The sequence below is a fragment of the Ferrovibrio xuzhouensis genome, assembly GCF_042648965.1.
GTDB classification, from domain to species: Bacteria; Pseudomonadota; Alphaproteobacteria; order Ferrovibrionales; family Ferrovibrionaceae; genus Ferrovibrio; species Ferrovibrio xuzhouensis.
This window is the reverse complement of sequence record NZ_JBHRYJ010000001.1, coordinates 113,498-170,840: the sequence shown is the minus strand read 5'-3', so window position 1 is coordinate 170,840 and position 57,343 is coordinate 113,498. Positions and strand designations below refer to the sequence as shown.

The 57,343-nt window shown below is 62.0% G+C and carries 49 protein-coding genes, 1 tRNA gene and 1 pseudogene (2 of these 51 cut by a window edge); 23 read left to right on the top strand and 28 right to left on the bottom strand.

The genetic code is table 11. The annotated features are described in order from the left end of the window. The 4 genes from ACFOOQ_RS00755 to ACFOOQ_RS00740 all read left to right on the top strand — a co-directional run. A protein-coding gene (locus tag ACFOOQ_RS00755) for a hypothetical protein (protein ID WP_379720288.1) crosses the window boundary here: on the top strand, positions 1-137 show its end. The gene continues 271 nt to the left of window position 1, outside the view; only the last 137 of its 408 coding nucleotides appear in the window; its start codon lies off the left edge, out of view; it ends in the stop codon at positions 135-137. A 93-nt stretch (positions 138-230) separates the two neighbouring features. Next, the gene (locus ACFOOQ_RS00750; RefSeq protein ID WP_379720285.1) at positions 231-914 is read left to right on the top strand and encodes a LuxR C-terminal-related transcriptional regulator; all 684 of its coding nucleotides are present in this window, start codon (positions 231-233) and stop codon (positions 912-914) included. Positions 915-1,484: 570 nt separating this feature from the next. Then, positions 1,485-1,886 (top strand): heavy metal-responsive transcriptional regulator, encoded by a 402-nt coding sequence (locus ACFOOQ_RS00745; protein ID WP_379720282.1) that lies wholly within the window; start codon positions 1,485-1,487, stop codon positions 1,884-1,886. Next, a complete protein-coding gene (locus ACFOOQ_RS00740; RefSeq protein WP_379720279.1) occupies positions 1,887-2,615 on the top strand; it encodes a MerC domain-containing protein in 729 nt (242 codons plus the stop codon). It abuts the gene before it with no gap. Positions 2,616-2,669: 54 nt separating this feature from the next. Here ACFOOQ_RS00740 and ACFOOQ_RS00735 read toward each other — a convergent pair whose 3' ends face one another. From ACFOOQ_RS00735 to ACFOOQ_RS00720, 4 genes are all read right to left on the bottom strand, one after another. After that, a complete protein-coding gene (locus tag ACFOOQ_RS00735; protein ID WP_379720276.1) occupies positions 2,670-3,290 on the bottom strand; it encodes a class I SAM-dependent methyltransferase in 621 nt (206 codons plus the stop codon). Between the two features lie 79 nt (positions 3,291-3,369). Then, on the bottom strand, positions 3,370-6,486 hold the full coding sequence (locus ACFOOQ_RS00730) for an efflux RND transporter permease subunit (RefSeq protein WP_379720273.1): 3,117 nt from the start codon (positions 6,484-6,486) through the stop codon (positions 3,370-3,372). After that, positions 6,483-7,805 (bottom strand): efflux RND transporter periplasmic adaptor subunit, encoded by a 1,323-nt coding sequence (locus ACFOOQ_RS00725; RefSeq protein ID WP_379720270.1) that lies wholly within the window; start codon positions 7,803-7,805, stop codon positions 6,483-6,485. The genes ACFOOQ_RS00730 and ACFOOQ_RS00725 overlap by 4 nt, the downstream gene beginning before the upstream one ends. Beyond that, on the bottom strand, positions 7,802-9,064 hold the full coding sequence (locus ACFOOQ_RS00720; RefSeq protein ID WP_379720267.1) for a TolC family protein: 1,263 nt from the start codon (positions 9,062-9,064) through the stop codon (positions 7,802-7,804). The genes ACFOOQ_RS00725 and ACFOOQ_RS00720 overlap by 4 nt, the downstream gene beginning before the upstream one ends. A 680-nt stretch (positions 9,065-9,744) precedes the next feature. Between ACFOOQ_RS00720 and ACFOOQ_RS00715 the strand changes: the two genes are divergently transcribed. From ACFOOQ_RS00715 to ACFOOQ_RS00700, 4 genes are all read left to right on the top strand, one after another. Beyond that, positions 9,745-10,287 carry a Chromate resistance protein ChrB gene (locus ACFOOQ_RS00715; RefSeq protein ID WP_379720264.1) on the top strand — a complete coding sequence of 181 codons (543 nt, stop codon included), beginning with the start codon at positions 9,745-9,747 and terminating at the stop codon, positions 10,285-10,287. Next, on the top strand, positions 10,271-11,527 hold the full coding sequence (locus tag ACFOOQ_RS00710) for an MFS transporter (RefSeq protein WP_379720261.1): 1,257 nt from the start codon (positions 10,271-10,273) through the stop codon (positions 11,525-11,527). Before ACFOOQ_RS00715 ends, ACFOOQ_RS00710 begins: the two co-directional genes overlap by 17 nt. Before the next feature lie 33 nt (positions 11,528-11,560). Continuing rightward, positions 11,561-12,121: a phosphatase PAP2 family protein gene (locus ACFOOQ_RS00705; protein ID WP_379720258.1), complete on the top strand. Its 561-nt coding sequence runs from the start codon at positions 11,561-11,563 to the stop codon at positions 12,119-12,121. Positions 12,122-12,243: 122 nt separating this feature from the next. Beyond that, a complete protein-coding gene (locus ACFOOQ_RS00700) occupies positions 12,244-13,332 on the top strand; it encodes a DMT family transporter (RefSeq protein ID WP_379720255.1) in 1,089 nt (362 codons plus the stop codon). 60 nt (positions 13,333-13,392) lie between these two features. Here ACFOOQ_RS00700 and ACFOOQ_RS00695 read toward each other — a convergent pair. From ACFOOQ_RS00695 to ACFOOQ_RS00685, 3 genes and pseudogenes are all read right to left on the bottom strand, one after another. Continuing rightward, positions 13,393-13,533, bottom strand: a pseudogene (locus tag ACFOOQ_RS00695) (copper resistance protein B); the annotation flags it as partial. 75 nt (positions 13,534-13,608) lie between these two features. Continuing rightward, complete coding sequence (locus ACFOOQ_RS00690; RefSeq protein WP_449265791.1) at positions 13,609-13,875, bottom strand: FeoB small GTPase domain-containing protein; 267 nt, start codon at positions 13,873-13,875, stop codon at positions 13,609-13,611. Positions 13,876-13,884: 9 nt separating this feature from the next. After that, complete coding sequence (locus ACFOOQ_RS00685) at positions 13,885-14,187, bottom strand: FeoA family protein (protein ID WP_379720252.1); 303 nt, start codon at positions 14,185-14,187, stop codon at positions 13,885-13,887. 299 nt (positions 14,188-14,486) lie between these two features. Between ACFOOQ_RS00685 and ACFOOQ_RS00680 the strand changes: the two genes are divergently transcribed. Next, entirely contained in the window at positions 14,487-15,296 is an 810-nt protein-coding gene (locus ACFOOQ_RS00680) for a glycosyltransferase family 2 protein (protein WP_379720249.1), read from the top strand. Positions 15,297-15,417: 121 nt separating this feature from the next. Here ACFOOQ_RS00680 and ACFOOQ_RS00675 read toward each other — a convergent pair whose 3' ends face one another. After that, positions 15,418-15,597 carry a hypothetical protein gene (locus ACFOOQ_RS00675; RefSeq protein WP_379720246.1) on the bottom strand — a complete coding sequence of 60 codons (180 nt, stop codon included), beginning with the start codon at positions 15,595-15,597 and terminating at the stop codon, positions 15,418-15,420. A 561-nt stretch (positions 15,598-16,158) separates the two neighbouring features. Between ACFOOQ_RS00675 and ACFOOQ_RS00670 the strand changes: the two genes are divergently transcribed. The 4 genes from ACFOOQ_RS00670 to ACFOOQ_RS00655 all read left to right on the top strand — a co-directional run bounded on the left by ACFOOQ_RS00670 (position 16,159) and on the right by ACFOOQ_RS00655 (position 20,127). Further along, on the top strand, positions 16,159-16,977 hold the full coding sequence (locus ACFOOQ_RS00670) for a COG4705 family protein (RefSeq protein WP_379720243.1): 819 nt from the start codon (positions 16,159-16,161) through the stop codon (positions 16,975-16,977). A gap of 236 nt (positions 16,978-17,213) precedes the next feature. Further along, complete coding sequence (locus ACFOOQ_RS00665) at positions 17,214-18,026, top strand: COG4705 family protein (protein ID WP_379720240.1); 813 nt, start codon at positions 17,214-17,216, stop codon at positions 18,024-18,026. A 51-nt stretch (positions 18,027-18,077) separates the two neighbouring features. Beyond that, entirely contained in the window at positions 18,078-18,755 is a 678-nt protein-coding gene (locus ACFOOQ_RS00660) for a response regulator (RefSeq protein ID WP_379720237.1), read from the top strand. Next, the gene (locus ACFOOQ_RS00655) at positions 18,742-20,127 is read left to right on the top strand and encodes a sensor histidine kinase (RefSeq protein ID WP_379720234.1); all 1,386 of its coding nucleotides are present in this window, start codon (positions 18,742-18,744) and stop codon (positions 20,125-20,127) included. The genes ACFOOQ_RS00660 and ACFOOQ_RS00655 overlap by 14 nt, the downstream gene beginning before the upstream one ends. 115 nt (positions 20,128-20,242) lie before the next feature. On the opposite strand, the gene ACFOOQ_RS00650 is transcribed toward ACFOOQ_RS00655, so the two are convergent. Genes ACFOOQ_RS00650 through ACFOOQ_RS00635 form a run of 4 tightly spaced genes read right to left on the bottom strand, consistent with a single transcriptional unit; the run spans position 20,243 to position 25,460 of the window. Next, positions 20,243-21,748 carry a TniQ family protein gene (locus ACFOOQ_RS00650; protein ID WP_379720231.1) on the bottom strand — a complete coding sequence of 502 codons (1,506 nt, stop codon included), beginning with the start codon at positions 21,746-21,748 and terminating at the stop codon, positions 20,243-20,245. Then, positions 21,745-22,776: a TniB family NTP-binding protein gene (locus tag ACFOOQ_RS00645; protein ID WP_379720228.1), complete on the bottom strand. Its 1,032-nt coding sequence runs from the start codon at positions 22,774-22,776 to the stop codon at positions 21,745-21,747. The genes ACFOOQ_RS00650 and ACFOOQ_RS00645 overlap by 4 nt, the downstream gene beginning before the upstream one ends. A gap of 1 nt (position 22,777) precedes the next feature. Beyond that, the gene (locus ACFOOQ_RS00640) at positions 22,778-24,733 is read right to left on the bottom strand and encodes a Mu transposase C-terminal domain-containing protein (RefSeq protein WP_379720225.1); all 1,956 of its coding nucleotides are present in this window, start codon (positions 24,731-24,733) and stop codon (positions 22,778-22,780) included. A gap of 13 nt (positions 24,734-24,746) precedes the next feature. Then, positions 24,747-25,460, bottom strand: coding sequence for a TnsA endonuclease N-terminal domain-containing protein (locus ACFOOQ_RS00635; RefSeq protein WP_379720222.1), 714 nt, complete (start codon positions 25,458-25,460; stop codon positions 24,747-24,749). A 649-nt stretch (positions 25,461-26,109) separates the two neighbouring features. Here ACFOOQ_RS00635 and ACFOOQ_RS00630 point away from each other — a divergent pair. The 3 genes from ACFOOQ_RS00630 (at position 26,110) to ACFOOQ_RS00620 (ending at position 30,274) form a co-directional block, all read left to right on the top strand. Beyond that, the gene (locus ACFOOQ_RS00630) at positions 26,110-26,403 is read left to right on the top strand and encodes a hypothetical protein (protein ID WP_379720219.1); all 294 of its coding nucleotides are present in this window, start codon (positions 26,110-26,112) and stop codon (positions 26,401-26,403) included. A gap of 468 nt (positions 26,404-26,871) precedes the next feature. After that, a complete protein-coding gene (locus ACFOOQ_RS00625) occupies positions 26,872-28,071 on the top strand; it encodes an AAA family ATPase (RefSeq protein ID WP_379720216.1) in 1,200 nt (399 codons plus the stop codon). Further along, a complete protein-coding gene (locus ACFOOQ_RS00620; protein ID WP_379720213.1) occupies positions 27,989-30,274 on the top strand; it encodes a S8 family peptidase in 2,286 nt (761 codons plus the stop codon). Before ACFOOQ_RS00625 ends, ACFOOQ_RS00620 begins: the two co-directional genes overlap by 83 nt. A 310-nt stretch (positions 30,275-30,584) precedes the next feature. Here the strand turns inward: ACFOOQ_RS00620 and ACFOOQ_RS00615 are convergent. The 4 genes from ACFOOQ_RS00615 to ACFOOQ_RS00600 form a co-directional block, all read right to left on the bottom strand. Then, positions 30,585-30,661, bottom strand: a tRNA-Ile gene (locus tag ACFOOQ_RS00615). Between the two features lie 61 nt (positions 30,662-30,722). Beyond that, on the bottom strand, positions 30,723-32,780 hold the full coding sequence (rpoD, locus tag ACFOOQ_RS00610; protein WP_379720211.1) for an RNA polymerase sigma factor RpoD: 2,058 nt from the start codon (positions 32,778-32,780) through the stop codon (positions 30,723-30,725). Between the two features lie 75 nt (positions 32,781-32,855). After that, positions 32,856-34,700 carry a DNA primase gene (gene dnaG / locus ACFOOQ_RS00605; RefSeq protein WP_379720208.1) on the bottom strand — a complete coding sequence of 615 codons (1,845 nt, stop codon included), beginning with the start codon at positions 34,698-34,700 and terminating at the stop codon, positions 32,856-32,858. Between the two features lie 67 nt (positions 34,701-34,767). Continuing rightward, positions 34,768-35,226, bottom strand: a complete 459-nt coding sequence (locus ACFOOQ_RS00600; protein ID WP_379720205.1) for a GatB/YqeY domain-containing protein — start codon at positions 35,224-35,226, stop codon at positions 34,768-34,770. A gap of 319 nt (positions 35,227-35,545) precedes the next feature. Here ACFOOQ_RS00600 and carA point away from each other — a divergent pair, with 319 nt between their 5' ends. From carA to ACFOOQ_RS00575, 5 genes are read left to right on the top strand one after another with little or no spacing between them, the layout of a single operon-like run. Further along, the gene (carA, locus tag ACFOOQ_RS00595; RefSeq protein ID WP_379720202.1) at positions 35,546-36,721 is read left to right on the top strand and encodes a glutamine-hydrolyzing carbamoyl-phosphate synthase small subunit; all 1,176 of its coding nucleotides are present in this window, start codon (positions 35,546-35,548) and stop codon (positions 36,719-36,721) included. A 30-nt stretch (positions 36,722-36,751) separates the two neighbouring features. Continuing rightward, positions 36,752-39,985: a carbamoyl-phosphate synthase large subunit gene (gene carB / locus ACFOOQ_RS00590; RefSeq protein ID WP_379720199.1), complete on the top strand. Its 3,234-nt coding sequence runs from the start codon at positions 36,752-36,754 to the stop codon at positions 39,983-39,985. 22 nt (positions 39,986-40,007) lie between these two features. Further along, positions 40,008-40,481 carry a transcription elongation factor GreA gene (greA, locus tag ACFOOQ_RS00585; RefSeq protein WP_379720196.1) on the top strand — a complete coding sequence of 158 codons (474 nt, stop codon included), beginning with the start codon at positions 40,008-40,010 and terminating at the stop codon, positions 40,479-40,481. A 45-nt stretch (positions 40,482-40,526) separates the two neighbouring features. Continuing rightward, positions 40,527-41,387, top strand: a complete 861-nt coding sequence (locus ACFOOQ_RS00580) for an alpha/beta hydrolase (protein ID WP_379720193.1) — start codon at positions 40,527-40,529, stop codon at positions 41,385-41,387. Positions 41,388-41,397: 10 nt separating this feature from the next. After that, positions 41,398-42,090, top strand: coding sequence for a response regulator transcription factor (locus ACFOOQ_RS00575; RefSeq protein ID WP_379720189.1), 693 nt, complete (start codon positions 41,398-41,400; stop codon positions 42,088-42,090). Positions 42,091-42,124: 34 nt separating this feature from the next. Here ACFOOQ_RS00575 and ACFOOQ_RS00570 read toward each other — a convergent pair whose 3' ends face one another. Beyond that, on the bottom strand, positions 42,125-42,880 hold the full coding sequence (locus tag ACFOOQ_RS00570; protein WP_379720186.1) for an enoyl-CoA hydratase/isomerase family protein: 756 nt from the start codon (positions 42,878-42,880) through the stop codon (positions 42,125-42,127). A 120-nt stretch (positions 42,881-43,000) separates the two neighbouring features. Here ACFOOQ_RS00570 and ACFOOQ_RS00565 point away from each other — a divergent pair, with 120 nt between their 5' ends. Continuing rightward, complete coding sequence (locus tag ACFOOQ_RS00565) at positions 43,001-43,834, top strand: MBL fold metallo-hydrolase (protein WP_379720183.1); 834 nt, start codon at positions 43,001-43,003, stop codon at positions 43,832-43,834. Further along, on the top strand, positions 43,834-44,691 hold the full coding sequence (locus ACFOOQ_RS00560; RefSeq protein WP_379720180.1) for a class I SAM-dependent methyltransferase: 858 nt from the start codon (positions 43,834-43,836) through the stop codon (positions 44,689-44,691). The genes ACFOOQ_RS00565 and ACFOOQ_RS00560 overlap by 1 nt, the downstream gene beginning before the upstream one ends. A gap of 21 nt (positions 44,692-44,712) precedes the next feature. Here the strand turns inward: ACFOOQ_RS00560 and ACFOOQ_RS00555 are convergent, their stop codons facing one another. The 11 genes in view from ACFOOQ_RS00555 to ACFOOQ_RS00505 are tightly spaced (at most 29 nt apart) and all read right to left on the bottom strand, a layout consistent with a single transcriptional unit that may run on beyond the window. Beyond that, a complete protein-coding gene (locus tag ACFOOQ_RS00555; RefSeq protein ID WP_379720177.1) occupies positions 44,713-45,882 on the bottom strand; it encodes an ABC transporter permease in 1,170 nt (389 codons plus the stop codon). 9 nt (positions 45,883-45,891) lie between these two features. After that, complete coding sequence (locus tag ACFOOQ_RS00550; RefSeq protein ID WP_379720174.1) at positions 45,892-46,917, bottom strand: ABC transporter permease; 1,026 nt, start codon at positions 46,915-46,917, stop codon at positions 45,892-45,894. Between the two features lie 16 nt (positions 46,918-46,933). Beyond that, the gene (locus tag ACFOOQ_RS00545; protein WP_379720171.1) at positions 46,934-48,835 is read right to left on the bottom strand and encodes an ABC transporter substrate-binding protein; all 1,902 of its coding nucleotides are present in this window, start codon (positions 48,833-48,835) and stop codon (positions 46,934-46,936) included. Next, on the bottom strand, positions 48,832-50,721 hold the full coding sequence (locus tag ACFOOQ_RS00540; RefSeq protein ID WP_379720168.1) for an ABC transporter ATP-binding protein: 1,890 nt from the start codon (positions 50,719-50,721) through the stop codon (positions 48,832-48,834). Before ACFOOQ_RS00540 ends, ACFOOQ_RS00545 begins: the two co-directional genes overlap by 4 nt. After that, a complete protein-coding gene (locus tag ACFOOQ_RS00535; protein WP_379720165.1) occupies positions 50,718-51,227 on the bottom strand; it encodes a hypothetical protein in 510 nt (169 codons plus the stop codon). The genes ACFOOQ_RS00540 and ACFOOQ_RS00535 overlap by 4 nt, the downstream gene beginning before the upstream one ends. Further along, positions 51,224-52,027: a polysaccharide deacetylase family protein gene (locus tag ACFOOQ_RS00530; RefSeq protein WP_379720162.1), complete on the bottom strand. Its 804-nt coding sequence runs from the start codon at positions 52,025-52,027 to the stop codon at positions 51,224-51,226. Before ACFOOQ_RS00530 ends, ACFOOQ_RS00535 begins: the two co-directional genes overlap by 4 nt. Further along, complete coding sequence (locus tag ACFOOQ_RS00525; protein WP_379720159.1) at positions 52,024-53,181, bottom strand: glycosyltransferase family protein; 1,158 nt, start codon at positions 53,179-53,181, stop codon at positions 52,024-52,026. The genes ACFOOQ_RS00530 and ACFOOQ_RS00525 overlap by 4 nt, the downstream gene beginning before the upstream one ends. 14 nt (positions 53,182-53,195) lie before the next feature. Then, positions 53,196-53,777, bottom strand: coding sequence for a histidine phosphatase family protein (locus ACFOOQ_RS00520; protein ID WP_379720156.1), 582 nt, complete (start codon positions 53,775-53,777; stop codon positions 53,196-53,198). Further along, complete coding sequence (locus ACFOOQ_RS00515; RefSeq protein ID WP_379720153.1) at positions 53,774-54,913, bottom strand: glycosyltransferase family 4 protein; 1,140 nt, start codon at positions 54,911-54,913, stop codon at positions 53,774-53,776. The genes ACFOOQ_RS00520 and ACFOOQ_RS00515 overlap by 4 nt, the downstream gene beginning before the upstream one ends. Positions 54,914-54,915: 2 nt before the next feature. Further along, on the bottom strand, positions 54,916-56,154 hold the full coding sequence (locus ACFOOQ_RS00510; protein WP_379720150.1) for a glycosyltransferase: 1,239 nt from the start codon (positions 56,152-56,154) through the stop codon (positions 54,916-54,918). 29 nt (positions 56,155-56,183) lie between these two features. After that, positions 56,184-57,343, bottom strand: partial view of a glycosyltransferase family protein gene (locus ACFOOQ_RS00505; protein WP_379720148.1) — the 3' portion only. The gene runs 61 nt beyond the window's last position; 1,160 of the gene's 1,221 nt are visible here — the last part of the coding sequence; the start codon falls outside the window, past its right edge — the gene reads right to left on this strand; its stop codon occupies positions 56,184-56,186.

The following is a 57,343-nucleotide window of genomic DNA, read 5'->3' as shown; positions in this document are numbered from 1 at the left end:
TCACCGTCGTGCTCGATGACGGCGCTACCGGCGATGTCGACGTCCTGACCCATCAGGACAGTGTCGGCGACCAGAGTGCCCAGGCGGTCAGCATCCGGGAGCAGACCGGCGATACGATGTCGATTACGACCCCATAAGATCAAAGGCTTGACGGGGATTACCGGAAATCAACCTGAAAATCCCGCCGCGCGGCATTACCTCTCCTGTCTCGGGAAGACGGGAGGGGTATTGTGCCGAAGACATCGTGTCTGGTGATTTCGCCGTATGAGCTGATCGGGGATTTGTTCGAGGGCCTGCTCTCGGCGAATGGCTATGAGGTAGTCGGCCGCGCTGCCGACCCGCAAGCAGCCCAGCAATGTGTGCTTGATGCTCCCGCCGTCATCGACATTGTGGTCCTGCTCTTCTGTACCGAGACGACCTGCCAGCCGGAACTGATCGGCTGGCTCGGTGAGGATTATCCAGGCACCAGCGTTCTCGTCGTCACGACACGATCCGAGCCCGATTTTCTCGCAACCTGCATCAGCGCTGGCGCCGACGGCTATCTCCATGCCGACATGACCGCCGCCGGCTTCCTTGCCTCCATCGAGTTGTTGAAGGCCGGCGAGAAAGTCCTGCCATCCCGGTTGGCGACGGAAATCCGACAGGGTGAGATCGTGGTGGCCGCCGCAGATGAAGCATCGGGATCGACGCTGCAACCAGCCGTTCTCAGCGATCTGGAGGGCGAGATTATCGCGCTGGTGGCCCAGGGTGATTCCAACAAAATGATCGCCACAACATGTGAGCTTACCGAGGCAAGCGTGAAAATGTATCTGCGGCAGATATTCGCAAAGCTCAGTGTCCAGAACAGGGCGCAGGCGGCAGCGTGGTTTGTTGATAGAAATTCCCAGTTCTCCCCTGCGCAGGCGAAGGTGTAATGCCTCGAGCCATAAAAGTTCACAAGCTCTTCTATCCGGATTGTTACAAGTCCCTTCAATTCACCTTTCTACATTGCCGACTGTATTATTCGATTTCATGCTAGAGGCGGCTGCCTGGATTGCATTCTTGTTCAGTATAAGGCTGAGAAGGCCTTTCCTGCCTGCAAGGTGTCCGGCCTGGAATCGGCGAGATCAGCTTCGCCACCGGATCAATGGTCTGGACCGGAAATGGCCGGAGAGGTTTCTCAGCGCGACCGATGTGCCTCTGAATTTGAATATTCGTTTAAAGGCCACCGGAACGACGATCGTTGCGATGGCAGAGAGGGCCGGGGTCGGCGATGTGGCGTGGGCGGCGCTTGAACGCCTGGGGCCGAAAGTCACGCATCAGGCGGCTGTCGATGTAAGTGTGGGGTGTGAGAGAGAATATCGCTCGAGATGGCTCTGCAAGAATGCAATTTTCGCTGCCCCGGAGATTTGCAGACAAGGTGATTGTCTGAACCTGGATAAAATTCCGCTTGACCTTGTAGTTGACTTCAGGGGTTAGGTTGGATCGAGGAGGCGATAGATGCCATGAACATCGGGAGTGTCGCACGCCAAAGTGGCGTCACCGTCGAGACGCTGCGCTACTATGAACGTGAAGGACTGATTGTATCGGCTGGCCGTGATGCGAACGGGTATCGACGCTTCGAACAGGAAGCGGTTCGGCGCGTCCAATTTATCAAGCGTGCCCAGGAGGCCGGCTTTTCGCTCAAGGATATCAACGGCCTGCTGTCCTTCCGGGCCAGCCCCACGACATCCTGCCCCGACATCCGTGAGCTTGCCTTGCTCAAAATCGACGAGATCGACGCGAAAATCGCCGCGCTGGCCAGGATGCGTACAGTCCTGGCGACATGGGCGGAAGAATGTCGCGATACCGCGACGATATCGGAATGTCCGATCCTTGATGCCTTGGAAGCGCGTGAGGAACCCTGAATGCCGTCCGTAGAACTCGTTTACGAAAACACCTGTCCAAATGTCGAAGCTGCGAGGGCACGGCTGGCGGAGGCATTCCGGGCCGCCGGTATCGCGCCGGTCTGGTCGGAATGGGAAGTCGGCAATCCGCAGGCACCAGAGCATGTCCGGCGTTTCGGCTCGCCGACCATCCTGGTCAACGGGAAGGATATTGTGGCATCGCCAGATGAAGACGCGGGCTCGTGCTGCAGGATTTATGCGCTGAATGGCGACGAGCGCGGCGTGCCGCCACTGGACGCCGTCGTCGCGGCTCTTGTCGTCAGCTCAAAAAGCGCCGAGCAACCGCGAAGCTTCCGCCTCAATGCTGCGGTCCTTCCGGTCGTTGGAGCAGCGCTGCTTCCCAAGCTGAGCTGCCCGGTATGCTGGCCCGCCTATGCCGGACTGCTGAGCAGCTTCGGGATCGGATTTGTGGACTACACCCCTTATCTGCTGCCCTTGACGGTTGTCTTCGTCAGTGTCTCGGTTCTGGCGCTCGCCTGGCGGGCGCCGAACCGGCGCGGCTATGGACCCTTCTGGCTTGGCGCCATGGCTGCCGCAGCGATCCTGATCGGGAAGTTCGGCTTCGACAATGACGTTGCCATGTACGCCGGCGTCGCCCTTCTGGCGGCGGCATCGGCCTGGAACACGTGGCCCAGAAGAAGCAGCATGAAATTGGAAGTAGTCTCCTCGTGCCCGGCTTGCAGCGAATAGTATCCACAATTCCAGCTGACGCCGAAGTCGCGGATCGATTTGTGTAAAGTACGACTAGCGCCGCTCGAACAGACTGTACTGGAACCGCTGGATAGCCTCGCCCGGTGTCTTGTGCGCTTCGGTCGTTGACTGGATCAGGCTGTAATCGCTGCCAAGGGCCTCCGAGAGCGTCTGCGGACTGTAGCGTTGCACCGGCAGGCCGCTGCACCGTTCCGGTCCGTCGAGGTTGAAGGTTGCGATCACGATGCGGCTGCCGGGCTTCGTTGCTTGGCTCAGGGCTGCCAGATAGGCCGTACGGCCCGCAGGCTCGACCAGGAAATGGAAGACCGCCCGGTCATGCCAGACATCGTATTGCCGGGTCGGCGACCATGCCGTGATGTCGGCGATGACCCAGCGGACCCTGTCGGCACGTTCCCCGAGCCGCTTCCGTGACTGGGCCAGGGCGCTGTCGGCAATATCGAGGACAGTGACATCGGCAAAGCCGCGGTCGAGCAGTTCGTCGGCCAAACGCGATGCACCGCCGCCGATGTCGGTGATTGCGGTTGTGGCCGGATCGGCGCCGGGCAGTATCCAGTCGAGAGACTGTTTGGGCGAGGTCTGGAACCAGCTGACCTCAGATTCGGCTTTGCGGTTGTAGACATCGGTCCAATGACCTTTGCTCAGTTGCTCCGGCACCGGGCGGCATCCTTTCGGTTCACGGAAGATAACGATCCGCAGATCAATATAGAGGGCGAGTCTCGTTCCTCAAGGGCAGTCATGGCCGGCCGATCGTTCTTCCTTTAACGAGCGCGTAGATTGCCGGTATTACGACAAGGGTCAACAGCGTTGACGACACCATGCCGCCGATCATGGGGACCGCGATGCGTTGCATCACTTCTGATCCGGTTCCCTCGATCCACAGCAGCGGCAGCAGCCCCGCCATGATAGTGACGACTGTCATGGCCTTCGGCCTGACCCGGTCTACGGCGCCGTCCATGATCGCTTCATCGAGGTCGCTGCGAGTGATCGGGCGGTTTTCGGCGGCGGCGCGCCGCCGCCGGTCGGCCAGAGCCTGATCCAGATAGATCAGCATGATCACGCCGGTTTCGGCTGCCACTCCGGCCAGGGCGATGAAGCCGACGGCAACCGCGACGCTGAAATTGTAGCCAAGATAGTACATCAACCACAAACCGCCCGTTAAAGCGAAGGGTAGAGACAGCATGACAATCAGGGTTTCGCTGAGGCGTCGGAAGTTGAGGTAGAGCAGCAGGAAAATCAGGGCGGCCGTTACCGGAATGACGATTGTCAGTCGCGCCTTTGCGCGCTCCAGATATTCGAACTCGCCGCTCCACACCAATTGGGAAGCTTTGGGCAACTGCACCTGACCGGCGATGGCCCGTTGGGCGTCAGCCACGTACGACCCTATATCGCGACCCTGGACATCGATATAAACATAAACGGCAAGTTGAGCGTTCTCGGTGCGGATGCTGACCGGTCCTTGGCTGAGCTGTATCGACGCCACCTGACCGAGCGGCACCATGCCGCCATTTGCTGTCGGGACCAGGACCTGGCCGGCGATGGATTGCGGGTCGCTGCGCAGAGCGCGTGGATAGCGTAGGTTTACACTGTACCGCTCGCGCCCCTCGACGGTGGTGGTCACGGTTTCACCACCGAGTGCCATGGCAATGACGTCCTGAAATTCGCCAATGGTCGTTCCGTAACGGGAGAGCGCTGTGCGGTCTGGTTCGACCGTCAGGTAATAGCCGCCGATCACCCGCTCGGCAAAAGCACTGGAGGTTCCAGGTACCGTTCGCAGAATGCCCTCGATTTGCTTGGCTAACCGATCCATCGTCACAAGCTCGGTGCCGAAGATCTTCAGTCCAAGAGGTGTTCGGATACCTGTCGACAGCATGTCGGTACGCATCTTGATGGGCATGGTCCAGGCATTGCTGACGCCGGGCAGCTGCAATGCCCGGTCCATTTCCTGGACGAGACGATCGACCGTCATGCCTTGGCGCCATTCACCGGGAGGTTTCAGATTGATCACAGTCTCGAACATTTCGGTCGGCGCCGGATCTGTAGCGGAGCCGATTCGGCCTGCCTTCCCGAATACCGATGCCACTTCCGGAAAGGTCTTGATGATCTTGTTCTGTGTCTGCACCAGTTCCGCCGCCTTGGTGATCGAGAGGCCGGGTAGGGTCGTGGGCATGAACTGGATCGTACCTTCGTTCAGCGTCGGCATGAATTCGGTGCCGATCCGCGACAGGGGAATCCAGCTCAGCCCCAGTACGACGAGGGCGAATGCGATGGTTGCAAAGCGAGCCTGCAGGACCGCAGCAATGACCGGTCGGTATATCGCAATAAGCAGCCGATTCATCGGGTTGCGTCGTTCCGCAATGATGCGGCCGCGGATCAGCAGCACCATCAATGCCGGCACCAGGGTGATGGAAAGCAGCGCGGCGCCCGCCATGGCAAAGGTCTTGGTGTAGGCCAGCGGCTTAAACAGCCGGCCCTCCTGCGCTTCCAGCGAGAAGATCGGCAGGAAGGAGACTGTGATGATGAGCAGGCTGAAGAAAAGAGACGGGCCGACCTCCACCGCCGCTTCGGTCAGGACTGCGACACGATTTGCATCCGGTCCGGCCCGTTCCAGCCGCTTGTGAGCATTCTCGATCATCACGATGGCGGCATCGACCATGGCGCCGATGGCAATGGCAATGCCGCCAAGGCTCATGATGTTCGAGGTTATGCCGAAGAGCCGCATCATTATAAAGGCGAATAATATGCCGACGGGAAGGGTAATGACGGCCACCAGCGCGGAGCGGACATGCAGTAGGAACAGGATGCAGACGAGTGCCACGACAATGGACTCCTCGGTCAACGCCCGCTTCAGGGTCTCTATGGCGCGCAGGATAAGATCGGACCTGTCATAGACCGGGACGATACTGATGCCCTCCGGCAGGCTGGTCTTCAGCTTGGCAAGCTCGGCTTTGGCATTGGCGATGACCGACAGGGCATTCTCGCCAAACCGCTGTACGACCGTACCGCTGACGACTTCGCCTTCACCGTTCAATTCGGTAATGCCCCGGCGTTCGTCCGGCCCGATCTCGACGCGTGCAACGTCGCTGAGCCGGACGGGTGTTCCATCCGAGGCTTTGAGGACTATGCTGGAAAGGTCGGCCGGGCCACGCAGGTATCCCCGGCCACGGATCATGAATTCGGTTTCGGCCATTTCGATGACCCGGCCGCCGGTATCCCGGTTGCTTTGCCGGATCGCCTCGGCGACACGACCAAGTGGAATGCCGTAGGATTGCAGCTTTCGCGGATCGACGACCACCTGATATTGCTTAACGAAGCCACCGGCGGACACGACCTCGGCGACGCCCTCAGCCTTGGCAAGCTGGTAGCGTATGGTCCAATCCTGAAGGCTGCGCAATTCTGCCAATGTGAGTTGCACACCAAGCACGGCATACTGATAGACCCAACCGACGCCGGTAGCATCGGGGCCCAGCGAAGGCGTGATCCCGGCAGGCAGGCGCCGGGCTGCAAAATTGAGGTATTCGAGCACGCGGCTGCGGGCCCAGTAGAGATCCGTGCCTTCCTCGAAGATGACATAGACGAACGAGACGCCGAAATACGAGAAACCACGTACGACCTTCGAACGTGGAACGTTGAGCAATGCGGATGTCAACGGATAGGTGATCTGGTCTTCCACGACCTGTGGCGCCTGGCCGGAATAATCGGTGTAGACGATGACCTGCGTGTCGGAGAGGTCCGGAATTGCATCGAGCGGAACCTGGCTGACGGCCACGACGCCGGCAGCGGCCAGAAATCCACAGGCAAACAGAACAAGAAAGACGTTGCGTGTCGACCAACGGATCAGGGCGGCGATCATTTCGTCACCTCGACGTTTCCGTTGCCTTCGGTAAATCGGCTCAGCGCAGCTTTTATGTTGGATTCGGCATCGATCAGGAAATTTGCACTGACGACGACGGGCTCGTGCTCAGCAAGACCTTGCAGTATGGTGACGTATCCATCGCCGTGGGCACCGAGCTGGACTTCACGCGGCTCGTATCTACCGCCCCCCCGGTCCACCAGAACCACTTGTCGGTTTCCGGTATCAAGGACAGCACTTTGAGGAACCGTAATTGCGTCGATCGCTGCCGCTGTCTGCAATTCAACGGTGGCATACATGTCGATTTTCAGTGCGCCATCGGGGTTTGGAACTTCAATACGGACCTTTGCGGTGCGGGTTTCGGCGTTGAGGCCCGGATAGATGTAGTCTACACGGCCACTGTAACGGCGACCGGGATAGGCGTTGACGGTGAAGTTGACGGAATCTCCAGGTTTGACAAGGCCAAGATCCTGCTCGAAAACATCCGCCATAACCCAAACCTCACGATCATCGACAAGCCGATACAGGCGCTCACCCGGCATCAGGCGCATGCCTTCAACGGCGGCTTTTTCCAAAACGATCCCCTGCACGGGAGAAAGAAGGGGGATTTGGCGGCTGACGGTGCCTTCCTTGGTCAATCTGTCGAGCACAGTCTTGGGAACATCAAGGTTTCGCAACCGCAGCAATGCGCCAGCGACGAGCCGGTCGGCATCGATCTGCCCCGGATCTCCTTGCTGGGTTCCGTCCCGCAGCCGTTTGGCGATGAGGTATTCTTCCTGCGCCTGGACGAGAGCGGGGCTGTAAATCAGTGTCAGAGTCTGGCCTGCCTTCACCGGTGCGCCGGTAGCGGCAACGGGCAGCTTCTCGATCCAGCCCTCGAATTTTGTGGTTACGTCCATCTGGCGCCGCTCGTCGAACTGGACCGTCGCCGACGCGCGAACTGGCCGCATGAGGTTCCGCCTTTCCGCCGGTTCCGTGCGAACCCCCAGATTTTGCACGCGTTCAGGATTGATGGTGACGGTGCCGGCATTGCCGGCCGCTTCTCTCTGGTAGACAGGGATGTAGTCCATTCCCATTGAGTCCTTCTTCGGAACCGGCGACACATCGGGCAAGCCCATCGGGTTGCGGTAATACAGTGGCTTGTTCTCCGTTGCTGGTGACGTAGCTGTTGCCGCCGTTGTATCGCTTATCGCAGCCGGCGGCCGGGTCGTTTCCGTCACGCGGGTTGCGATCGGATGGTTGTTTCCGGCCCAGTAGCCGGCCGCCGCAGCCGTGAGAGTTGCCGCAACACCAACAACAAGGAAATGGGAGTTCTTCATAGCTCGCCTCCAACGTCGCGCTCGATCTGTGCCAGCATCTCGCGCTGGGCGGACTGCACTTGAACTTGCTCCAGACCGAGGTCGCGCCAGCGGCTCTCCGCCAGCAGGACATCGGTCACCTGCCCGTCGCCCTGTTCAAGCGCCCGCAAGGCCGTTTCAGTGGCGGCCTTGGCCTGCGGCAAGGCTTGCCGCATCAGCAGGATCTCGATACGGCGCTGGGTGGCGAGAGCTGCCAGTGCCTCGCGCAAGCCGGCCGCAAGATCGAGATCGATTGCAGTGCGCCGCGCCCGTGCAGCGGAGGTCTCTGCCGTTGCCTCGGCCTGCCTGGCGTCACGCAAGCCCCAGCGCAGCGGGATGTTGAAAGACACAATGCCTTCGTAAGCCCGTGGCCTGCCATCTTCCTCGACGGCTCTTACCCCGAGACTGACATCAGGAATCCATTCGGCATCGGCCAGGCGCTTTTTCTGCTCGCCGCTGGCGATGCGAGTCGCCTGCTGCGCGAGGTCGGGATTCCGCTCGCGTGCCAGTACCAGAAGACTGTCGGCGTCGATGCCGTCCATAAGGGGAAGCGGTGCAAATCCCGGCGGCGGCAGTAGCCCGGTTGCGGAGTCCAGTCCCAGCAGGCCGCTGAGGCGGGCGTCCAGCTGACGCTGTTCGCCCCCCAGACGGCTTGTTTCGATCTCGTTCCAGCTCAGGTTGAGCCGAACGGCAAGGGCCGTGTTCTGGGTGCCGCGCCCCTGTGCGTAGGCGTGATCGGCCAGCTCGACAATATGTCGCAGCAACGCATGCTGTTCCTGCAGTAATCGCATGCGGGCGACGGCCGCATAGCGCCTTGCCTGCACAATTTTGACCCGCAGAGCCAGGTCTTCGGCAAGCGAGCGACGCCGGCCATCGGTTTCATCCTTTTCGGCATCGGCAATGGCGCGCCGCAAGGTCCGCTTGCCGCCAAGGGGGAATCGTTGCTCGATCTTGTAGGTGCGGTTGCTGTCCTGGTTCGACCAGGCCGATCCCGGCCAGGTATTGTTGTTGAATTCGATCATCGCCTCCGGGTCGGGCAGGCTGTCGGCGGCGGAGGCGCGGGCGGCTGCGGCATCGGTTTCGAGTGTCGCGGCGGCAACGTCCGGGTGCTGGCTGCGGACATAGGCCAGCATGGCGCCGAGGTCGGCACCGAGCGCAGCTTGAGCGAGGGTATTCCCGGCCCACAATGAAAGAAGCAAGGTGGCGCATACATGCGCGCACCGCAGGCTGGCGGTGGACATGATCAACTCCGTCAATGGCAAATGAGGGCCCGCGATGCGGGCCGGCGGTCAACTGCCGAGAGACGGACGCGGAGGCTCGGTTACGGGGGGCGTCAGCCAGCTGGAAAAGGCGGCCGGCCGGTTGGTGAAAACCACTGGTTCAAGCCGGACCGAAGGTAGAGGCGCGGAAAGGGCCATGCCCTGCAGTTGCGGGCAGGCGGTTTTACAGCCCATCGATGTGGCCGGGTTGCCGTTGGGGCAGCACGGCATGCCCGTTGCGCTGGCAGTAGCCTCGGCGCCGCCGACAGGCGAATTCATGTGATCCTGGCTAATGCATTGCGCCGACACCGGGGCAAGCGGCGCCAGTCCGAGGGACAGCGCGGCGGCAAGGGTCAAGATGCGAGCTATGCGAAACATTCGCCAAGGAAGATAGCGGGCGGTTGAGCTTTTACCAGCATCAGACCTCGCGTTGGTCACCCGATCAGCGACTTGTGACCGATCCTATGGACTTGGCGCGTCGCTGAATTGCCGATCCCGACCATGGTCATGGCGGTGGGCGATTCAGTGATGCACCAGGCCGGGTTTTGGACATGCTGGCTGGTCAGCGTCTCCAGCTGGAAGGAGGCAGCTTGGCCGCAGAACGTGGTGTGAATGGTATTATATCAGTTGACATGTAACAGTCGTTACATTTAATTCGTTCCATGTCTCCAAGCTCCTGGCTGCTGCTGACCTACAAGGTGCCGCCCGAGCCCGCCAAGGGCCGCGTGGCGCTGTGGCGGCGCCTGAAGGGCATGGGGGCTGTCTACCTGCAGAGTGGGGTCTGCCTGCTGCCCAAGACCGACGACCATGTCCGTCGCCTGAAGATGCTGGAAAACGACATCGCCGGGATGCAGGGCGAGGCTGTGATCCTCGAGACCGTGGCGCTGGACCGCGGGCAGGAGGAGAAGGTGCTGGCCCGCTTCAAGGCCGACCGCAACGAGGAATACCGCGAGTTCCTCGGTCGCTGCGCTGATTTCGAGGCCGAGATCGCCAAAGAGATCGCTATCAACAAGTTCACCTATGCGGAGCTTGAGGAAGAAGATACAGACCTCAAGAAACTCCAGGGCTGGCTGCAGAAGATCGAGAAGCTCGATTTCTACGGCGCCCCGCTGCGCGAGGACGCACGGTCCCAACTGCGCGCTTGCGAGGCCCTGCTCGATGCCTATGCGCAGCGCGTGTTCGATGCTCATGATGAAAACCGCTGATACTACCGTTGACGGCACGGATAATGGCGCGCTTGCCAGCCTGCGGCAGATTCCGTCCGGCATCTGGGCGCTGGGCTTCGTGTCGCTGCTGATGGACACGTCGTCGGAGATGATCCATGCCCTGCTGCCGGTCTATCTGGTCTCAGTGATGGGAACCTCGATGCTGACGGTCGGTGTGATCGAGGGACTCGCCGAAGCGACGGCCTCGATCACCAAGGTCTTCTCCGGCGCCCTGTCGGACTGGCTGGGCAAACGGAAGCTGCTGGCGGCTTTGGGCTACGGGCTTGCGGCCTGCACCAAGCCGATCTTCCCGCTGGCACCGACCGTCGCCTGGCTGGTCGCCGCCCGCTTCATCGATCGGGTCGGCAAGGGCATCCGCGGTGCCCCCCGCGACGCCCTGGTGGCCGACATGGCGCCACCGGCGCTGCGCGGTGCCAGTTTCGGCCTGCGCCAGTCGCTGGACACCATCGGGGCCTTCCTGGGGCCGCTGCTGGCCATCGGCCTGATGTGGCTGACGGCCGACCATTTCACTGCCGTCTTCTGGATCGCCGTCATCCCGGCCTTCATGGCGGCCGGGCTGATCATCTTCGCCGTGCATGAACCGGACGACCATCGCTCGCGGGTATCGAAGGCACGCAGTCCGCTGAGCCGGGCGCAGTTGTGGCGGCTGGGTGCGGAATACTGGTGGGTTGTCGCCGTTGCCACGGTCTTCACCCTGGCTCGGTTCAGCGAGGCGTTCCTGGTGCTGCGGGCGCAGGGCGCGGGCCTGCCGATCATGCTGGTACCGTTGGTCCTCGTGGTGATGAACGTCGTCTATGCCGGTGCCGCCTATCCGCTGGGCGCGCTGTCGGACCGCATGAACCGCATTTCGATGCTGGCGCTCGGACTGGTCGTGCTGATCGCCGCCGACCTGGTTCTGGCCTTCGCGCCTAATCTTGCTGTCGTCGGGATCGGCATTGCGCTCTGGGGTCTGCACATGGCGATGACCCAGGGCTTGCTCGCGGCACTCGTGGCGGACACCGCGCCGGCGGAACTGCGCGGTACGGCCTACGGCATGCTCAACCTGCTGTGCGGCCTAGCCATGCTTGTCGCCAGCGTGCTGGCCGGGGCGCTGTGGGATGTGGCGGGGCCGGGAACGACATTCCTCGCCGGGGCGGGGCTGGCCGGGTTTGCCCTGGTCGGGCTGCTGCCCGTCCGCGGCAGGCTCGCCGGCCGGTCCAACGATCAAACGGCCGTATGATGCGGGCACCGTAAATGGAGAGTCCGGAGCAGCATGTCTAATTTATATCCCCTCGATGTTCTGTTCACGCAGGCCATTAATGGCCTCGCAGGCCATGTCGCCCTGCTCGATGTTTTGATGATCTGGACCTCGAAGATCGGTGTTCCGGTACTTGTCCTGACCGTCGCCGCGCAATGGTGGCGCCGTGCCGACCGGTTTCATATGCGCCATGTCCTCGTTGTATCCGGCCTCTCTTTTCTGCTCGGGCTGGGGCTCAACCAACTGATCCTGCTCCTCGTCAACCGGGTGCGCCCTTACGATGTAGGCGTTTCGCATCTTCTGATCGGACCCAGCGCCGATCCTTCATTTCCCTCCGATCACGCGACGGCAACCATCGCCATTGCTGCGGCGTTTTTCGTGCACCGGGCATGGCGGCCCGCGGCCGGATATTTTGCGGCGGCGCTACTGATAATGCTCTCACGCGTGTATATTGGGACGCATTACGTGAGCGATGTTCTCGGTGGTGCGCTGACCGGCGCTGCGGCAGCCGTACTTGTGCGAAATCTCTATCGCGAAGGAACCCTGGCCGACCGATTTCTGACCAGACTATTGTGAACCCGCGTTAATCGAAGTGCAGACCCTGGGCGGTGCAGCGATGCGAGCCGTTTCCAGCCAAAAATGGAAAGCGTTGTGAGAGCTGTGTGTGGACAACACGGATCATCTAGCTGGGGGCCACAATGACCAACAGTGCCTCATCCATGTCCGGGATAGGCTTTGCCATGGGATCCGCCACCCTGTTTGGCGCCAGCACGCCCTTGGCCAAGCTTCTGCTGGGCGGCATTTCGCCCTGGCTGATGGCCGGTCTGCTGTATCTTGGTGCGGGGATCGGCCTTGCGGCGGCACGGCTGCTGTCGCGGTGGCGCGGGAAGCCGGGATCGGAAGCGCCCCTGAAAGCCGCCGATCTGGGCTGGCTGGCAGCGATCATTCTGTTCGGCGGGGTGGCCGGGCCGGTGCTGCTGATGCTGGGACTGGTGGCGACAGCGGCCTCGACAACGGCCTTGCTCCTCAATCTGGAAGGATTGGCTACGCTCGCCATAGCATGGCTGGTCTATCGGGAGAATGTCGATCTGCGCATCGGGATCGGTGCGGTGGCCATCCTGCTGGGCGCAGTCATCCTATCCTGGCAGGGCGGCATCGGACATGCCGGCTATGGAGCCGTGGCGATTGCCAGCGCCTGCCTCTGCTGGGGCATCGACAACAACCTAACCCGGAAGCTGTCATCATCCGACCCGGAACAGATTGCCATGATCAAGGGGCTTGTAGCCGGCGCAGTCAACCTGCTGATCGGCCTCTTGTGGCGAGGCGACGATCTGCCGGCAACAGGGCCGTTGCTCGTCACGCTGCTTCTGGGATTCCTGGGCTATGGCATCAGCCTGGTGCTGTTCATCTACGCCCTACGTTATCTTGGCTCTGCTAGGACCGGCGCCTATTTCTCAACTGCGCCATTCATCGGCGCCGTCGTCGCCATTGCGATCTTCGGCGAAGCGGTTTCCCTGCAGCTCGGCGTTGCCGGCCTGTTGATGGCCATCGGTCTGTACCTTCACCTGGCCGAGCGGCATGAGCACGAACACCGTCACGAGGCAGTGCTGCACGATCATGCCCACGTCCATGATCCGCATCACCAACATGCCCATGGTCCCGGCGACCCAGCCGGCGAACCGCATGCACATGCCCACCGGCACGTCGCCATGGTGCACCGGCACCCACATTACCCGGACCTTCATCATCGTCATGGGCATGGATGCAGGTCGGAGCCGGCATCGTAGGCCGGAGCACTATGCGAACAGCCGGCGAGTGTATTCGCTGGCCGCTGCTGGCTGTCGGCCTCAAAACCAGAAGCGCACGCCGATGACGAAGCTCAGGTTGCCCGGGTCTTCGGCACCCTCTTTGACATAAGAGGCGGTCTGGCCGAGTCGCCGTTCATAATTCACGCCGATATACGGAGCGAATTTCCGGAATATATCATAGCGAAGGCGACTGCACGATTACGACAAAAGACACAAGTCACGCGAAAGGTCAAAAGGCGGCGACATAGGCAAGGGTCACCATGTAGATGAGCGCCCGAGGACAACAGCACGTGTGACGGCTTCGTCGGGGCTTCTGGCGCGTAGCGAATACGCCCCTGGCAGATCGAGGATGTCGACGCTTCGGTCGGCCCTGGTGGTGAAGCTGCCCGCTTTCCATTCAACCGCAACGCCAGGATAGTTGGCGACCTTCTGGTGGCTGCTCCTGAGGGCGTTGAACAAAGCCGTCTTGCCACAGTTCGGGCAGCCGACCAGGGCGATCACAGGAAATGTTGGTGTCGTCATTGGTTGTTTTCAGCGCTCGATTTTGGCGAGGACGAGGTTGGCGTCCCGGCGGCGCAAGGCGATCGTCGCGTCGTCGACACGGACGGCGATCGGGTCGCCGCCGATCGGGCCCTGATGCAGAACTTCGACATGCGCGCCTTCGACAAAGCCAATTTCGATCAGCCGGCGCTCGAGCTCGACTGCTTCCGAGGAAGCGGCCTCACCAACTGCGGCGGCACCCACACCGACCACGAAGCCAAAGAACCCCTTGGCTGCACGACCCAGAGGGATCGTGTCATTGGCTTCAGAGCAGAAGTCTGCTGTAAGGGACATTTTTGCGATTAGTCCGGAAAGCTTCTGTGCATTGGTTGCCCCCGCCGGGGAGCACGGCGAGACGCTAATTATTGGCAGTCTCATTCGCAGGCGCGCATCACCGCTGGCCCGCTTACAAATTCGTAAGCTTGGAGAATGCGCTACGACAGAAGCCGCGGATTAGGTTCCCAGGATAACCCATAAAGAACCGTGTGATGATTGTCATCCCATCTAACGCGCTGCCAAGCCTTGAAGATCGGGTCGACAGCAATTCCGAATGCCCGCCTTATATCCCTCACCTCATGGCGGCCGGCTCTGAAATGCCGACCGACCCGCTCCACGAACGTGCAACCGACTCTCCTTCCCAGCCGGTGACCGGCATCGAGGCCGGAGCCGACGAGGCTCCGGAACTGTCGGTTGTCATTCCGGTGCACAACGAAGCCGCCAATATCCGCAGCCTGCTGGACGAAGTCTGTGCCGCGCTGCGTGGCCGCATGCGGTTCGAGATCGTCGTCGTCGATGATGTCTCGACCGACGAGACCCCAGCCATTCTGAAGGCGGCCCGCCGTGACATGCGGGAATTGCGGGCGCTGCGCCACCGCCAGAATGCCGGTCAGTCCATGTCGGTGCTGTCGGGCGTACGCTCGGCCCGTGCGCCGGTCATCGTCACGCTCGACGGCGACGGCCAGAATGATCCGGCCGATATTCCGGCGCTGTGGCAGACCCTGAAATCGGCGCCCGATGGCGGCCGCGGCCTGCTGCTGGCCGGCCATCGCGTGCACCGGCGGGACAGTGCCATCAAGCGCCTGTCGTCGAAGATCGCCAACGCGGTGCGCTCGGGCCTGCTCGGCGATGCCACGCCCGACACCGGCTGCGGCGTCAAGATGCTGCACCGCGACCTGTTTCTGCGGTTGCCGGCCTTCGATCACATGCATCGCTTCCTGCCGGCGCTGGTGCTGCGCATGGGCGGGCAGGTGCGCTCGGTGCCGGTCAATCACCGGCCGCGCGGCGGCGGCGCCTCGCATTACGGCACCTGGGGACGGCTGAAAGCCGGCATTGTCGACATGATCGGCGTGATCTGGCTGAAACGCCGCTGGCGCGACTGCGGCGGCATCAACCATTTATATTGAGGCAGTTGGTTCATACTTGGCAATTGCAGCCGGAAAGAGCCGCAACGCTAAAGCGGCACTCGCCGGCCCTGCCACCTGTCGCAGCAGGGCCGGCGGTCACCCGATCGCCATGAGAGGGAAGTCAGGCGCGGATATCGACGGTGCTGTTGGACTTGCTCTGGACGGGAGCGGCAACGTCTTTGCCAGTCGCCGCTTCACGGGCTTTGGTGGCGGCAGATTCTGTGCGCTCATCGTCCGCTTTTGCCTGCGCGGTCACAGGCACTTGGTAGGTCGTGCCAGAGGAGATCGAACTGATCGACATGGGATATCGCCTTTCTAGCGTTGGATATGTCGCAGAAAAGATTTTAGGCGCAGCCGGTGCGACACGCCAATTACAACGCCATGCGACATAGTGTACGCCACGGCAAGCGTCCTTCGGACTGGCAAAGATTGTGCGGCGCAGAAATGAACGGAATTTTCTATTATCTTCCAGATACTTCGTCTGCCCACCCGTCTTTGGCGAAGCAAAAGGATCGGGATCGGCCCCGGCATACCGCCAGATTACAAATTCGTAAGGTTCGTTGAGGGATAGGCTGCACACGCATCTGTCTGCTCGTAGTGACAGTCGACATCAGCGATCGGCGCTGTAATCCGCTGAAGGCCGAAAGTCAGCAAGACACACTGCCGGCGCCGGGATTGCGAGACCGATGTGCCAATATCGGGCAGACCAGTGACCGCGCGCTGCATCACCTCATTGCGGACATGTGAAGCTACGACACCTTACAGATATTTAACTCTCCGCCGACGTTCCTCCAAGGCTATATCCGGCACGTTACCTGGAGTGCCTGATGTCTGTGCTTCCCCATCCCAGGAGACCTTACAAATGAAGCCTCAACCCAGTTCGATTTCCGCGTTTGACCATGCTCCCGCAGCCAACAAGGTGGCACAAGTCACGCTCGCTTTCTGGATCATGAAGATCTGTGCCACGACGGTTGGAGAGACGGGCGGCGACCTGCTCTCGATGACGCTGAATGTCGGTTACGCCGCCAGTTCGATCATCCTCGTCAGCTTCTTTATTGTTGCCCTGATCGCCCAGCTGAAGTCCAAGTCCTTTCATCCGCTGTTGTTCTGGGCCGTGATTCTGGCGACCAGCACTGCCGGCACCACGATCTCCGATTTCATGGACAGGTCGCTGGGCCTTGGCTACGCGATCGGTTCTTCCATCCTGATCATGTTGCTGGTTCTCGTGCTGGCAGTCTGGCGGCTGAGCACTGGATCGCTGTCGGTCCGGCATATCCAGGACCCGAAGACCGAGGTGTTATACTGGATGGCTATCCTCGTCTCGAACACGTTGGGAACGGCGCTCGGGGACTATCTCGCGGACAGCTCTGGGCTTGGCTACGGCCTCAGCAACCTGGTGATCTCCGGTGCCATTCTGCTGATCCTGCTTGCTTACCTCGTCACGCCATTTTCCCGGACCGGTCTCTTCTGGGGTGCTTTCGTTCTGACGCGTCCCTTCGGCGCCACTATGGGCGATCTTTTGACCAAAAGTCCCGACCACGGCGGCATGGGCTTTGGCACGACCGGCGCGACGGCGATCCTGCTGGCCATTCTGATCGTGGTGATGCTGGTCCATGGCCGGGCCGGCCGCCGCGAGAAGGCCCCACGCGTGTCCGAGCAGTTCGAGGGGACCGCGGACTAACGAAGCTGGCATCTCCTCGCTGCCGCCTGAAATCGGCGTCGGAAGCCGTCCGGTTTCCGGCGCCGATCGCGCCCTGAAGCGTCGGCCCGAAGTTTGCTCTCTCGCGCTGACTCCCGCTTCCTTACAAAAAGTTAAACTTCGGGCAAAGGCGAAAACAGCCTGCAACCCTTAGGGTCGGCCAGAGATCGGCCGCCGGCAGCGCGGCCCAGCATGAGCAGGATTGGACAGGTGGACCCATGACGGAGTCAGATCGTCACACTGTATCGGCAATGATGAACAAGGTGCCTGCGGTAACCATATTCTTCTGGATTATCAAGGTGCTGGCGACAACTGTAGGTGAGACTGCCGCCGACTTCTTTTCCGGATGGCTGGACCTCGGCCTCAGCAATACGTCGTACATCACGGCTGCCCTGCTGGCCGCCGCTCTCGTGTATCAGCTGTTGCAGCGGAAATACGTCCCTTGGGCCTATTGGGTGTCGGTGGTCCTGATCAGCATTGCCGGCACACTCATTACCGACAAACTAGTCGACGATCTTGGCGTCAGCCTCGAGACGACGACGGCTGCGTTCGGTGTCGCCTTGCTGCTGACATTTGCCACATGGTACGCCATAGAGAAGACACTCTCGATCCACACCATCTATACGACCCGGCGCGAACTGTTCTACTGGCTGGCCATCCTGTTTACCTTTGCACTTGGAACGGCGGCTGGCGACCTGGCGGCGGAAGGTCTCGATCTTGGATTCGGCCAGTCGGCGGTGATCTTTGCCGCGTTGATCGCATTGATCGCCGGCGCGCATTTTTTCCAGAAGTTCGATCCCGTTCTGTCGTTTTGGATCGCCTACATCCTGACCCGCCCGCTTGGAGCATCCTGCGGCGACCTGCTGTCTCAGCCGATCAGCGACGGCGGACTTGGCTTCGGCACGATATACACAACCGCATTGTTCCTGGCAGTCATTATCGGCTTGGTCGTCTATCTGACGATATCGCGACGCGACGTCGATACTCAGTCGCTGGCCGGCTCGGCCGGCGGCGGAAGACACCTCCCATAGTCGTGGGTTGCAGTATATATTTAAATATTATCGAAAATTCAGGAACGAACGGTGAAGATACTGGTTATTGAAGATAATGCGGAGATGTCCGGGCACATCGCCAAGAGCCTGCAGCAGCATGGACACATCGTGGACCAGACCGCAGATGGACGGGATGGACTGTTCCTCGCAGCCAGCGAACCCTATGACGTCATTATTGTCGATCGGATGCTGCCCAAGCTCGATGGCCTGAATGTGGTGAAGACATTGCGCGGCAGCGGTGTCAAGACACCAATCCTGTTTTTGACCGCTCTCGGCGGCATAGATGATCGCGTCGAAGGGCTTAATGCCGGCGGCGACGACTATCTGGTCAAGCCATTTGCCTTCGCCGAACTGCTTGCACGAATCACAGCGCTGGCGCGGCGTCCCGCGCCGGCCGAGCAGCTGACCGCCCTGCGTATTGCCGATCTGGAAATGGACCTTCTGAAACGCACTGTGGCGCGCGGCGGCAAGACCATCGATTTGCAGCCGCAGGAATTCAAGCTGCTGGAATATATGCTCCGCAATGCCGATCGCGTCGTAACCCGGACCATGTTGCTGGAGAATGTCTGGCACTTCCATTTCGATCCGCAGACGACTGTAGTCGAGACCCATATCAGCCGCCTGCGCGGCAAAATCGATGCCAATTTTGAATTTCCGCTGATCCACACGATCCGCGGAGCGGGATACTGCCTGCGTGATCATTCCTAGACATTTCCGGACGCTCGGCTTCCGCCTGTCGATGCTCTACGCCGGGCTGTTCGTCGTCTCAACCGGTCTGCTGTTTGGTATTGTGTACTGGATCGCCGCACAGGTTCTGCAGCAGCAAAACGTCACGATTTTGCAGAACGAAGTGGCGGCCCTCACGGAAGGGGTTGCTCCGCCCTCGGCCAATGGTGTTGCCACGGAGATTGACCGGCGCTTACAGGAGGGAAAGTACCGACCGCTTTACTATCGCCTGGAGACCAGTGCCGGAAACAAGCTGAGCGGGAACCTACCGGCCCTGCGCCTCCAACCCGGCTGGCATAAATTCTCCTATCCGGTCGGCCAACTCACCAGCTACCCGCCCGAAGACGAGGACGAGCATACCATACGCCTGCTCGGCCTGACCTCGCGGCTGCCGTCCGGGGACCTGCTGTCCGTGGCCGTCGACACCTATCGGTCAAGAGAGGCGAAGGAAGCAATCATCCGTGCATTTTCCTGGGCTGCGGCTGCCGGTCTGATCCTGGCTCTCATTGGTGGCCTGCTGCTCAGCCGCGGCTTTCTTCGTCGCATCGACGCCATAAACAGGGCGACCCAGGCTATCATGGATGGCAACCTGAGCCGCCGCATTGAGGTTATAGGGGGAGGCGACGAGCTGGATCGCCTCAGTTCCAATCTCAATGAGATGTTGGATCGGCTGCAGGCCCTGATGGAGGGGTTACGTCAGGTATCGAACGACATCGCACATGATCTGCGAACCCCGCTCAGTCGTCTCAAGCAAAGACTGGAGGATGTGCAGGCCGCGGACACGACACGGGAAGGCTATCGGATCGCCACAGGGTTGGCCCTTCAGGACGCCAGCGAGGCGCTGACGACATTCAGCGCCCTGCTGCGGATCGCTCAGATAGAAGCCGGCACTAGGCGGTCGCAGTTTACCGAGATTGATCTTTGTGAACTGCTTACCGATCTCGCCGCCACCTATGGTCCGGTAGCCGAGGATCTCGGAAAGACAATCTCGACAGAATTGACGCCAGCTGTTCGCATCCAAGGCGATCGCGAGCTGCTCACCCAGATGTTCGTCAACATTATCGAGAACGCACTCAGGCACACCAACCAAAGTGCGTCTGTCTCGCTGGTTCTTCGCATGCTGGATGGCGTGCCTACAGCAGAGGTTGTCGATGACGGCCCCGGCATACCGCCGGCGGAAAGAGAGAAGGTATTCAGGCGGTTTTATCGTCTGGAAGGTAGCCGGAGCACTCCCGGCAACGGTCTGGGGCTGGCACTAGTCGCAGCGGTCGCCGAGCTGCACCGCATACGCATATCGCTCGAAGACAATCAGCCAGGCCTCACCGTCCGGCTGTCATTTCCAATCGATTTTTAACCAAGGCCTGCAAGAAAAATTCGGATAGTAGATGAACTCTGATGAAATCGCCGAACTTGTGCGGCGGCTGAATGTTCGATACGGATGCCAATCGATACGGGCGTTGAGAGCGACATTATCTGAATTGGGTACCGCTGGAAGCACAGGTCCCAACCGAACTCCTATCAAACACTAAACTTAGTAGTCCGCATTTGCCTTTTAAGCGTCCAGTGGGACGTAGATTCCCGGTCGTTATCGCTTTGACAAAGTTTATCGAAGAGTGACGTCTGGACAAGAACATTGCCTTTGCTGTGCGCCATTCGACTTCGACTTCTGGCCTATAGGTCTCACGCTCTGGCAGTTTCTCCAGATATCTGAGGAATGCTTCCACGGTTGGTCTGTGAAAGAGCTGCATGCGATGATCCAATTGTAAGGAAGGATCTGCGAGTGCAAAGACATGATGATTATAGAACGCCTGAATTTGATGGCGATCTGCTATGTTCAAGGCCTCGGACAATTCATGAGCAGATATGCATTCTTTAAGGCAGCGATTAAGCCATTCGACCTCGGATTTATGGATATAAATTGATCGCTTCCATTTTATGCGCGGAAACAGGCTGCCTGGATATTCTCGTCTTCTGGTCAATGTAATTTTCGAAATCCCCAACCGTAGTGCGACGTCAGCCAGATTTTCGTATTCTTCGAGGTTTACCGCAGAACCGTTTCTGGCTTGTGCTATCTGGTGCTGTCGTTCATAGCCCCACAGTGCAGCAATAGCCATCCGCCGCACGTGTGGATACTTGCTTCGAATGAAGTGTTTGTGAAAAGCGCCAGATTTCATAGATTTCGCCGATTTTGGGCGACTGAATTCCTGATCCAGTACCTTCGAAATCGAACTATGCCAATTTTCACATATCTCGAATCCGATCAGCAGTCTTTGCTCCATTTTGCGGCGCGCGGTGTTGCGGCCTCTCTTGCGGATAGGTTCCATGGCTCGACCGAAACACAGAATCAACGCCACCGCATCTGACAAACCGATCCCCTGCAGAACTTCTGGCACGTCTTGTGGAACAGTCGTGCCGTCAATGCCGCCAATAAGCGATAGCAGCCTCCCGACAATTGGGCCAGACTGTTCTGAGTTAGGTGCTAACGGATGAATGCTCTTGCCGCATCCTGCGCAAATGCCCTCAAGGACCGAGCCGAGATTCAAGCGGTGGAAGCATGTTTCACACCGGGATACCAGCCGGCAGTTATGAATGGGACAGACCGTCACGAATGCAAGATGCCAGACTAGGAGATGAGTTTTTCTTTCCCGGGTGCAGGACGGGCAGAAATATTCTTCCATTGCATTGATGTCGTGGCGGGCAATCATCTGTCCGCGACACATGTGTGATCCGTCATCTCGCTGCGGGAGCCGCATCGCATCCAGGCTTGAGAGCGATATTCGGAGTTTCTCGGCTAGAAAGGCCAAGTTCTGGGCAACTAGAAGATGCCTAACGCTTTCGGATGGAAATGCATCGGGAAAAACGTCGTACATCCAGGCTGGCGATCGATAGCCAAGGACGTGCCCGAGGCGGGTGAGGTAGCCATAAATGCTCTCGCCAGGGATCGGGTCGGATTTGAGAAATAACGTGTAGCTCATCCAAGCAAGTCTTTTATTCGCAACGCGGCGTGGTTGTTGTTGCCTCGGGCCCGGATGGCCCGGGTACTGATATCTCCTTGATGTGAGGACGGTTCTGGTTGATCACCGGCAGAAAACGGGTTGAGGCCAGAATCGGTGACATTGAAAATACGCGAGTAAACATCGTGTAGCGTTTGTCTGGTGATGCAGTTTTCTTTCCGCTCGATAGCCAACAGAAGGGCTCGATCGAGAAGTCCGGTGATGCGGCCTATCAGGCCCTCTGTAGCCGCATGGATGCGCGATGCTAAATTTTCATCTGCAAGACCAGAAGGAAGAGGAAGGTTCATGGCCTTCTCAAGGCCCTCCAACATGGCTTTGAAGATTTGAAAATCTGTCCGGTTGGTGATGCTGTATGGCTGAAACCGATGAACAGCAAACGAGCGACGTTGGAGTTGCTCGTTGACTCTTAGGACACTCGCAGCCGCTTCTGTTCCAACAAGAAGGATAGGGCAGATGTTTGCGTTCAGCAGGCTTTTGAGCCAATCGGCTGTCTCATAGGCGGCATAATTACTTCGAACCTGGTTGGACAGGTGTTGGAATTCATCAAGGACAATCAGGCTGACGCGCCGCAGACGAAGACCGTAAAGTACACGCTGCGTCATCTCCTGTTGGCTTCCGCGCCACGGCTTCGGATCGCCTAGTGCCGTTAATAAGGTCTCGGCAAGGCCCTTGATGGTGGCGTGTGCCGGACACTCGACGATAAGGATGGGAAAGGTTGTGACTTCGATGCCATCCAGTTCGTATGTGGATATAGGCTGGGTTTTGAGGTAGCCGTGTTTGTAATACTGGACAAGCCGCGTCTTGCCTGACCCCGATGGACCGAAGAGACCCATGCACTGGGAATGCGTGATGCCTTTCCCGGTCCGATGCAGGCAGCTGATGGCCGTGAGTATCTCCATCAGCGGCGGGTCTTTCACAAAGATCTTGCGGAAGCCGAGGATGCGGGAATCATCAAGAACATCGAGGGCGGAGGTAGTTGGCTCAGACATTTCAGTCCTCCGTTTCGATGGCGACCCAGTCGCGGACCGGCTTCGGCGTCTCGGCCGGCATTTCCGGATCATTGGAGGGTGTGGGGGTGATGACGGGCATCTGTTGCCGCGGGAAGCCGGGCTGGTCGGATTCAGTGTTCTGGAACCGCTTGATCCTCTTGGCAGTCTGGCGCCGCAGTGATGCGGTTCGGCCTACCATCTCGTCGATCTTGGTCTGGATGGCGAGGCGGGTAGTGCAGAGATCACCTATACTCATCTGCCCCTGTATGCGCTTGCGGGTCTGATCCAGAATGATCTTGTGCTGCGCCAGGGTCAGGCCTGCGGTGTATTCAGGTTCCGTCGATGGCAACTTGACATAGGTTCGGGTCAACGGATCCAGGACCAGGATGTAGCTCAGGTCGCCGTGATCATAGCGGACCTCGACCATGTCGGGCCTGTGGGGCCGATTCAGGAGGTCGAAGACCTTCTCTCCGCAGTAAGCCAGATTGAACAGCTCGATGCCGCGGCGGGTCAGGTGCCGGGTGGCATAGCCGCCAATCAGGCAATCGAGATCTGCAGCCGATCGCGGCGGCGTCAGGCCGTGCAGCCGGACGCCGTCATTCCAGGTCTCGATCGGGGATCGGCCACGGAGGCGGTGAATCCGCTGGCTGTAGTAGTCGATCAGCCAGATATGGACGATGTGCTGGAGGTCGGTCAGGGAGATCGCGGCCTGCTTCTCCGAGGGGTAATCGCCCCGATCGGCCGACCGGCTGAACGTGGTGCCCCTGATCTGGTGCAGAAGGCTGGTGTTCTGGCTGCCGAAGAACCGCTCGATGGCGCTCTTGAACCAGGGCGACCGCCCGGGAGCATAGGTGATGTTGATGCCGAGCTGGGCGCAGGCACTACGGAAGCCGTCGCTGTGAAACTCGGGGCCGTTGTCCACCATGATGGTGGTCGGCAGGCCCTCGCAGGGCCAGACATTCTGGATGTCCGGATATTGCTCCCGCACATATTGCTTGTTCAGGATTGCGTGCCGAAGGCAGAGCATCACCGTATGGGTGCCCGGCGGCTCATAGCCGATATAGAATCCGACGATCATCCTTGAATATTTGTCTATGGCGGCCGTCATGTTCGGCCGGCCGATCACGCTGCCTGTGGCACTGTCGACCAGGATGATGTCGAGCGGGGTATGGTCGATCTCGAGGACCTCCATAGGCCTGGCGACGACCGGGCCGGCCTGGACCGGCATGAACTTCCGGTCGGCGGCATGTTTCCCTTTTCGGGCGACCATCACCTCGTAAGGGGAACGGTCGGCAATCGCGCGCCGGACCGTTGCCAGGCTCGGAAATGGCAAATGCTCGACCGGGGGCCGCTTCTCGTTATGGGCTTTCAGCCGGCCGCAGACGAGCTCGTGGACGGCGATCGTCGTGATCTTCTCCCGCCGGTAGTAGCACTCATCGATTACCGCCTCGATCAGGTCCAGCACGTCGCTGTCGACCCGGCGGGTCCGGTTGCCGCGGCGGTGGGTTCGGGGCACCAGGGCCCGGACATCCCGGCCGCCGGCCTGTTCCCAGCGGCTCAGCCAACGGATGACTGTTCTGGGGCTCGGCGGGGCTGTATCCCCGAATTCAGCCGCCAGGGTGGCAAGGAGTGGCTTGAGCCGCGCCTCTGTCTTGGGGATGGCATGCCCTCGCATGGCCTCCACATAGCGGTGCCGGCGGTCGGCTTTGGCCTTCAGGCCGTCCGGGAGGCTGTGGAAGTCCGCCTGGACGGGGTCGAACCCTCCCTCGGTCGCCGGACCAGGGTCCAGTTCCAGGGTGCCTGCAGCCAGCCGGGCCGAGAATTCCTCACTGCTGAGGGTTATGGGAGCCCGGGTAGCCTTGTTCTCGAGGACATAGTCGTTCCCGGTGGTGATGACATGCATCCGGTATGGGGCGCCATCGACATGGACGGTCTTACCGAGGGGGATACGGAACATGTGGGCCTCCTGTTCATGGGCTCGGGAGGAGCTGGAAACGGGTGGTTTCGGTCAGGGGGGCGTCGAGGGGGAAGCCGATCTTCCCCCGGGCAGCCATCGTCAAGATCACCGCATCGGCATCGGCCCTATCGTCGCCGAATCGCTGCAGGAGGTCGGCCAGTGTGGCCGGGCCGTCTGTCAGGGCGGACGCGACCAGCAGGGCATCGTCCAGGGCGACCGGTCGGCGCCGCAGGTGCATCAGCAGCTGGCAGTTCTGCAGGCGGGGTTGCCGGCGGACTTCGCTCTCGGTGACGACCCTGTAGGAGATGCCGTTTCCGGCACAGTGGGCCTTGGCGGCCTCAAAGAGAGGCTGGCGTTCTGGTGCCGCAGCATCGCGGTCCGTCTTGACCTCGTGGAGAGCCATCTCGCCCGACCGAAATTGCACCTGGAAGTCGGGAAAATGGTTCCGCGGTATGCCTTCAACGAGGAGGTTCAGGCTTGCCGATTGTGCGGAGAAAGCCAGGACATCGATATCGAACTCGAGACAGTAGAGATAGTCGCGCTCAATCTGGGATTCCCAGGGGAATGCGCACTGCATCTTCATGCTCTGGAAGTATCCGACGACACGTTTGGTTCGTCTGGTCACGACCTTGCGGCTCGCCGGCGTGACACCTGTCGGCAGGCCGATCGAGAAGGATGCAAGGCTCCGTCCGCGTAAGCCGCCCGTGCGGCCGCGTTTCGCAGGCATGTTGCCCTCGTCGTTGGATGTGAAAGCTGTTACCGCAGGCGCCCTGTTAGCGCCTTTGATTGAGTCGTTGAACCAGCGGGAAATGGGCGGCGAAAAGAAAATGTCAAGAAGAGGGGAGCGATTCCGACGAATATCTCGCCATAGGGAAAATCAAACAATCGATGTGTCTTTGCGCGGTGAATAGAAACTGAATAGAAGCTGAATAGATTCTGAATAGAAAAATTGGTTTTTCCGGCCGGCACACAAGTGTATCGGCTGTTTCTGCGGTCGACATATACCTATATGTACGGCAGGTGGAGTGATCCCATGGTCAGAAGAAAACCAATGCTGTGGATACTGGATGCGCGTAGATCGGTCGACAGGGCAGTACTAGAAGGCAGTCTTCCATCCTACACCCAAGTCACTGCGACACTTTATGCCAACAACAGGGCTCGCCCTGTTGTTCATGGTGCGGAGCTACTTCCATTTCTAGTGGCCGGCGGTCGCCTGAGTTGGCGCTGGGTCCTCTGTGAGGGGCCGGTGTATTCTTCGCTCCCCGGAGCCTTTTCGGTTGTCGAACCGGATGGTGATGCTCGAAATGTGCTAACGGATCTGGGGGAGTTTGATATCCGCGGTATGCCCAGCGCGATCTTTCATGCTGGAGGTGAGGATGACAACGTCGCCCCACATTCCGACGCACTCGGGCGCTTTACTTGCGCCACAGCTGAACGGGCCGTCTGTGATTGGATCTACTTTGCCATGCGTGAGATATGGCGAGCATGGATGGAGCCTCGAACCAGCGCCAGACCAAACAGATATGGATGGCCTCTCTATGCCGCGTATGAAACGCCTGGCCAACGCAATGGGTATCCGGGAAAATTTTGACCGCTGGTATGTCCGTTGGCAGGAAGTTCAGAAGGATGAAGATATCCAAGAGAAATTCAGCAAAATCCTAGGCTATTGAGCAATGCTATCGAAGCAATAGGTCCAAGATCGCCTCCATGTTGGCGGCAACAAAATGCATCCGAATAATTTTTGACCCACTAACTGTATTTCGCAGGCCGGGGAGACGGCGCGCTTAGGTGCCATCTCCCCACCCAGATCACGGGCGTCCGCTCTTGTTCTTGGTCGGATCTACCAGACGGTAGCTCTGTCCCGCTTTCGGAGTCGGGGGCAGCGGTTCACCCCGAACCACAGTGCGCTCCTTGCCCGTGTCGCCGCCTCTGGTGCCGACGATCCCATATTGCCCAGACCGCGAGGCCGTTTGGCCCGGCTTGAAAGTCTTGTTCATTGGATACCTCATTTGTTTGGTGGTTGAGACACTGAAAAATCACAACTGGACTAGATGAAAGGCTTTTACCATAAACTAGTCCATGTTAGAATGATTTTGTTATCAAGTAGAAACAATAGTTTACTATACGTGGTGGACTAAATGATCATAAAAGACGATGAAATAGTCCAGCTGGCACAATTGGCTTTGCTGGGGCGGGCGCAAGATGTGCATGCCTATTTGCGGAAGCTCATCCGTAAGGCCGGGCCAGAACAAAAGGGGCTGGTGGACGCACTTACGAGTGTCTTGGCATCTGCGCCAAACCAGGCCGGGGTGCTGCGCGATGCCGCCGCGAATATGCTTCCAGTGGATGCTGATTCGAGGCTGTCCCTTCTTCGCGAGGAATTCCCTGTTGTCTTGACGGAGGACCTTATTTTTCCTCCTGACCTAGAAGCGCGGCTGGAGCAGGTCGTGGCGGAGAGGCAGAACATCCCTGCGCTTGAGCGTCGAGGCCTCGGCCCTACCCGCTCTCTTCTATTTGTTGGTCCACCAGGTGTAGGCAAGACAGCGTCTGCCCGATGGCTGGCGCAGAAGCTCGAGCTGCCCTTGCTAGTATTAGATCTAGCTACCGTAATGAGTAGCTTCTTAGGTAAAACCGGAGCGAATATTCGCAGTGTCATCGATTATGCGAAAAGCAGACGCTCAGTGTTGTTGCTTGATGAATTTGATGCCATCGCAAAGCGCCGAGATGACGACACGGAAATTGGAGAGCTTAAACGGCTGGTTACCGTGCTCCTTCAGGAGGTTGATGAATGGCCAGAATCAAGTTTGTTGATTGCGGCAACTAATCACGGAGATCTTTTGGATCCGGCGGTCTGGAGGCGCTTCGATGACGTTCTCCAATTCGATCTTCCCCCTATTGACCTGCGCCTCACGACTATTCGTGGGCTCCTAGGAGGTGAGATTAGTGACCTTGAGACTTGGCCGGAGGTTTTGGCTCATTTGTGGGAGGGAGAGTCGTTCAGCTTTATTACCCGCGCTTTGCGCCGTATTCGTCGCCACGCGGTTGTAAACCGGATGACACTTGAGGATGCATTGAAAGATAGCATTCTCGGCAATGAGCAGCGAAGCCGAACCCAAGATAGAGATATTTTAGCTAAAAAGTTGCACTCCCTTGGCGTATCTGATCGTAAAATTAGAATAATTACTGGCCACTCGCGCGATACTCTGCGAAAATTTTGGCGGGGAACAGAGCCCAAGGTTGGGGTGGAGGCAAAAAATGTCGGAAATTCGATATCTCATCGGCGGCGGGGAAAAACTGTCGCTGGAAACCGATCGTCCGGGAAGGAATCCTCCAAATAAAGTTCATCCATATGATTTTATTACCGCCCGTCGACGCTTAACTCCTCTTTGGGCAAACACTGCTCGCTGGCTGCGGCGTTTGCCGGAGATTGGTTGTCCTGACGGCGAGGCTGTTATCGCGGTAACGTTACACCCTGCTTATTTGGCCAAAGCCTACTATCCAGGCTTTTTGATGCGAGGACTGGAGTTACGGCACGTAGGAAGTCGGGGTGTTTTTATTGTCCCCGAACGAGTGACTGGGGCATCGAAAACTCAGGAGGCCGCAAAGGCGAAACCATCTCCGGCTCCGCAAATCTTCGTGGCGGGTAAACGGAATGCGATTGATGAATTCGCTCGAAATATTCAGCAATGGCATCCAGATGCGAAAATGGCTGAAGAATTCAGGCGCATCGAAAGGGTCGAGCCATTAAGTGAGAGCCGTTTGAAGCCAACCGTCGATAAAAAAGGAAAGGATTTAGATAGATTTCCTTTCGAGGTTGTTCTGCACGCGTCAGCAGAGCCTGAAGACAGATATATTCTTGAGGGCTTCTCGAAGTTTGCGCAATCTGTTGATGCAAAGGTTGATGCAAGCCGCCGCAGGCATGTGGGTGGACTTTGCTTTGTACCAATGCATGCACCTTTGGACAGAGCCAAAGAATTTCTGGAGTTTACGTTCTTACGAGCGATGCGGCAGATGCCAGAACTGGTCGCACTAGACCCTTTTTTGCGTAGCAGCACGCCAGGGTTTCGTGTGCAACTGCCTGATGCGGATGCTGCTTCTCAAGAGCTAAATGTAGCTATTTTTGACGGTGGGCTACCTTCCGACCATGGCCTAGACAGATGGGTAAAACAATTTGATGCGCCAGGCACGGGCGTGCCTGTGGCTTCCCACCAAAGTCATGGCTTGGCGGTGACTTCGGCATTTTTGTTCGGGCCATTATTGGACGGGCGATCATTATCTGCGCCGTTCTCGAATGTCGATCATTGGCGAGTTGTTGGTGCAGATACACGGAACACCGACTTCGAGTTATATGATGTTTTGGATCGTATTCAGAACATCCTCGAATCGAGAAGATATGAGTTCGTAAATATTAGTCTTGGGCCTGCGACCTCGATTGACGATGATGACGTTAACCGCTGGACTTCTACATTGGATAATCAATTTTCGGATGGCATCACGGTTGCGACCGTGGCTTGTGGAAATAATGGCCTTTCCAGCGCTCAACATAAGCTAAATAGAGTTCAGGTTCCGTCCGACGGAGTGAACATCCTGGGTGTTGGCGCAGCTGATAGGCCAGATGAGCGTTGGGGAAGAGCTCCGTATAGTGCCGTAGGACCAGGGCGTAGCCCAGGGTACGTTAAGCCAGACTTTCTCGCTTTTGGTGGGTCGCCAGCGGCGCCGTTCTTTGTTCTCGGCGGAGGGCGCCAAAGTTTAGCGCGTGGGGCCAACGGAACCAGCTTTGCCTCCCCGCTCGCTCTGCGATGCGGTGTCGGAATTCGTGCAAATTTTCAAGAAGAGTTATATGCACCAACTGTCAAAGCTTTGCTGGTTCACCATGCAAATGACGCTGGATTACCGCGGACAGAAGTTGGTTGGGGGCGACTTTCCCATCAGCTGGAGGATCTGGTCACTACTGGTGACGGCGAAGCTCACGTAATTTATCAAAGGCAGATGCCAGAAACGGGGGCTGTACGAATGTACATTCCCATGCCTCAAGGCGTTGATGGGAATGTGGAAATTACGGCGACCTTCTGCTTCTATTGTGAAGTGAATCCTGAAGATTCTTTGAATTATACACGTGACGGTCTCGAGATCACCTTTAGGCCTGATACACACAAAACACAGAAGCCTTATCTGAATGAGGAAGGCGAGCAGATTATTCCCACTATGCCTCCGTCAGATTCATTCTTCGGAGCGGCTGACTTCTATCACACTGAAGTTATCCGCAGGCGGGATGCGCAAAAATGGGAGACGACACTGAAAGCAACGAAAATAAAACGTTCATCCTCTCTAAATGATCCAGCGTTCGATGTAACGTATTTTTCTAGGAACCATGGCCACAACGCTAGTCGGCGCGGGAATATTCGATTTGCGCTTATAATCACTCTTCGAAATAGGAAGATGGCAAACCTCCACGATAGAATTTTGCAACGCTATCGGAATCGGTTGGTCCAGTTGCGTCCGCGCGGACGAATCCAGATCACTCCTAGAAGCAGCCGGTAGTGTTATATCGGCAAATAGAGATTGACGGTAGGTTTAGATTTAACGCTAGTTTTAGCTTTGACGAGGACAGTATTTAATCGCCCTATCGTGAGTTTAAACCCACGATAGGGCCGAAAACTTGTTTTATACTGTCATCGACAGTGAAGTAGCCCGTCCAGAGAAGATTCGGACCGAACTCTCTAAATATTTTCCGATACAGAAATAAAGATAAGAACTCTCGTGTCGCTACGGGCCATAAAACGGCACTAGTGTCACTTTATGGCTCGTAGTGCCACTTTATGGCACTATCGACAGTCTGAACAGGGGGGAGTGGTGGGCCCGGCAGGACTTGAACCTGCAACCAGACCGTTATGAGCGGCCGGCTCTAACCAGTTGAGCTACAGGCCCACGGGACACTCACCCGGGAAATGCACAAGGAAACGCCCCGGACCGGCCGGGGCGTTGGTCCTTACGTATCCAGGAACGAGCGGAGCTTACGCGAGCGGCTCGGATGCTTCAACTTCCTGAGCGCCTTGGCCTCGATCTGGCGGATACGCTCGCGGGTGACCGAGAACTGCTGGCCGACCTCTTCCAGCGTATGGTCGGTGTTCATGCCGATGCCGAAGCGCATGCGCAGCACGCGCTCCTCGCGCGGGGTCAGCGTCGCCAGCACCCGCGTCGTGGTCTCGCGCAGGTTGGAGTTGATGGCGGCATCGACCGGCAGCACGGCGTTCTTGTCCTCGATGAAGTCGCCGAGATGCGAATCCTCCTCGTCGCCGATCGGCGTTTCGAGGCTGATCGGCTCCTTGGCGATCTTCAGTACCTTGCGCACTTTCTCGAGCGGCATGCCGAGCTTGGTGGCCAGCTCTTCCGGAGTCGGCTCGCGGCCGATCTCGTGCAACATCTGGCGGCTGGTGCGCACCAGCTTGTTGATCGTCTCGATCATGTGCACCGGGATGCGGATGGTGCGGGCCTGGTCGGCGATCGAGCGGGTGATCGCCTGCCGGATCCACCAGGTGGCATAGGTCGAGAACTTGTAGCCGCGACGGTATTCGAACTTGTCGACCGCCTTCATCAGGCCGATGTTGCCTTCCTGGATCAGATCGAGGAACTGCAGGCCGCGGTTGGTGTATTTCTTGGCGATCGAGATGACGAGGCGCAGGTTGGCCTCGACCATTTCCTTCTTCGCCACGGCGGCCTCGCGCTCGCCCTCGCGCACCTGCTTGTAGATGCGCTTGAACTCCGAGATCGGCAGGCCGAACTCGGTGGCGATGCCGGCGATCTGCTCGCGGATCGGATTGACTTCGCGCGCCGCGGTCTCGCCGAACTTGGCCCAACCCTTGTGGGTCTTCAGTTTGCCGACCTTCGGCAGCCAGTTCGGATCAAGCTCCTGGCCTTCGTACTGCTTGAGGAATTCCTCGCGCGGAATTTTGCAGCCTTCGGCGGTGCGCAGCAGGCGGCCTTCCAGCATCATCAGCCGCTTGTTCAGGCCGTACATGTTCTCGACCAGGAATTCGATGCGGCCGTTGTTGAGATGCACGGCCTCCATCAGGCCAACCATCTCGTGCTTCAGCTTCTGATAGGCCTTGTCCTTCTTGGCATCGATGTCCTGATGCACGAGGGCGGCCTGCAGGCGCTCTTCCTGGGTCTTCTGCAGCTTCTTGTAATGCTTGGCGATGGCGTCGAGGGCTTCCAGCACCTGCGGCTTGAGCTGCGCCTCCATGGCGGCGAGCGACAGGTTCGCCTCGTCCTCTTCGTCCAGCTCCTCGGGTGCCGGCGGCGCCTCGGCTTCGCCCGGTTCGCCGGCCTTGGCCTTCGGCTTCTCGATCTTCACCGGGGCGGGCGCCTCGGCCTTGGCCGGCTTGGCCTCGGCCTTGACGGCCGGCATCGCTGCGGCGACCGGATCGGCATCCTCGTCCTCGTCGCCTTCCATGCCCGGCTCGGGGCCGGCGCCACCACCCATGGTGGCTTCCAGGTCGACCACGTCGCGCAGCAGGATCTTGCCGTCGACGAGATCGTCGCGCCAGCGCACGATGGCCTGGATGGTCAGCGGGCTTTCGCAGATCGCGCCGATCATCTTCTCGCGGCCGGCCTCGATCCGCTTGGCGATGGCGATTTCGCCCTCGCGCGACAGCAGCTCGACCGAGCCCATCTCGCGCAGGTACATGCGCACCGGATCGTCGGTGCGGTCGACCTCGGCCTTGGCCGGAGCGGTCTCGGCAGCCTCCTGGTCGCCCTCGGCCTCGGCTTCTTCCTTCTCGCCGGCGGCCTCGTCCTGATCCTCGGACTCGACGATGGTGATGCCCATTTCGGACAGCATCGCCATCGTGTCCTCGATCTGCTCGGACGACACCTGCTCGGGCGGCAGTACGGCATTGATCTCGTCGTAGGTGACGTAGCCGCGCTCTTTCGCCTTGGCGAGCATCCGCTTGATCGCAGCAACCGATGCGTCGATCAAAGGGGTGTCGGCGACTTCTTCTTTTTCGGGCGCTTCTGCGGTGTCAGGGGCCGCTGCTTGTTTCGCCATGCCGGTTCCTAACTCGTCCTGTCCGTGAAAACCAAATCTGTGAAAAACGCAAAGCCGTTCCCGTCGGGGAACGGCTCAATCGGTATCCGATGCAGAAACCTGGCTGCGTGCCGAACCGACTTCTGCCTGAAGGGCGACAAACCGCTGCCATGCCTCTGGGTTCGTGTTGCTGGCCAGATCGGCCTCGGCCGCCGCCAGCTCCTGTTCCAGTTCCGCCAACCGGTAGCGCTGCACGGCCTGCCACCACCCTTTTTCAACCTTGTCCGGGGCGGTGCCTGCACGCGCAAACGGCTCGAACACCCGCCCGGTCTCGCCGGTCACGAGGTCAAGCTGGGGGCCGAGTCCCTGTTGCCTCAAATGGGCTGCGAAGGCCTCGCCGTCAAGACCTGGATGGCGGGAGGCTTCTTCTAGAATCCGGCTCTTGAGGCTGTCAAGCACAGCCTGCGGGAAGGCGAGGGCGGCAAAGACCTCGCCATGCTCTTCCAGCAGCCACGGATGGGTCACCACAGCGGTCAGCAGGGCCCGTTCCGTACGGTCAATCTGGCTGGTTACAGGCCCAAGGTCGCCTTCCGGTTGCTGCGGCCGCCCGAAACCGGGGCGCATGCGGCCGGGGGGCCAGTTGCGGCTGCCCGGGACCCAGGCCTTGCGGGCCGGCGCAAACAATGTGCGCATCCGGTTCCGGAAATGCTCGCGATAGTGGTTCTGGACCGCCGGACTCTTGATCTGGTTGGCCAGACCCATCAGGGCAGCCTCAAGGGCCGCCTTGCGTTCCGGCGTATCCAGCGGCCGGGCCTCGGTCTCGCGCCGCCACAGGATATCGGCCAGCGGCTGGGCGGTGGCCAGAATCTCGTCCATGGCGGCCCGGCCCTGGTTGCGCACCAGATCGTCCGGGTCCTGACCGGGCGGCAGGGTGGCGAAACGGAAGGACTGGCCGGGTTCCAGCAGCGGCACGGCGCGGTCGGCGGCGCGTAGCGCGGCCCGCCAGCCGGCATTGTCGCCGTCGAAGCACAGGATCGGCTCGTTGCTTAAGCGCCACAGCAGGGCGATCTGCTCTTCGGTCAGCGCGGTGCCCAGCGGCGCCACGGCATGGGCGATGCCAGCCTGGGCCAGGGCGATCACGTCCATATAGCCCTCGACGACGACCACGGTGCCGGCCTCGCGGGCGGCCTCGCGGGCGATCGCGTGGTTGTAGAGATTGCGCCCCTTGTGGAACAGCGGGGTCTCCGGCGAGTTGAGGTATTTTGCCGGGGCGTCCGCGTCGAGGGCCCGGCCGCCGAAGGCGATGATGCGGCCACGGCGGTCGCCGATCGGGAACATCACCCGGTTGCGGAAGCGGTCATAGCTGGCGCCGCCGTCTTCCGGCTTGATCAGCAGGCCAGCCTCGACCAGCAGGGGCTCCGGCAGGCCGCGGGCGAGCAGGGCCTCTTTCATCGCCGTGCGGCTGGCCGGCGCGAAACCGAGCCGGAAGCGCTCGATGGTCTCGGGCTTGAGCCCGCGTTTCTGCAGGTAGGCAAGGCCGGTTGCGCCAGCGCCGGCGCGCAGCTGTGCCTCGAACCAGCGGGCGGCCTCTTCCATGGCCTTGCCGAGCGTCGAGACCTGATCGGCCTTCTGGCGGTCTTCCGGGCGCACCTGGGGCACGGCAAGGCCGGCTTCCTGGGCGATCTGCTCGACGGCTTCCGGAAAGGCCAGGCCGCTGTTGCGCATGACAAAGCCGATTACGTCGCCATGGGCGCCGCAGCCGAAGCAGTGGAAGAAGCCCTTGTCGTCGTTGACGGTAAACGACGGGCTTTTTTCATTGTGGAACGGGCACAGGCCGGTGAATTCGCGGCCGCGCTTGATCAGCCGGACCGAGCGGCCGACGACGCCCGACAGCGGCACACGGTTACGCAGTTCCTCCAGAAAGGAATCGGGAAAAGCCATCTATCCTCTTCCCCGGACCCGACTCAGGATCTGGGCCGATAAGCCGCCAAGGCTAGCAAGGAACCGCCTAGGTCAGAAGCCCTTTCAGGACGGCCGCCGCCTTGGCGAAGTCCATCTGGCCGACATATTTGGCCTTCAGCACCGCCATGGCCTTGCCCATGTCCTTGATGCCCTGGGCGCCGACCTCGGCGATGGCGGCCCGGGTGGCGGCCTCGACCTCGGCTTCCGACAGCTGCTGGGGCAGGAAAGCCTCGATGATGGCGATTTCTTCCTTCTCCTGCTCGACCAGGTCGAGACGGCCGCCCTGCTCGTAGGCGGTGATCGATTCGCGGCGCTGGCGCACCATGGTCTGCAGCATGGCGAGGATGTCGGTCTCCGGGATACCGGTGCGGTCGGCGCCATCGGTGCGGGCCGCGATGTCACGGTCCTTCAGGGCGGCCAGGATCAGGCGCAAAGTCGCCGTGCGACGGGCATCCTTCGCCTTCATGGCATCCTTGAGCGCCTGGCTCAGCGTCTCGCGCAGCATCGATAATCCCCCAGCGGTATACGGAATCGGGTTTTTTGGAAGGCGCGCAGCATACTCCAGGAAGCGGAATCGCGCAAAGGGCATAAGCATATGATAATAAACAACATTTGGCGAAATTGCCGGACTTGACCTTATGCCGCGATTTGGTATCGTCTCGCCCCGGTCGCCACGGCGTGAACGCGCTGTCGCAATCATCGTATAATCTGTCCCGTACCGCCGGAGCTGGGTTCACCGCATCGCCCTCCGGTGGTTTTCTGCGGCCAGAATGCCAGATTTCGGCCGGGTTCCGTCCCCGGCCCCGCGTATGGAGAAGCCGGAGATGGCCCAGACACAGACTTATGCCGCACCGCCCGGGCCCGGGTATACCGGGGTCGTGGTTCTGGCCGATGGCAGCGTGTTCTGGGGCCACGGGCTGGGCGCCGAGGGCGACACCGTCGGCGAGGTCTGTTTCAACACTTCGATGACCGGCTATCAGGAAAGCCTGACCGATCCCTCCTTTGCCGGCCAGATCATCACCTTTACCTTTCCGCATATCGGCAATGTCGGCACCAACCTCGAGGACATCGAGACCCAGGGGATCGCCGCCCGCGGCCTGATCCTGCGCGCGCCGATCACCGCACCGTCGAATTTCCGCAGCCACACCCACCTCGATGACTGGCTGAAGCTGCGCGCGCTGGTCGGGGTCAGCGGCATCGACACCCGGGCGCTGACCCGGCGCATCCGCGATGGCGGCGCGCCGAACGGCGTGATCGCCCATCGCCACGACGGCAAGTTCGACCTCGCCGGGCTGCATGCCAAGGCGAAGGCCTGGCCGGGGCTGGAGGGCATGGATCTCGCCGCCGAGGTGAGCTGCCGGCAGACCTATACCTGGGACGAGACCCGCTGGCAGCTCGGCAAGGGCTATGGCCGGCAGACGGCACCGAAATTCCACGTCGTTGCCATCGACTACGGCATCAAGCGCAACATCCTGCGCAGCCTCGCCTCGGCCGGCTGCAAGGTCACCGTGGTGCCGGGCAACAGCAGCGCGGAAGACGTCATGCGGCACAAGCCCGACGGCGTCTTCCTGTCCAACGGTCCCGGCGATCCGGCGGCGACCGGTGAATACGCCGTGCCGGTGATCAGGAGCCTGATCGACAGCGGCAAGCCGGTGTTCGGCATCTGCCTCGGCCATCAGATGATGGCGCTGGCGCTCGGTGGTCGCACCGGAAAGATGGATCGCGGCCATCGCGGCGCCAATCATCCGGTCAAGGACCTCGAGACCGGCAAGGTCGAGATCACCAGCCAGAATCACGGCTTCTGCGTGCTTGAGGAAACCCTGCCGGCCAACGTGGTGCGCACGCACGTCTCGCTGTTCGACGGCTCCAACGAGGGCCTGAAGCTGACCGACAGGCCGGTCTTCTCGGTGCAGTACCACCCGGAAGCCTCGCCCGGCCCGCAGGACGCCCATTATCTCTTCGACCGTTTCGTCAAACTGATGGAGCAGCAGCGCAGCTGACGCGCCCCGCGTGCTGCCCACAGGTGAATCATGCCCAAACGTACCGACATTAAAAGTATCCTGATCATCGGCGCCGGCCCGATCGTCATCGGCCAGGCCTGCGAATTCGATTATTCCGGCACCCAGGCCTGCAAGGCGCTGAAGGAAGAGGGCTACCGGGTCATCCTGATCAACTCCAATCCGGCGACGATCATGACCGATCCCGGGCTGGCCGATGCGACATATATCGAGCCGATCACGCCGGAGATCGTCGCCAAGGTGATCGAGAAGGAACGGCCGGACGCCCTGCTGCCCACCATGGGCGGCCAGACCGCGCTGAACACGGCGATGAAGCTCGACGAGCAGGGCGTGCTGAAGAAATTCGGCGTCAAGATGATCGGCGCGACCCGCGAAGCCATCGAGATGGCGGAGGATCGCGAGAAGTTCCGCCAGGCGATGAACCGCCTGCAGCTCGACATGCCGCGTTCGGGCACTGCCCACACGCTGGACGAGGCACGCGCGCTGCTGTCGCATGTGGGTCTGCCGGCGGTGATCCGGCCGTCGTTCACCTTGGCCGGCACCGGCGGAGGTATTGCCTATACCCGCGAGGAATTCGACGAGATCGTTGCCGGCGGCCTCGATGCCTCGCCGACCACCGAAGTGCTGATCGATGAATCGGTGCTCGGCTGGAAGGAATACGAGATGGAGGTTGTCCGCGACCGCAAGGACAACTGCATCATCATCTGCTCGATCGAGAATATCGACCCGATGGGCGTACATACCGGCGACAGCATCACCGTGGCGCCGGCGCTGACGCTGACCGACAAGGAATACCAGATCATGCGCGACGCCTCGATGGCGGTGCTGCGCGAGATCGGCGTCGAGACCGGCGGGTCCAACGTGCAGTTCGCCGTCAATCCGGCCGATGGCCGCATGGTGGTGATCGAGATGAACCCGCGCGTGTCGCGCTCCTCGGCGCTGGCGTCGAAGGCGACCGGTTTCCCGATCGCCAAGGTCGCCGCCAAGCTGGCGATCGGCTTTACGCTCGATGAACTGATGAACGACATCACCGGGGTGACGCCGGCCTCCTTCGAGCCGACCATCGACTATGTCGTCACCAAGATGCCGCGCTTCACCTTCGAGAAGTTCCCCGGCACCGCGCGCCTGCTGACCACATCGATGAAGTCGGTGGGCGAGGCGATGTCGATGGGACGCTGCTTCCAGGAAAGCCTGCAGAAGGCTTTGCGCTCGATGGAGACCGGGCTGACCGGCCTCAACGAGATGGTGATCCCGAACGCCGACGATCCGGACGGCAAGGAAGCCATCGTCGCGGCACTGGCCAAGCCGACGCCTGACCGCCTGCTGGTGATCGCCCAGGCCTTCCGTCATGGCCTCAGTGTCGCCGAGGTGCATGCGGCCTGCAAATACGATCCGTGGTTCCTCGAGCAGATCGCCGAGCTGATCGCAGTCGAGGCAAGTGTCCGCAAGGACGGCCTGCCCGGCGATGCCGATGGCCTGCAGGCGCTGAAGCGCATGGGCTTTTCCGATGCCCGGCTGGCCGAGCTGACCGGCATGGACGAAGCCGCGGTCTCGGCGCATCGGCGCAGTCTCAAGGTGCGGCCGGTGTTCAAGCGGGTGGATACCTGCGCGGCCGAATTCGAGAGCCATACGCCCTATATGTATTCGACCTATGAATTCGGCCCGGGCGCCGAATGCGAGGCGCAGCCGCAGGATCGCACCAAGGTCATCATCCTCGGCGGCGGCCCGAACCGCATCGGCCAGGGCATCGAATTCGACTATTGCTGCGTGCATGCGGCCTATGCGCTGAAGGAAGCCGGGTTCGAGACCATCATGGTCAACTGCAACCCGGAAACCGTCTCGACCGATTACGACACTTCCGATCGCCTGTATTTCGAGCCGCTGACCGTCGAGGACGTGCTCGAAATCATCCATGTCGAACAGTCGAAGGGCAAGCTGCACGGCGTGATCGTGCAGTTCGGCGGCCAGACGCCGCTGAAGCTCGCGGCCGGGCTCGAGGCGGCGAATGTGCCGATCCTCGGCACCTCGCCGGATGCCATCGACCTCGCCGAGGACCGCGAGCGCTTCCAGCAGTTGCTGCAGAAGCTGAATCTCAAGCAGCCGGCCAACGGTATCGCCCGTTCGGAAGACGAGGCGCGTGCCGTGGTGGCACGCATCGGCTATCCGGTGGTGATCCGGCCGTCCTACGTGCTGGGCGGTCGCGCCATGGAGATCGTGCGCGGTGCGGCTCAGCTCGAGCGCTACATGACCGAGGCGGTGAAGGTCTCGGGCAAGTCGCCGGTGCTGATCGACAGCTACCTGTCGGATGCCATCGAGGTCGATGTCGACTGCCTGGCCGATGCCGAGACGCAGTTCGTCGCCGGCGTGATGGAGCATATCGAGGAAGCCGGCATCCATTCGGGCGACAGCGCCTGCGCCCTGCCGCCTTACAGCCTGTCGGCCGATGTCATCGCCGACATCAAGGAGCAGACCCGCGCGCTGGCCCGGGCGCTACGCGTGGTCGGCCTGATGAACGTGCAGTATGCCGTCAAGGACAGCACGGTCTATATCCTCGAAGTCAATCCGCGTGCCTCGCGCACCGTGCCCTTCGTCGCCAAGACCATCGGCACGCCGCTGGCCAAGATCGCCTCGCGGGTGATGGCCGGCGAGACGCTGGCCAGCTTCGCGCTGAGCGACAAACCCCTCGGGCATGTCGCCGTCAAGGAAGCCGTGTTCCCCTTCGCCCGCTTCCCCGGCGTCGACATCATCCTCGGGCCGGAAATGAAGTCGACCGGCGAGGTGATGGGCATCGACCGCGATTTCGGCACCGCCTTTGCCAAGGCGCAGATGGCGGCCGGCACCCTGCTGCCGCTGCAGGGCAGCGTCTTCATCTCGGTCCGCGACGCCGACAAGCCGGCGCTGGTCGAGGCGGCCCGCCGGCTGGTCGCCATGGGTTTCGAGGTGGTCGCCACCAGCGGCACGGCGCGGTTCTTCGGCGAGCACGGCATCACCGTGAAGCGCGCCAACAAGGTGATGGAAGGCCGTCCGCATATCGTCGACGACATGAAGAACGGCGCCATCCAGCTGGTATTCAACACCTCGGAGGGCGCGGCTTCGATCCGCGACAGCTTCGATCTGCGCCATACCGCGCTGATGAACAAGATCCCGTACTTCACCACCGTGGCGGGAGCCAAGGCCGCCGTCCGTGCCATCGAGGCGCTGCGGGCGGGAAGCCTTGCCGTCTCGCCGCTGCAGGCTTACTTTTAACGGTCAGCTAGGAAGGGGCGTTATGCAGAAGATTCCGATGACCGCGGGCGGTTACCAGCGTCTGGAAACCGAACTGAAGCATCTGAAGTCGGTGGAGCGACCGGCCGTGATCCGTGCGATTTCCGAAGCGCGCGAACACGGCGATTTGTCGGAGAACGCCGAATACCATGCCGCCAAGGAGCGGCAGGGCTGGATCGAGACGCGCGTCCTGGAGCTGGAAGACAAGCTGCGCCGGGCGGAGGTGATCGACGTCTCCAAGCTGTCGGGCGACAAGGTGAAGTTCGGCGCCACCGTCGTGCTGGCCGACGAGGACAGCGGCGAGGAAAGCACCTACCAGATCGTTGGTGCCGACGAAGCCGACATCAAGGCGGGCCTGCTGTCGATCACGGCGCCGCTGGCGCGTGCCCTGGTCGGCAAGGCGGAAGGCGACAACGTCGAGGTGACGACGCCGGGTGGCGCCAAGGCCTACGAAATCGTCTCCGTCGCCTTCAAGTAGACGGCCCGGCCTCCGGTAAGATGGTGCCGGTCGGGAGGATGTCCGTTGGATCGTGAGACACTCGACAGGCTCTACAACAACCGCGCCGCCGTGCCGACGCATGCGCAGGACATGGAGCGCTGGGCAACGGCCAGCGCCGAGACACGCCGCCGCCTCGCCGGCCGGCTCGACCTGCCCTACGGGGCGCATCCCCGCGAGGTCTTCGATCTCTTCACCGTGCCGCAGCCGGACCGGCCATTGGTGGTGTTCATCCACGGCGGTTACTGGCAGGCGCTGGACAAGTCGTCGTTCAGCTTTGTCGCCGAGGGGTTTGCCGCCGAGACGGCCGGACAGGTCGCCAATGTTGCGGTGCTCGGTTATCCGCTGGCGCCGGAGGCCGACATGGACCGCATCGTCGCCTCGGTCCGCCGGGCGCTGGTGTGGCTGTGGCGCGAGGCGGCACCGCTCGGCTTCGACCGCGACCGCATCTATGTGACCGGCCATTCCGCCGGCGGCCATCTCACCGCCATGGCCGGCCTGACCGACTGGGCGGCGCTGGATGGCGCGGCCCCGACTGACCTGGTGAAGGGTGGATTGTCAGTATCCGGACTTTATGATCTGCTGCCGATCCGCCGCTGCTATCTGAACGACCGGCTCGGCATGACCGACGTGACGGCGATCCGCAACAGCCCGCAGATGATCCTGCCGCAGTGGCGTGGCGGCCTGGTGACGCTGGTCTGCGCTGTAGGCGCCGACGAGACGGCAGCCTATCATGGCCAGCAACACGATTTCGTGACAGCCTGTGCCGAGCGTGGTGCAAGGGTGACTGGCATCACAGCGCCGCAGCGGCATCACTTCAATATCGTCGACGAGCTGGCACAGCCGGGCAGCGCGATACAGGCCGCGCTGGCGGCGATGATACAATAAGGAGAATCCGATGAGCGGAGCCAAGCGAGTCCTGTTGGTCGATGACGACCGGACCCTGCAGTCGCTGCTGGCCGAACAGCTCGAGACGACCAAGGAATTCACCACGATCTGCGTGAACGATGCCGCCGGGGCGATCGACATCGTGCAGAACGATCATTTCGACCTCGTGCTGCTGGATGTCGGCCTGCCCGACATGGATGGCCGCGACGTCTGCAAGGAGCTGCGTCGGCTGGGCGTGCGGGCACCGATCCTGATGCTGACGGCGGCCGATGCCGATACCGACACCATCCGCGGCCTTGAATCCGGCGCCAACGACTATGTCGCCAAGCCGTTCAAGCTCGGCGTGCTGCTGGCGCGTATCCGCGCCCAGCTGCGGCAGTTCGAGCAGAGCGAGGATGCCGTCTTCACCATCGGGCCGTATACCTTCCGGCCGGCCAACAAGCTGCTGCTCGACAACGAGAAGGCCGGCAAGAAGGTGCGCCTGACCGAGAAGGAAACGGCGATCCTGAAATTCCTGCTGCGCGCCGGCACCAAACCGGTGCCGCGCGAGACGCTGCTTACCGAGGTCTGGGGCTACAATGCCGGCGTGTCGACCCACACGCTGGAGACCCATATCTATCGCCTGCGACAGAAGATCGAGCGCAATCCCGGCGATGCCGCGCTGCTGGTCACCGATCCGGGCGGCTACCGCCTGCAGCCCTGAGCAGGCTCAGCGGCCTAGGGTCAGCGGCCCTTGATCAGCGACCGGTGAAGACCGGCGCGCGCTTCGCGGCAATGGCCGCGCGGCCCTCGATGGCATCATCGGTGTGAAAGCTGGCGGCAAAGCGCTCGCGCGCGGCGCGCTCGTCGAACAGGCCGGATGCGATCTCGTTCAGACTCTGCTTCATGCCGCGCAGCGGCTGCGGGGCGAGACCGGCGATGGTCGCGGCGATGCCCTCTTTGCGAGCATCCAGTTCATCGGGGGTGGTAATCCAGTCTAGGAACCCGGTGCGCAGCATTTCATTATGATCAAAGGTTTCCGCCAGCAGGAAAAGACGTTTGGCGGGTCCAAGGCCGAGCCGCGACACCACACGACGGATGCCGTGCGGATGATACTGGATGCCGAGTTTCGCCGGTGGAACAAAGGTCCGGATGCCGGTGACGCCGAGCCGGAAATCGCAGGCGAGCGCGAGGTCTGTGCCGCCACCATAAACACCGCCCTGCAGCACACAGAGCGTGGGGAAGGGCAGGATTTCAAGCCGGTCGGCAACACGCTCGAGCGGACTGTCGCGCCAGTCATGGCTGGCGACGGCGCCGAAATCCACGCCGGCACAGAAGCTTTTGCCGGTTGCCTGCAGGATCAGCACGCGGATCGACGGCAGTGCAGCAATGCGCAGCAGTGCAGCATCGAGCGCCTCCAGGTCGCTGATTTCCAAGGCATTATGCTTGTCAGGCCTGTTAAATGTGATGGCCGCCCGAAAATCCCGGATTTCTTCAATAAATGCTTGAGACATGCGACACACCGCCCTTAATCTGAGTGTACGACATATTTCCGTATTGCCCCGGCTGACAGCAAGGGCTGCGGCACAAGAGGCGCTCCGTTCCTCGACGCTGACGGGAAAAAGGAGGCCCAGGTGGTGGGGGTAGAAGAGTTTTATGTCCGCTTCTGGGGAGTCCGCGGCAGCATTGCAGTGGGCTCACCGGAAGTCATGCGATACGGCGGCAATACATCGTCGCTGGAAATCCGTTGCGGCTCGCATCTGCTGTTGTTCGATGCGGGAACGGGTTTGCGTGCGCTCGGCATGGCGTTGCAAAAGCAGGGACGGGTCGACGCCGATCTTTTCCTGACCCATACGCATTACGACCATGTCTGCGGCCTGCCGCATTTCTGCGCCGCTTTCGATCCGCGCAACAGTTTCCGCATCCATGCCGGCCATGTCACCGACGGCATGGGCATCAAGGGCGTGCTGAAGCAGATGATGTGCTCGCCGCTGTTTCCGGTGCCGCTGGAAATCTTCCAGGCCGATCTCAGCTTCCATGATTTCCAGCAGGGCGAGGCCCTGCACCCGCAGCCGGGCATCACCGTGCGCACCGGCCCGCTCAGCCATCCCGACCTGGCGACCGGCTATCGGGTCGAATACGGCGGCAAGTCGATCTGCTACCTGACCGACACCGAGCACCCGGCCGAGGGCTTTGACGAGAATATCCTGAAGCTGATCCGCGGCGCCGACATCGTCATCTACGATTCCATGTACACCGACGAGGAATATGCCTGCCGCAAGGGCTGGGGCCATTCCACCTGGCAGGCCGGGGCGCGGCTGTGCGACGAGGCCGGGGTGAAGACCTTCGTCGTCTTTCATCACGATCCCGAGCACGACGACGTGTTCATGGACAAGATCGCCGCCGAGGTCGCGGCGCAGCGGCCGGGTTCGGTGGTTGCCCGCGAGGGCATGATCCTGCGCCCCTGATGTCGTCACCGTTCCGGCGCCGGCTCCGCATGGGGCTGCAGACCCTGCTGGGCCCGACCGTCGGCCTGCGCCGGCAGGGCTTTTTCATTCCCTATCGCTATGCGGATACGGTCGCCGCGGCGCAGCCGGTCTACGCGGCACTGGAGCAGCGGTTCGCGGCGGCGGCTGGGCAGATGCGTGCCGTGCTGGCCGCCGCCGACGGTTTTGCCGGTGACCTTGCCCGTATCGCCGAGGCAAAGGCACCGCCGCCGGCGCCGCGCTTCACCCAGAGCTGGTTCCCGACGCTGGATGCCGTGACGGCCTATACCCTGGTGCGCCGGCACGGGCCGCGGCGGATCGTCGAGGTCGGCTCCGGGCATTCGACCAGGTTTCTCTCCCGCGCCGTGGCCGATGCCGGGCGCGGGACCGAAATCACCGCCATCGACCCGGCGCCACGGGCGAGCCTTGCCGGCCTGCCGGTGCGGTTTGTGCCGGCGGTGATGCAGACCGCCGATCCGGCGGTTTTCGCCGCGCTGCAGCCCGGCGATGTGCTGTTCATCGATTCCAGCCATATCCTGATGCCAGGCACTGATGTCGACTGGCTGTTCAACCGCATCCTGCCGGCCCTGCCGGCCGGCGTGCTGGTGCATGTCCACGATATCTTCCTGCCCGACGACTATCCGGCCGACTGGGCCTGGCGCGGCTACAACGAGCAGCAGGTGCTGGGGCCGATGCTGGCCGGCGGGTGGGACATCCTGTTCGCCAGCCATTATGCGGCGACGCGGCTGGCCGCCGATGTGGCCGGCAGCATCGCCGGACGACTGCCGGTCTCGCCGGAGGCCCGCCCGGCCAGCCTGTGGCTGCGCCGGACGGCCTGACTGGCTTAGCGGCTGACGGTCTTAGCGGTAGGGATCGGCGGCGTCGCGCAGGCCATCGCCAAAGAAATTGAAGGCCAGCACCACCACGATCACCGGCAGGGCGGGTGCCATCAGCCAGGGATACAGCGCGACGACGTTGATGTTCTGCGCCTCGTTGAGCAGCACGCCCCAGGAGGTGATCGGTGGCCGCAGGCCGAGGCCGAGGAAGGACAGCGCGGTCTCGCCGAGGATCATCGACGGGATCGACAGGGTGGCGGAGGCAATCAGATGACTGGCAAAGCTCGGCAGCAGGTGCCGGCCGATGACCCGGGCCGGCGAGGCGCCCATCAGTTCGGCCGCCGTGCAGAAATCCTCCTCGCGCAGGGACAGCAGCTTGGAGCGCACGGCGCGGGCCAGGCCCGGCCAGTCGAGCAGGCCAAGAATGATGGTGATGCCGAAATAGACCAGGATCGGCGACCAGGTGACCGGCAGGGCGGCCGACAGCGCCATCCACAGCGGCAGTTCCGGCAGGCTGCGGATCATCTCGATCAGGCGCTGGATCACGGTGTCGATCCAGCCGCCGTAATAGCCGGAAATGCCGCCCAGCGTGATGCCGATCAGGAAGCTGATGATGATGCCGAGCAGGCCAACGGTCAGCGAGATGCGGGTGCCATAGACGATGCGGGAAAAGATGTCGCGGCCGAGCCGGTCGGTGCCCAGCAGGTAGAACTGGCCATCCGCGGCCGGGCAGACAAGATGGAAATCGGCCCGCACCAGGCCCCAGAAGTCATAGGCATCGCCGCGGCAGAAAAAGCGCAGCGGCTGCACCTTGCCCGGGTCCGGCGTGTATTCCCGCTTCAGGGTCTCGATATTCATCTTGAAGCGATAGCCGTAGACGAAGGGGCCGACGAAGCTGCCCTCGTGAAACAGATGGATGGCGTGCGGCGGCGCGTAGATGGCGCGCGGATTGCGGGTCTGCAGGTTATAGGGTGCGACCACTTCCGAGATCAGCGTCGAGCCGTAGATCAGCAGCAGGATGAGACCGCACCAGACGCCGAGCCGGTGGCGGCGGAATTTCCACCACATCATCTGCCATTGCGAGGCGCTGTAGAAACGCTCCTGCTGCGGGGTCAGGGTTTCGGTGTGATAGGGATCGAAGGGTTCCGGATTGACCCAGTGTTCCGGCTTGCCGCCCGCCTGTATGTCAGCCATGGCGCGCGCCTACTTTGCCGTGCCGCCGGTCAGCCGGATCCGCGGATCCAGCAGGGCGAGCAGAATGTCGGAAACCAGCATGCCGAATACGGTCAGCAGGGCGAGGAACATCAGGAACGAGCCGGCCAGATACTGGTCCAGCGACTGCAGGGCGCCGAGCAGCATCGGCCCGGCGGTCGGCAGGCTCATCACCACGGAGACGATGACCGAGCCTGACACGATGGAGGGCAGCAGGTTGCCGATATCGGCAATGAACGGATTGAGTGCCATGCGGATCGGATATTTGATCAGCAGGCGCAGTGGCGGCACACCCTTGGCGCGTGCGGTGGTGACATACTGCTTCTGCAGTTCGTCGAGCAGGTTGGCGCGCAGCCGCCGGATCATCGCGGCGGTTCCCGACGTGCCGATCACGATCACCGGCACGATCATGTGGATCAGCAGCGAATGGATTTTCACCAGCGACCAGGGGGCGTCGATCAGCTCCGGATCGACCAGTCCGCCCATGCTGACGCCGAACCAGATGTTGACATAGTAGAGCAGCACCAGGGCCAGCAGGAAATTCGGTGTCGCCAGGCCGATATAGCCAAACAGCGTGAAGCCGTAATCGCCCCAGGAATACTGCCGGGTCGCCGAATAGACGCCGATCGGGAAAGCGACGACATAGACGAACAGGATGGTGAACAGATTGATCAGCGCGGTCATCACCAGCCGGTCGCCGATCAGCTCGCCGACCGGTCGGTTGTATTCGAACGACCAGCCCCAGTCGCCCTGCAGCAGGCCGGACAGGCCGTTCGGGCCAGGCCAGAAGCCCATCCAGATGGCGTATTGCTCGATCACCGGGCGGTCGAGGGCATACTGGTGGCGCAGGAATTCGATGCGGTCGAGTGCCGAGGCCTCGCCCTGGGCGCGCAGCTCGGCGAGCTGGTTGCTGAGATAGTCGCCCGGCGGCAGCTTGATGATCACGAAAATGAGCAGGCTGATCACCAGCAAGGTCGGGATCATCAGCAGCAGGCGGCGGGCCAGATACATCAGCATGCTGTGAATCCTGCCGTCACTGCCGCAGCCAGAAGGTTTCGGGCCGGTAGATGCCGACAAAGGCGCCGGGGTCCCAGTTGAAGACCCCGTCCTTCGGCACGTTCATCAGGCGCTTGTTGATCACGACGGGCTGGAAGACGCCGCTGACCACGCCGATGGTAAAGGTCTGCTCGGCATTGATCTGCAGCATCTTCTGCCAGATGCGCGTGCGTTCGGCCTTGTCGGTGGTGTTCATCCAGGCATCATAGAGGTCATACAACTCCTTGGCGGCCGGCATGTCGATCGGCTCGCCGGACAGGCCATGGGTCTCGTGCCACTGGCCCCATTTCGGCCATTGCAGGCCGTATTGCGAGGTCGGCGCCAGCTCCTCGGGGTTGGTGTTGGCGTTGGCCAGGCCGTTCTCCAGTCCGGTCCAGACCGACATGATCGCCGCGCCCGAGAAGATGCGGTTTCGCACGATGTCGCGCTGGCTTGGCTTGGAGAACAGCTTGATGCCGATCTTGGCCCAGTTCTCGCCGATCAGTTCGAGGATGTCGGTCTGCTCGGTATCCTCGCCGGCGGTTTCGACGACGATCTCGATCGGCCGGCCGTCCGGCATCAGGCGGACGCCGTTGCTGTCGCGCCTGGTCAGGCCGATCTCGTCGAGCAGCTTGTTGGCCGCCGCCACGTCGTAGGTCGCATAGGCGGTCTGATACTCCGGCCTGAACAGCGGGCTGTCGGGCAGCACGGTATTGTTCGATTCGATGCCGAGGCCGAAGAACAGCGATTCATTGATCCCCTGCCGGTCGATGCCCAGCGACAGGGCGTGGCGGAAGCGGACATCGCGCAGCAGCTGTCGCCAGCCCGGATCGTTGCAGTTGAGGTTGGGGAACAGCGCGAAATGTGAACCCTTGGCGGTGCGCCACAGCAATGTCTTGTAGCCGGCCCGCTTCTCGTTTTCTTTCAGGAAGGTGAAGTTGTTGAAGGCAATGTTACGGAATTGCAGGTCGGCCTCGCCCGAGCCCGCCTTGGCCGGGATCAGCTTGGCATCGGCCAGGCTGAAGATGATGCGGTCGAGATAGGGCAACTGGTGCCCGGCACTGTCGACCCGGTGGAAATACGGATTGCGCTCGGCAACGAAGCGGATCGCCGGCGGCCGCGTGGTGATGATCCACGGATCCAGCGTTGGCAGGTCCGGGTTATCCTCTTCGTACATATTGTCGAGCTTGTTGTGCAAAGCCGCCCAGTTCGGCCGCTTGGCCGCCGCCACCTCGCGCTTCAGGGTGTCGGGGTCGGCATATTTGACATGAAATTTCTTCATGTAATGCGATGGCCGGTAGATATAGAGCGGCGCGGTGCCGGCGAGCCGGGGCAGGAAGTTCGGGTTCCGCTTGCTCCAGGCGTAGCGTACCGTCAGCGCGTCGGGGAAGCTGACCTGCGGCGGCTCGCCCTCGACCAGCAGATCGACCGGCGGCCCCGAGGGGTTCAGTTCCTTGTTGTTGGCGACATCTTCCCAGTAGTAGCGGAAGTCTTCGGACGTGAAGGGCTGGCCGTCCGACCACTTATGCCCGGGCCGCAGATGGAAGGTGAAGATGCGGCCGTCCTCGACGTTGTAGGATTCGACCAGGTCGGGAACAATCTCGAATTTCTCGTCATAGACCACCAGCCGGGTATAGCCGATCACGCTGAGCAGCCGGATGTCGCGCGAGCGGGCGATCAGGGTGCGCAGGTCGCCGCCCGGCTGGCCGATCTGGCGCGGTGGCGACAGGTCGACCACCAGCGGGTGTTCGGGCACACGCTGCGCCACCGGCGGCAGCTTGCCGGCCGACACCATGCTGGTGAAGAACGGCGTCTCCTTGTAGTCGGGCGCCTGTGCCGCGGCCGTATGGGCTGTGACGATGGTCAGGCAGAGTAGGAGCAGGCGAAGCAACGCTTTCATGCGACCAGGTCCCGGAAATCGGCATCGGATGCCGCGCGGACGAAATGTCCCTCGGCGATTTCCACCATCCGCGGTCTGGTGTTGCCGTCGATGGTGAAGGGGGCGGGCCACAGCGCCGGGACCGATGCCTTGCCTTCCATCAGCAGGCGCAGGTCGAGCCGGCTGTCGGGATCCGGCTTGGGCACGGCGGACAGCAAGGCCTGTGTGTAGGGATGCACCGGATTGCGGAACAGCATCTCGCGCGGCGCCAGTTCGACCAGCCGGCCGGCACACATCACGGCAATGCGGTCGGCGATATAGTCGACAACGGCAAGATTGTGGGAGATGAACAGGTAGGTGAGGTTCAGCTCCGATTGCAGGTCCTTCAGCAGGTTCAGCACCTGGGCCTGAATGGAAACGTCGAGTGCCGAGACCGGCTCGTCGCAGATCAGCAGGTCGGGCTGCAGGGCCAGCGCGCGGGCAATGCCGATGCGCTGGCGCTGGCCGCCCGAAAAGGAATGCGGGTAACGGCGCAGGAAACGGATGTCGAGGCCGACCAGCGTCATCAGTTCCCTGACGCGCTCGAACCGCTCTTCCTCGTCGCCGATACCGTGGATGATCAGCGGTTCGGAAATGATGTCGAATACCGTCATGCGCGGATTGAGCGACGAGAAGGGGTCCTGGAAAATGAACTGCACCTTGCGGCGATAGGCGAACAGCGCGTCGCCCTGCAGCGACAGCACATCGACCATGCGCTCGCCATTGTCGAACTGCAGGCTGCCGCTGTCGGGCTGGATCGCCCGCATGATTATCTTGCTGGCCGTCGTCTTGCCGCAGCCGGACTCCCCGACCAGGCCGAGACATTCCCCGCGATGGATGGTGAAGCTGATGTCGTCGACCGCGAGGATCTCGCGGCTGGTCCTGGCGCTGAACAGGCCACCCTGCCGCAGGCGGAAGGATTTGCTGATATGCTCGACCTGCAACAGCGGCTTGCCGATTTCCTGTTCGCAGGAGGAAGAATCGCGGCGCAGCAGCCGGCCGACTTCGCTCTTGATCTCGCGGATCGGCACCAGCCGTTCGCCCGGCTTCATGTCGAAGCGCGGCACGGCGTTCAACAGGGCCTTGAGGTAGGGATGCCGCGGCGCGCGGAAGATGTCGTCGAGGCCGCCGCGTTCCATGACCTCGCCGTGATACATGACGACGATCTCGTCGGCCATATTGGCAACCACGCCAAGATCGTGGGTGATCATCAGCACGGCCATGCCCAGCTCGGCCTGCAGGTCCTTGATCAGTTTCAGGATCTGCGCCTGGATGGTGACATCGAGGGCCGTGGTCGGCTCGTCGGCGATCAGCAGCGCGGGGCGGCAGACCAGCGCCATGGCGATCATCGCACGCTGCCGCAGGCCGCCCGACAGTTCGAAGGCATAAGTGCGCAGGGCGCGCTGCGGGTCCGGAAAGCCGACCAGGCGCAGCATTTCTTTGGCGAGCTCGCGGCCCTGTTCGGCGCTGACCTTGCGGTGCAGGTGCAGGGCTTCGGTGATCTGGTCGCCGATGGTGTGCAGCGGACTCAGCGACGTCATCGGCTCCTGGAAGATGATCGAGATGCGGCCGCCCTGCAGGTGGCGCATCTCCGCGCTACGCGGCGGCAGGGCGGCAATGTCGATCGGCGCATCGGCTGTGGCGGGGTCATCGAACAGGATCTGGCCGCTGGCGATGCGGGCCATCTTGGGCAGGATGCCCATGATGCTCTGGCTGACTACCGACTTGCCCGATCCGGATTCACCGACCAGCGCCACGGTGCCGCCGTGCGGGATGTTAAAGCTGATGCCGTCGACGGCCTTGATCAGGCCTTCCGGAAGATCGAAATGCACGCGCAGGTCCCTGACATCGAGAACACTGCCGCTCACAGCCGCTCCTCCGGCGGGAAGGCATGCATGCCGATCTGTACCGCATTGGCGCGCGTGGTCTCGCTCGTCGCAACGCCGTTACGGTCGGCCGCGGCAAGAGCCAGTCGCACCAGAGACGGGAAGCCCGTCAAACCACTATCGACACGCACCAATCCCCCGTGTCCCCTGATCGTCAGCTGCCACCATCCCTGGCTCCGGTCGCGGCGGGTCGAAAAATAGCGCAGTGATACCGACGCGATATCGGACCACGGCACCACCCGACGCCAGCCGGAGCGCCACCGGGAAGTCTGCACGATGCCTGCGGGGTCGAGTTCGATCTCGATCTGCTGGCGCCAGGCAGTGCTGGCGGCCAGCCAGGCAAACAGCAGGCTCAGGCCGGTGAGCACTACAAAAATGACAGATTGGGGCGAGGCAAACAACTGCAGTCCGGCGCTGATTGACAATCCGATCCCCGCCCGGAGGTAGTCGGGCCACAGGCTGGACAGCGGGTAGTACAGCCGGGTCATGACCGGGGCATGACAGCGGACGGCGGTTTGCCGATTTCCAGCGCCGCGCCGGCATCGATCCAGCGGACGGCCGGGTGTTTCGCGGTGCGGGCCAGAAAGGCGGCCAGAAAGTCCCAGCCTGCGCTGTCGTGCCGCAGATGGTGGCTCAGCAGGCCGAGCGGCTGTGCGGGCAGCCGGCCCGTGCGCAGGCCGGCCAGCAGGTCCAGGGCGATGTCCAGACAGGCCGTGGCACCTGCGGCGGCCTCCCCCCGTCCGTGCCAGTCCACCGGGTCGAGGTGGGCATTCAGCCGGGCGAGGCCCGGTGCTGCCCAGTAGGACGCAGCGATCCTGAAGGTGGAGATTGCCGTAAAGCCGAGGCCGGGCAGCGCCGGCAGCAGGCCGTCGGCACAGCGGTTCCATGGCGGCACCAGCAGCGGCAGGAGCCGCTCGCCCAGCAGCGCCGCCAGTTTCCGCCGCCCGGCGGCAAGGGCATCCAGGCAGTCCTCTGCCGGGCGGCCGGGCGGAAATTCGGACTTCTTGTCCCCGGCCGGTGCGAAGTTGCGATGCGAGAATCCATGCTGCGCTGCAGCAATTCCGGTCGCTCCGGACAGCACCGCGGCCAATCCTGCCGTGGCCCCCTCCGGCACGACGGCGAGCGTGAGCGGTGCGCCGGTCTCGCGCTGCAGATCCAGCAGCCGCGTCAGGGCCGGGGTGACCTCGGTGGCATCGTCATCGCGCCACCAGAACCAGGCGGTCCGCCCGCTGTCCTGCCAGGCCACCAGTTCGGCATCGAGCCGGCGCCAGCGGTCGTCCGCGGTCATGGCCGCTCTGCCAGAAACCGCCGGATCAGGCGGATAGTCTCGTCTGCTCCGTCCAGCCGGATCGCGGCCTCCGGGGCTTTCGGCATCACGAGCGCCTCGTCGATGGCGCGCGCCAGGGCCTCCGGGGTCAGACCGCTTTCGCGCACGGTCCGCAGCAGGCCGCGTTCGGCCAGCAGGTTGGCGCGCAGGGCCTGCTCGGTCTCCTCGCCGCCGGCGAAGGGAACGACCACGGCCTGCGCCCGGCTGGCCAGGGTTTCCATCACGGTGTTGTAGCCGGCCTTGCTGATCGACAGCCGGCAGCGGCGCAGCATGCCGGGAAAGTCCGGCCGGACCGGCTCGACGATGACGCCGGGGCCGGCAAGCTGTTGCAATTCCGCGACCTCAGCCGGATCTTCCTGCCGGCTGACCAGGATGCGCCAGGGCAGCTCGCGCGCCGCCGACAGCGGTCTGGCCGCGACGGCACAGCGGAACAGCGGCATGCCGACGGCGCCGCCGCCGGCCGAGACCAGCACCTCGCCGGCACCATCGGCGGTTTCCGGAATGGCATGCTGTTCGACGATATAGCCGGTGTAATGCAACTGGCCGGCGATGCGCTCGGCCAGCGGGAAGGTTTTCTCGAAGGGCACCAGCCGGTCATCACCATGAACAAAAGCCCCGTCGTAGAATTTCTGCAGCCAGGCAATGGTGTCGAGATCGCGCTCCGGCTTGGTCCGGTCGACGAGAATGTCGCGTACCGACGAGAAGGCCCGCGGCCGCGGCGACAGACTCCGCATCCGCTCAAGCAGGGGCAGCAGCTCGAAGCGCATCGGCCGGCGACCGAAGGGAAACAGCTCGGTCAGCACGGCATCCGGCGCAAAGTCATCGAACAGCGTGGTCAGGCGCAAGATACGCATGGCCCGCCAGGCATCGGTGATCGGATCGCCGTTCTCGTCCAGCAGGATGCGGAACGAGGCATCCTTGGCGCGCGTCGGCGGCAGTTGGACGAAGCGCACGCCCTCCAGTCCATGCAGGGTCGGGTCCGGCATGCCACCCGAGACGAGCAGGGTCTCGCAGCCGCCGCGATGGGCGGCGCGGGCGATGGCGGCAACCCGGTGCAGATGTCCCACCCCCAGCAGATGCTGGACATAGATCATGACGCGGGGGGAACGGGACATTGCAGGCTCCGGCTTCAGGCGAGTGGAATATTGGCGGCCAGCAGTTCGGGGCGGCCATCGTCAGTGATACGGAAATCATGCAGGCATTGCCAATCCAGTTTGACCGGCGGCTTGCCCAGCATGGGCCAGTCCCAGGCCTGCGCCAGCAGGGCCCGGATCACGCCTTTATGGGTCACCGCGCCGGCATCGGTGCCTGCGGCGGCCAGCCGACGCAGCCAGGGCTGCAATCGCGCCTGCACGGCACGTGGGCTTTCACCGCCCGGTGGCTGCAGGTCGAGACCACGGGCTTCATTCTGCGTGAAGGCGGCGCCATGGATGGCCTGCAGTTCGGCCGGCGTATGGCCCTCGTAGACCCCCCAGTGCATTTCGGTCACGGCTGGCTCGACTGTCGCCGCAATGCCGAGTGCTTCCGCCGTGGCGACGGCACGCTGCAGCGGACTGGTCAGCCAGCGCCGCCCGGCGAAATCGTCAGGCAGATGCCGGCCGCGCAGCTGTGCAAGCCCCGCCTCGGAGAGCGGGATATCGGAGCGGCCCTGCAGGCGATGCTCGGCATTCCACGCGGTCGCGCCATGGCGTAGCAGGGCCAGCCGGATCACGGTCGCAGACCCAGGCGGATGAAAGTTGCGGCCAGGCGTTCCTGCGCGGCCGTCATCGACAGGTCCCGCGCGACATGGCGCCGCGCGGCCAGGGCCATGCCGCTGCGGCGGGCGGCATCGGGCAGCAGCTGCCGCAGGGCCTGCGCCAGCGTGGCGGCAGAATCATCGGCTGCCAACCAGCCGGTCTCGCCATGGCGCACGACATCGGGGACGCCGCGGGTATTGACCGACAGCACCGGCAGCCCGGCGGCCTGTGCTTCCAGCAGCGCCATGCCATAGGCCTCGTTTACCGCCGGCCAGACATAGAGGTCGCTGGCCGCGTAAAGGCCGGCCAGCGGTTCGGCATCCATCTGGCCGACCAGACGCACGCGGTCCCCCAGCGACGCGAAGGCGGACTCGACAGCGGGCCGTTCCGGGCCGTCGCCGACGAGGATCAGCTGCCACGGCAGGTCCCGCGCCAGTTCGGCTGCCTCGGCCAGCCGGCGGAAGGACGCCAGCTTGTCGCCGCTGCGCATCATGCCCACCGCCAGCAGCCATGGCTGGTCGGCGGCAAGGCCGTATTGTGCTGCCAGTGTCGCCCGCCAGATATCGCGGCGCGCCGCCGCCGCCGCGAAAGGCGCAGGATCGAGGAAGGGCGGGAACAGCGTGACACGGGCCGGGCCGGCGAAACTGGCGAGACAGGCGTGGTCGAGCGCCGTGACGGCCAGCAGGACATCGGCCCGGCGGATCGCCATGCCGGCCTGGGCATAGCCTGCGGCCCAAGGGCCATGTTCGCGCTTCGGGGCCACGGATGGCTCGGCAATGACATAGGGCAGGTGGCAGCGTTGCTTCAGGGCCGGGCCCAGATAGTCGGCGGCCTTGTGGTAGACGTGATAGGTGAACAAAAGGTCGGCCTTCGGCACGGCACCGGTTTCCCAGGCTGCAGCAATCTGCCCGGCTTCTGCCGCCGCCGCCGCCGCCGTCTGCCGTTCCAGCGCTGCATCGCCGTCGCGGTTGTAGCTGCGCAGGGTCGAGAGGATGAAGACCTCATGTCCCATACCGGTCATGGCCTGCATCAGCAGCCGGGCGATGCGCCGGTCGCCCGACGGCGCCGGATGATCCGGTGGCTTCAGGGGCGCATAGAAGCCGATCCGCATGGTCAGGCCTGCAGGCCGAACCGCCGCGCCAGCAGATCGATCCCCGCCTGCATGGCGAAATCGCGCCGGACGCGCGCGGCACCGGCCTGTCCGAGCCGGTCGCGCAGGGCAGGGTCGACGATCAGGCGGTTGAGGACGACGCTCATTGCCTCGATGTCATCGGGCGGAACAAGCAGGCCGGTCTCTCCGTCGACCACCAGTTCGGGAATGGCCGAGATGGCGGTCGCCGCGCAGGGCAGGCCCTGGCTCTGCGCTTCCATCAGCACATTGGGCAGGCCGTCCATGTCGCCGTCACGGTCGCGCCGGCAGGCCAGCGCGAAGGCGTCGGCGCCGCGGTAGGCGGCCAGCACCTCATCCTGGGCCTGGGCACCGAGCCAGGTGACGCGGTCGGCAATGCCGAGCTGCTGGGCCTGCTGTTTCAGGTCGGGCAGCAGCGGGCCGCCGCCGATATGGGTGAAGGTCCAGAACAGGTCGCGCGACAGGCGGGCCAGCGCCTCCAGCAGGATGTCGAAACCTTTCTTCTCGACGGCGCGGCCGACCGACAGCAACCGGACCGGCTCGGTCGGGTCCTGTCCGTCACGGCGCGCGGGGCGGCGCTGCGGTGCGGGGAAACGGTCGAAGTCGAGGCCGTGATAGGCCAGCGAGACCTTGTCGGGGCCGCCCAGCGCCGACAGATGCGTCATGTTATGCGCGGTGCAGGTTGCCACCCAGCTGCAGTCAGCCAGCTTTTCCCGTTTCTCCCAGTCCGGCGTGATCCAGATGTCACGGGCATGGGCCGAGGCGCTCCAGGACAGGCCGAGCAGTGCCGCGGCATATCGGGCCACCGATCCGGGCGTATGGATGAAATGGGCATGCAGCCGGCGATACTGCGCCGGCAGTTCGGCGGCCAGCACCAGGGCCTGGCCGAAGCGGCGGCCGCGGTTGGGCGTCAGGTCGCGGCGCAGGTCGCGCCACCAGCTCTGCCAGACCTGCCGATAGGCCGGCTGCCGGCGCAGCTTCCACCAGGCGCGCAACACCCGCAGCGGCTGCTGGTAGAGATATTCCGGCAGATACAGGATCGGTGCCCGGATCCGGTCGTGCAGGGGATGCTGCTTGCGATCGGTCGGATGGCGCAGGGAAACGATCAGGATGTCGAGGCCGCGCGCTTCGAGAGCGGCGATTTCCTGCGCAATGAAGGTTTCGGACAGTCGGGGATAGCCTTTCAGGACAAAGGCGACCGGTTCCGGCGGTGTACTCGACATGGATGACTCGACGTGACGGGGCAGGGAATTCAGCCGCGCAACTCTACCACGTTGGTGGTCGTCGAGGCAGGGCGGCGCCACGGCTGCACGAGGCGATCGACATTGTCGAGCCCTTCCAGCAGGCCCGGAATCACCACCTCGGAGGGCAGCGGCTGGCGCGGCAGGTTGCGGATCGCCGCCGCCATTTCGGCCGGATCGTAGATTTCGTTGTCTTCCAGCATGCGGACGAGGCCGAGTTCCTGCGCGCGGCTGGCACGGATGAACTGTTCCATGCGTGGCCGTTTGCGCGGGACGATCACCGCCCGCTTGTTGAGGGACAGGATCTCGCAGAAAGTGTTGTAGCCGCCCATGGCGATTACGCCGACGGCATTCTGCACCAGATGTTCCATATGGGCGTCGAACGTGATCGCCTCGACGCGCGGCAGGCGGGCGACCCGGCCGAGGAATTCGGCGCGGCGCTCGCGCTGCATGAACGGGCCCAGCACCAGCAGGGCCGGATAGGGCAGGATTTCGCTGCTCTCATAGGCGCGCAGCACCCAGTCGATCAGACCCTCACCGTCGCCGCCGCCGCCCGGGGTGACCAGCAGGAAGGGCCGCTGGGTGATCTCGGGCAACTGGTGCTCCGACGGGGTCTCGCCGGAGGTGCGGGGCAGATAACCGGTATAGACCACCTTGCGGCGGACCCGGTCGGGCAGGGCAATGCCTTCCAGCGGGTCGCAGAATTGCGGCAGGCCATAGACCCAGATCTGGTCGAACAGGGTCTTCAGCGCCGGCATGACGTTCTTGCGCTCCCATTCGGGGGCCAGCAGGCTCGGCTCGTCCATCACGTCGCGCAGGCCCAGTACCAGACGGGTGCCGCGGGCCTTGAGCATCTTCATGGTCTCCAGCGCCTCGCCGCGCAGGCCGAGCGGCTCCTTGTCGACGATGAAGATGTCCGGATCGAAAATCCGGGCGGTATGCTGGATGATCTCGGCGCGGATCTTGAGGGTTTCCTCGATGTCCATCGGCAGGTTCAGCGAGGTGTACTGCCCGTCGCGCAGCTTGATGACGCCGGGAATGCGGACAAAATCCACCCGGCTGCGGAAATCGAAGCTGCCGATGATCGGCGATCCGGAGAGAATCAGGACCGACAGGTCCTTGTGGCGTTCCACCAGGGCATGGGCAATCGTGCGGCAGCGGCGCAAATGGC

Coding starts and splice junctions, on each gene's coding strand:
- ACFOOQ_RS00745 (WP_379720282.1), top strand. CDS start 1,485: ATGAACATCGGGAGTGTCGCACGCCAAAGTGGCGTCACCGTCGAGACG.
- ACFOOQ_RS00740 (WP_379720279.1), top strand. CDS start 1,887: ATGCCGTCCGTAGAACTCGTTTACGAAAACACCTGTCCAAATGTCGAA.
- ACFOOQ_RS00730 (WP_379720273.1), bottom strand. CDS start 6,486: ATGATCGCCGCCCTGATCCGTTGGTCGACACGCAACGTCTTTCTTGTT.
- ACFOOQ_RS00725 (WP_379720270.1), bottom strand. CDS start 7,805: ATGAAGAACTCCCATTTCCTTGTTGTTGGTGTTGCGGCAACTCTCACG.
- ACFOOQ_RS00720 (WP_379720267.1), bottom strand. CDS start 9,064: ATGTCCACCGCCAGCCTGCGGTGCGCGCATGTATGCGCCACCTTGCTT.
- ACFOOQ_RS00715 (WP_379720264.1), top strand. CDS start 9,745: ATGTCTCCAAGCTCCTGGCTGCTGCTGACCTACAAGGTGCCGCCCGAG.
- ACFOOQ_RS00710 (WP_379720261.1), top strand. CDS start 10,271: ATGATGAAAACCGCTGATACTACCGTTGACGGCACGGATAATGGCGCG.
- ACFOOQ_RS00705 (WP_379720258.1), top strand. CDS start 11,561: ATGTCTAATTTATATCCCCTCGATGTTCTGTTCACGCAGGCCATTAAT.
- ACFOOQ_RS00700 (WP_379720255.1), top strand. CDS start 12,244: ATGACCAACAGTGCCTCATCCATGTCCGGGATAGGCTTTGCCATGGGA.
- ACFOOQ_RS00690 (WP_449265791.1), bottom strand. CDS start 13,875: ATGACGACACCAACATTTCCTGTGATCGCCCTGGTCGGCTGCCCGAAC.
- ACFOOQ_RS00685 (WP_379720252.1), bottom strand. CDS start 14,187: ATGTCCCTTACAGCAGACTTCTGCTCTGAAGCCAATGACACGATCCCT.
- ACFOOQ_RS00680 (WP_379720249.1), top strand. CDS start 14,487: ATGCCGACCGACCCGCTCCACGAACGTGCAACCGACTCTCCTTCCCAG.
- ACFOOQ_RS00675 (WP_379720246.1), bottom strand. CDS start 15,597: ATGTCGATCAGTTCGATCTCCTCTGGCACGACCTACCAAGTGCCTGTG.
- ACFOOQ_RS00670 (WP_379720243.1), top strand. CDS start 16,159: ATGAAGCCTCAACCCAGTTCGATTTCCGCGTTTGACCATGCTCCCGCA.
- ACFOOQ_RS00665 (WP_379720240.1), top strand. CDS start 17,214: ATGACGGAGTCAGATCGTCACACTGTATCGGCAATGATGAACAAGGTG.
- ACFOOQ_RS00650 (WP_379720231.1), bottom strand. CDS start 21,748: ATGAGCTACACGTTATTTCTCAAATCCGACCCGATCCCTGGCGAGAGC.
- ACFOOQ_RS00645 (WP_379720228.1), bottom strand. CDS start 22,776: ATGTCTGAGCCAACTACCTCCGCCCTCGATGTTCTTGATGATTCCCGC.
- ACFOOQ_RS00640 (WP_379720225.1), bottom strand. CDS start 24,733: ATGTTCCGTATCCCCCTCGGTAAGACCGTCCATGTCGATGGCGCCCCA.
- ACFOOQ_RS00635 (WP_379720222.1), bottom strand. CDS start 25,460: ATGCCTGCGAAACGCGGCCGCACGGGCGGCTTACGCGGACGGAGCCTT.
- ACFOOQ_RS00630 (WP_379720219.1), top strand. CDS start 26,110: ATGACAACGTCGCCCCACATTCCGACGCACTCGGGCGCTTTACTTGCG.
- ACFOOQ_RS00625 (WP_379720216.1), top strand. CDS start 26,872: ATGATCATAAAAGACGATGAAATAGTCCAGCTGGCACAATTGGCTTTG.
- ACFOOQ_RS00620 (WP_379720213.1), top strand. CDS start 27,989: ATGTCGGAAATTCGATATCTCATCGGCGGCGGGGAAAAACTGTCGCTG.
- rpoD (WP_379720211.1), bottom strand. CDS start 32,780: ATGGCGAAACAAGCAGCGGCCCCTGACACCGCAGAAGCGCCCGAAAAA.
- dnaG (WP_379720208.1), bottom strand. CDS start 34,700: ATGGCTTTTCCCGATTCCTTTCTGGAGGAACTGCGTAACCGTGTGCCG.
- ACFOOQ_RS00600 (WP_379720205.1), bottom strand. CDS start 35,226: ATGCTGCGCGAGACGCTGAGCCAGGCGCTCAAGGATGCCATGAAGGCG.
- carA (WP_379720202.1), top strand. CDS start 35,546: ATGGCCCAGACACAGACTTATGCCGCACCGCCCGGGCCCGGGTATACC.
- carB (WP_379720199.1), top strand. CDS start 36,752: ATGCCCAAACGTACCGACATTAAAAGTATCCTGATCATCGGCGCCGGC.
- greA (WP_379720196.1), top strand. CDS start 40,008: ATGCAGAAGATTCCGATGACCGCGGGCGGTTACCAGCGTCTGGAAACC.
- ACFOOQ_RS00575 (WP_379720189.1), top strand. CDS start 41,398: ATGAGCGGAGCCAAGCGAGTCCTGTTGGTCGATGACGACCGGACCCTG.
- ACFOOQ_RS00570 (WP_379720186.1), bottom strand. CDS start 42,880: ATGTCTCAAGCATTTATTGAAGAAATCCGGGATTTTCGGGCGGCCATC.
- ACFOOQ_RS00560 (WP_379720180.1), top strand. CDS start 43,834: ATGTCGTCACCGTTCCGGCGCCGGCTCCGCATGGGGCTGCAGACCCTG.
- ACFOOQ_RS00555 (WP_379720177.1), bottom strand. CDS start 45,882: ATGGCTGACATACAGGCGGGCGGCAAGCCGGAACACTGGGTCAATCCG.
- ACFOOQ_RS00550 (WP_379720174.1), bottom strand. CDS start 46,917: ATGCTGATGTATCTGGCCCGCCGCCTGCTGCTGATGATCCCGACCTTG.
- ACFOOQ_RS00545 (WP_379720171.1), bottom strand. CDS start 48,835: ATGAAAGCGTTGCTTCGCCTGCTCCTACTCTGCCTGACCATCGTCACA.
- ACFOOQ_RS00535 (WP_379720165.1), bottom strand. CDS start 51,227: ATGACCCGGCTGTACTACCCGCTGTCCAGCCTGTGGCCCGACTACCTC.
- ACFOOQ_RS00530 (WP_379720162.1), bottom strand. CDS start 52,027: ATGACCGCGGACGACCGCTGGCGCCGGCTCGATGCCGAACTGGTGGCC.
- ACFOOQ_RS00525 (WP_379720159.1), bottom strand. CDS start 53,181: ATGTCCCGTTCCCCCCGCGTCATGATCTATGTCCAGCATCTGCTGGGG.
- ACFOOQ_RS00515 (WP_379720153.1), bottom strand. CDS start 54,913: ATGCGGATCGGCTTCTATGCGCCCCTGAAGCCACCGGATCATCCGGCG.
- ACFOOQ_RS00510 (WP_379720150.1), bottom strand. CDS start 56,154: ATGTCGAGTACACCGCCGGAACCGGTCGCCTTTGTCCTGAAAGGCTAT.